The 50,301-nt window shown below is 42.5% G+C and carries 42 protein-coding genes, 1 tRNA gene and 1 pseudogene; 19 read left to right on the forward strand and 25 right to left on the reverse strand.

Annotated elements, in window-relative coordinates:
* Positions 1 to 58: 58 nt before the first annotated feature.
* The 3 genes from gmtZ to greB are packed head-to-tail and all read left to right on the forward strand — an operon-like array spanning position 59 to position 4,298.
* Positions 59 to 3,178: a gamma-mobile-trio integrase GmtZ gene (gene gmtZ / locus F9817_RS16305; protein ID WP_427916717.1), complete on the forward strand. Its 3,120-nt coding sequence runs from the start codon at positions 59 to 61 to the stop codon at positions 3,176 to 3,178.
* 1 nt (position 3,179) lies between these two features.
* Positions 3,180 to 3,803, forward strand: coding sequence for a gamma-mobile-trio protein GmtX (gmtX, locus tag F9817_RS16310; RefSeq protein WP_161157222.1), 624 nt, complete (start codon positions 3,180 to 3,182; stop codon positions 3,801 to 3,803).
* An 18-nt stretch (positions 3,804 to 3,821) separates the two neighbouring features.
* Complete coding sequence (gene greB / locus F9817_RS16315; RefSeq protein WP_161157223.1) at positions 3,822 to 4,298, forward strand: transcription elongation factor GreB; 477 nt, start codon at positions 3,822 to 3,824, stop codon at positions 4,296 to 4,298.
* A gap of 59 nt (positions 4,299 to 4,357) precedes the next feature.
* On the opposite strand, the gene F9817_RS16320 is transcribed toward greB, so the two are convergent.
* Positions 4,358 to 4,564 carry a helix-turn-helix domain-containing protein gene (locus F9817_RS16320; protein WP_161157224.1) on the reverse strand — a complete coding sequence of 69 codons (207 nt, stop codon included), beginning with the start codon at positions 4,562 to 4,564 and terminating at the stop codon, positions 4,358 to 4,360.
* 92 nt (positions 4,565 to 4,656) lie between these two features.
* Between F9817_RS16320 and F9817_RS16325 the strand changes: the two genes are divergently transcribed.
* The 3 genes from F9817_RS16325 to F9817_RS16335 all read left to right on the forward strand — a co-directional run bounded on the left by F9817_RS16325 (position 4,657) and on the right by F9817_RS16335 (position 7,529).
* Complete coding sequence (locus tag F9817_RS16325; RefSeq protein ID WP_161157225.1) at positions 4,657 to 5,199, forward strand: phage tail tape measure protein; 543 nt, start codon at positions 4,657 to 4,659, stop codon at positions 5,197 to 5,199.
* Complete coding sequence (locus F9817_RS16330) at positions 5,193 to 6,575, forward strand: DEAD/DEAH box helicase (protein WP_161157226.1); 1,383 nt, start codon at positions 5,193 to 5,195, stop codon at positions 6,573 to 6,575. Before F9817_RS16325 ends, F9817_RS16330 begins: the two co-directional genes overlap by 7 nt.
* Before the next feature lie 237 nt (positions 6,576 to 6,812).
* Entirely contained in the window at positions 6,813 to 7,529 is a 717-nt protein-coding gene (locus F9817_RS16335; RefSeq protein ID WP_161157227.1) for a hypothetical protein, read from the forward strand.
* Between the two features lie 108 nt (positions 7,530 to 7,637).
* Here F9817_RS16335 and F9817_RS16340 read toward each other — a convergent pair whose 3' ends face one another.
* The 5 genes and pseudogenes from F9817_RS16340 to F9817_RS16360 all read right to left on the reverse strand — a co-directional run bounded on the left by F9817_RS16340 (position 7,638) and on the right by F9817_RS16360 (position 15,695).
* On the reverse strand, positions 7,638 to 8,891 hold the full coding sequence (locus F9817_RS16340) for a GIY-YIG nuclease family protein (RefSeq protein WP_161157228.1): 1,254 nt from the start codon (positions 8,889 to 8,891) through the stop codon (positions 7,638 to 7,640).
* A 21-nt stretch (positions 8,892 to 8,912) separates the two neighbouring features.
* Entirely contained in the window at positions 8,913 to 10,955 is a 2,043-nt protein-coding gene (locus tag F9817_RS16345) for a DEAD/DEAH box helicase (RefSeq protein WP_161157229.1), read from the reverse strand.
* Positions 10,948 to 13,662 (reverse strand): class I SAM-dependent DNA methyltransferase, encoded by a 2,715-nt coding sequence (locus F9817_RS16350; protein WP_161157230.1) that lies wholly within the window; start codon positions 13,660 to 13,662, stop codon positions 10,948 to 10,950. Before F9817_RS16350 ends, F9817_RS16345 begins: the two co-directional genes overlap by 8 nt.
* Before the next feature lie 716 nt (positions 13,663 to 14,378).
* Positions 14,379 to 14,519: pseudogene (locus F9817_RS16355) on the reverse strand (transcription elongation factor GreB); the annotation flags it as partial.
* Positions 14,520 to 14,603: 84 nt separating this feature from the next.
* Positions 14,604 to 15,695 (reverse strand): GGDEF domain-containing protein, encoded by a 1,092-nt coding sequence (locus F9817_RS16360; protein ID WP_161157232.1) that lies wholly within the window; start codon positions 15,693 to 15,695, stop codon positions 14,604 to 14,606.
* A 317-nt stretch (positions 15,696 to 16,012) separates the two neighbouring features.
* Here F9817_RS16360 and F9817_RS16365 point away from each other — a divergent pair, with 317 nt between their 5' ends.
* Positions 16,013 to 18,328, forward strand: a complete 2,316-nt coding sequence (locus F9817_RS16365; protein ID WP_161157233.1) for a Tex family protein — start codon at positions 16,013 to 16,015, stop codon at positions 18,326 to 18,328.
* A 108-nt stretch (positions 18,329 to 18,436) separates the two neighbouring features.
* Here the strand turns inward: F9817_RS16365 and F9817_RS16370 are convergent, their stop codons facing one another.
* Positions 18,437 to 18,913: an ATP-dependent Lon protease gene (locus F9817_RS16370; protein ID WP_161157234.1), complete on the reverse strand. Its 477-nt coding sequence runs from the start codon at positions 18,911 to 18,913 to the stop codon at positions 18,437 to 18,439.
* A 111-nt stretch (positions 18,914 to 19,024) separates the two neighbouring features.
* Positions 19,025 to 19,798, reverse strand: coding sequence for a pimeloyl-ACP methyl ester esterase BioH (gene bioH, locus F9817_RS16375; RefSeq protein ID WP_161157235.1), 774 nt, complete (start codon positions 19,796 to 19,798; stop codon positions 19,025 to 19,027).
* 145 nt (positions 19,799 to 19,943) lie between these two features.
* On the opposite strand from bioH, the gene F9817_RS16380 reads away from it, so the two are divergent.
* The 4 genes from F9817_RS16380 (at position 19,944) to cysQ (ending at position 22,809) form a co-directional block, all read left to right on the forward strand.
* On the forward strand, positions 19,944 to 20,624 hold the full coding sequence (locus tag F9817_RS16380) for a ComFC family protein (protein WP_161157236.1): 681 nt from the start codon (positions 19,944 to 19,946) through the stop codon (positions 20,622 to 20,624).
* 94 nt (positions 20,625 to 20,718) lie between these two features.
* Positions 20,719 to 21,306, forward strand: coding sequence for a Fe-S biogenesis protein NfuA (gene nfuA, locus F9817_RS16385; RefSeq protein ID WP_161157237.1), 588 nt, complete (start codon positions 20,719 to 20,721; stop codon positions 21,304 to 21,306).
* Between the two features lie 84 nt (positions 21,307 to 21,390).
* Entirely contained in the window at positions 21,391 to 21,954 is a 564-nt protein-coding gene (gene nudE / locus F9817_RS16390; protein WP_161157238.1) for an ADP compounds hydrolase NudE, read from the forward strand.
* Positions 21,955 to 21,975: 21 nt separating this feature from the next.
* Positions 21,976 to 22,809, forward strand: a complete 834-nt coding sequence (gene cysQ, locus F9817_RS16395) for a 3'(2'),5'-bisphosphate nucleotidase CysQ (RefSeq protein ID WP_161157239.1) — start codon at positions 21,976 to 21,978, stop codon at positions 22,807 to 22,809.
* Positions 22,810 to 22,864: 55 nt separating this feature from the next.
* Here cysQ and F9817_RS16400 read toward each other — a convergent pair whose 3' ends face one another.
* From F9817_RS16400 to gspC, 12 genes are read right to left on the reverse strand one after another with little or no spacing between them, the layout of a single operon-like run.
* Positions 22,865 to 23,623: a type II secretion system protein N gene (locus F9817_RS16400; RefSeq protein WP_345789739.1), complete on the reverse strand. Its 759-nt coding sequence runs from the start codon at positions 23,621 to 23,623 to the stop codon at positions 22,865 to 22,867.
* 1 nt (position 23,624) lies between these two features.
* A complete protein-coding gene (locus tag F9817_RS16405) occupies positions 23,625 to 24,134 on the reverse strand; it encodes a type II secretion system protein M (RefSeq protein ID WP_161157241.1) in 510 nt (169 codons plus the stop codon).
* 12 nt (positions 24,135 to 24,146) lie between these two features.
* Positions 24,147 to 25,361 carry a type II secretion system protein GspL gene (gene gspL / locus F9817_RS16410; RefSeq protein ID WP_161157242.1) on the reverse strand — a complete coding sequence of 405 codons (1,215 nt, stop codon included), beginning with the start codon at positions 25,359 to 25,361 and terminating at the stop codon, positions 24,147 to 24,149.
* Positions 25,330 to 26,346: a type II secretion system minor pseudopilin GspK gene (gene gspK / locus F9817_RS16415; RefSeq protein WP_161157243.1), complete on the reverse strand. Its 1,017-nt coding sequence runs from the start codon at positions 26,344 to 26,346 to the stop codon at positions 25,330 to 25,332. The genes gspL and gspK overlap by 32 nt, the downstream gene beginning before the upstream one ends.
* Positions 26,333 to 27,001, reverse strand: coding sequence for a type II secretion system minor pseudopilin GspJ (gene gspJ / locus F9817_RS16420; RefSeq protein ID WP_161157244.1), 669 nt, complete (start codon positions 26,999 to 27,001; stop codon positions 26,333 to 26,335). Before gspJ ends, gspK begins: the two co-directional genes overlap by 14 nt.
* Positions 26,988 to 27,344 carry a type II secretion system minor pseudopilin GspI gene (gspI, locus tag F9817_RS16425; protein WP_161157245.1) on the reverse strand — a complete coding sequence of 119 codons (357 nt, stop codon included), beginning with the start codon at positions 27,342 to 27,344 and terminating at the stop codon, positions 26,988 to 26,990. The genes gspJ and gspI overlap by 14 nt, the downstream gene beginning before the upstream one ends.
* Complete coding sequence (locus F9817_RS16430; RefSeq protein WP_345789740.1) at positions 27,341 to 28,027, reverse strand: prepilin-type N-terminal cleavage/methylation domain-containing protein; 687 nt, start codon at positions 28,025 to 28,027, stop codon at positions 27,341 to 27,343. Before F9817_RS16430 ends, gspI begins: the two co-directional genes overlap by 4 nt.
* Positions 27,987 to 28,433 (reverse strand): type II secretion system major pseudopilin GspG, encoded by a 447-nt coding sequence (gene gspG / locus F9817_RS16435; RefSeq protein ID WP_161157246.1) that lies wholly within the window; start codon positions 28,431 to 28,433, stop codon positions 27,987 to 27,989. The genes F9817_RS16430 and gspG overlap by 41 nt, the downstream gene beginning before the upstream one ends.
* 41 nt (positions 28,434 to 28,474) lie before the next feature.
* Complete coding sequence (gene gspF, locus F9817_RS16440) at positions 28,475 to 29,698, reverse strand: type II secretion system inner membrane protein GspF (RefSeq protein ID WP_161157247.1); 1,224 nt, start codon at positions 29,696 to 29,698, stop codon at positions 28,475 to 28,477.
* Positions 29,698 to 31,209 carry a type II secretion system ATPase GspE gene (gene gspE, locus F9817_RS16445; protein WP_161157248.1) on the reverse strand — a complete coding sequence of 504 codons (1,512 nt, stop codon included), beginning with the start codon at positions 31,207 to 31,209 and terminating at the stop codon, positions 29,698 to 29,700. The genes gspF and gspE overlap by 1 nt, the downstream gene beginning before the upstream one ends.
* Positions 31,209 to 33,230, reverse strand: a complete 2,022-nt coding sequence (gspD, locus tag F9817_RS16450; protein ID WP_161157249.1) for a type II secretion system secretin GspD — start codon at positions 33,228 to 33,230, stop codon at positions 31,209 to 31,211. Before gspD ends, gspE begins: the two co-directional genes overlap by 1 nt.
* A gap of 28 nt (positions 33,231 to 33,258) precedes the next feature.
* Entirely contained in the window at positions 33,259 to 34,164 is a 906-nt protein-coding gene (gspC, locus tag F9817_RS16455; protein WP_161157250.1) for a type II secretion system protein GspC, read from the reverse strand.
* Between the two features lie 211 nt (positions 34,165 to 34,375).
* On the opposite strand from gspC, the gene hslR reads away from it, so the two are divergent.
* The 4 genes from hslR (at position 34,376) to F9817_RS16475 (ending at position 39,629) form a co-directional block, all read left to right on the forward strand.
* Complete coding sequence (gene hslR / locus F9817_RS16460; RefSeq protein WP_161157251.1) at positions 34,376 to 34,762, forward strand: ribosome-associated heat shock protein Hsp15; 387 nt, start codon at positions 34,376 to 34,378, stop codon at positions 34,760 to 34,762.
* A gap of 18 nt (positions 34,763 to 34,780) precedes the next feature.
* A complete protein-coding gene (gene hslO / locus F9817_RS16465; protein WP_161157252.1) occupies positions 34,781 to 35,659 on the forward strand; it encodes an Hsp33 family molecular chaperone HslO in 879 nt (292 codons plus the stop codon).
* 334 nt (positions 35,660 to 35,993) lie between these two features.
* Positions 35,994 to 37,622, forward strand: coding sequence for a phosphoenolpyruvate carboxykinase (ATP) (gene pckA / locus F9817_RS16470; RefSeq protein WP_161157253.1), 1,629 nt, complete (start codon positions 35,994 to 35,996; stop codon positions 37,620 to 37,622).
* Positions 37,623 to 37,748: 126 nt separating this feature from the next.
* Positions 37,749 to 39,629, forward strand: coding sequence for an AsmA family protein (locus F9817_RS16475; RefSeq protein WP_161157254.1), 1,881 nt, complete (start codon positions 37,749 to 37,751; stop codon positions 39,627 to 39,629).
* Positions 39,630 to 39,646: 17 nt separating this feature from the next.
* Here the strand turns inward: F9817_RS16475 and F9817_RS16480 are convergent, their stop codons facing one another.
* From F9817_RS16480 to typA, 4 genes are all read right to left on the reverse strand, one after another.
* Positions 39,647 to 40,585, reverse strand: a complete 939-nt coding sequence (locus tag F9817_RS16480; RefSeq protein WP_161157255.1) for a bifunctional GNAT family N-acetyltransferase/hotdog fold thioesterase — start codon at positions 40,583 to 40,585, stop codon at positions 39,647 to 39,649.
* Between the two features lie 104 nt (positions 40,586 to 40,689).
* Positions 40,690 to 41,124, reverse strand: a complete 435-nt coding sequence (dtd, locus tag F9817_RS16485; protein WP_161157256.1) for a D-aminoacyl-tRNA deacylase — start codon at positions 41,122 to 41,124, stop codon at positions 40,690 to 40,692.
* Entirely contained in the window at positions 41,096 to 42,004 is a 909-nt protein-coding gene (locus tag F9817_RS16490; protein WP_161157257.1) for a virulence factor BrkB family protein, read from the reverse strand. The genes dtd and F9817_RS16490 overlap by 29 nt, the downstream gene beginning before the upstream one ends.
* A gap of 210 nt (positions 42,005 to 42,214) precedes the next feature.
* Entirely contained in the window at positions 42,215 to 44,044 is a 1,830-nt protein-coding gene (typA, locus tag F9817_RS16495; protein ID WP_161157258.1) for a translational GTPase TypA, read from the reverse strand.
* A 513-nt stretch (positions 44,045 to 44,557) separates the two neighbouring features.
* Between typA and glnA the strand changes: the two genes are divergently transcribed.
* The 4 genes from glnA (at position 44,558) to add (ending at position 50,030) form a co-directional block, all read left to right on the forward strand.
* On the forward strand, positions 44,558 to 45,967 hold the full coding sequence (glnA, locus tag F9817_RS16500; RefSeq protein WP_161157259.1) for a glutamate--ammonia ligase: 1,410 nt from the start codon (positions 44,558 to 44,560) through the stop codon (positions 45,965 to 45,967).
* A gap of 370 nt (positions 45,968 to 46,337) precedes the next feature.
* On the forward strand, positions 46,338 to 47,387 hold the full coding sequence (gene glnL / locus F9817_RS16505) for a nitrogen regulation protein NR(II) (protein ID WP_161157260.1): 1,050 nt from the start codon (positions 46,338 to 46,340) through the stop codon (positions 47,385 to 47,387).
* Positions 47,388 to 47,419: 32 nt separating this feature from the next.
* Positions 47,420 to 48,823 (forward strand): nitrogen regulation protein NR(I), encoded by a 1,404-nt coding sequence (gene glnG, locus F9817_RS16510; RefSeq protein WP_161157261.1) that lies wholly within the window; start codon positions 47,420 to 47,422, stop codon positions 48,821 to 48,823.
* 202 nt (positions 48,824 to 49,025) lie between these two features.
* Positions 49,026 to 50,030 carry an adenosine deaminase gene (gene add / locus F9817_RS16515; protein ID WP_161157262.1) on the forward strand — a complete coding sequence of 335 codons (1,005 nt, stop codon included), beginning with the start codon at positions 49,026 to 49,028 and terminating at the stop codon, positions 50,028 to 50,030.
* A gap of 126 nt (positions 50,031 to 50,156) precedes the next feature.
* Here the strand turns inward: add and F9817_RS16520 are convergent.
* Positions 50,157 to 50,233, reverse strand: a tRNA-Asp gene (locus F9817_RS16520).
* Positions 50,234 to 50,301 lie beyond the last annotated feature (68 nt).

A 50,301-nucleotide genomic window follows, 5' to 3' on the forward strand; every position in this document is an offset into this window, starting at 1 on the left:
TCTTCCCGCGAGTCCAAATACGCTTTATGCCGCTGACTGGGTTGATTGGTTTAGTTTTCTGGATAAAGAGAAGCGGTCTTTCTATTCGACATACGCAGAGGCCAGCGAAGCCACGATAGGATTGGGCATTCAATCGGGACCAGAATATCAGCANCGTTACAAAGAAGATGTGCGTCTTCCCGCGAGTCCATATAAGCTTTATGCCGCTGACTGGGTTGATTGGTTTAGTTTTCTGGATAAAGAGAAGCGGCCTTTCTATTCGACATACGCAGAGGCCAGCGAAACCGCGATAGGATTGGGCATTCAATCGGTGCAAGAATATAAGCAGCGTTACAAAGAAGATGAACGCCTTCCCGCGAAGCCAAGGCAGGTTTATGCCACTGAATGGGTTAACTGGATTCACTTCTTATTGCCCAGAGATATATCTAATCTAAAACAGTTCAAAACAGCATGTGCGATTCTAAGAATCAAAGACTCATCTCAATACAGAGTTACACAAAAGAACTATCCTCAATTACCCTCCAAACCTGAAAAAAGAATACCTGACTGGAGCAATTGGTATGACGCTCTCGATATACCAAGGCTTTATGGATATGACGAACTAGCAGCTTTGGTTCAAAGCAAAGGAGTTTGCAGCCTTGCAGAGTATGCGAAGCTTCGAGCTGAATCCAATGATCCTAGAATGCCAGCAAAACCAGAAGAGAATTATCAAGGAAAGGGTTGGACTAACACCTTTGACTTCTGGGGAGTTAAACGACCGTATCAAGTGAAATACTTTACGGATGAATGGTCTTTGTGGGCGGAGACGATAAAAGAGTTTCTCAAGTCTGCACGTGGCGGAGATACCAAAGCGAAAGACTTATGTGAATTTGTTCGTGAATACATTGAGCCAAATGGTTTTGAAACATCCCCGTTGGAGTTTCTCACACGTGGCTCGACAAACATTCAACCAATGCTGAATCTGTTTGAACAAGTTCCAGTGACACGAAGAAAAAAATGGGCGTTTTCAATCAATGAGTTCTTAGATTGGATTATCTCGAGTTATCTTATTTTGGAAGACACAGAGACCGGAGAAATTACTCACATCAAGGATGCCAAAAACCCATTTAGTCACATTAATTTTAATGGAGAAACTGCGCCTCAAGTTGTCAATGAAACAGATAAGATGGCTCTGCCTTATCAATATGTAAAAGCAGGGCGAGAGTGGATATTTCCATTAGACTCGGTAGAGAAAAAGCTAAGTTATTGGGATTTAGCTCATTTGCATCGTTTTTCATCAGACTGGGTGCAGGTCAACGATAGCTCTCTCCTAGATAAAAACGACCCTGATTGCGTTTTCAAAATTGAAAATGGGAAAACCTATCTTTGGTTTCCAACATACTGGACCTATACGTACTCACTCATGCAACTCCCTGCGAGAGGGATGCAAATAGTCTATTGCGACTCTGGGGAGGCAGATCAAGAACTCGCCGACTTTAAAAACAATAAAGTCGTTTGGAAGAAAAATAGGACTATGTTAGCTGGCCTAACCAATCGTCAGAGCATGGTGAGTAAGTCAGGGCAAGGAGAGTTCGGTGTCCATTATACATCCAACAAAACTAAGTTTGATGGTTCGGGCTACACAATTCCCTTCATGCCCCTAGATCTAGCATATTGGTTAGTAAAGCTTAGAAAGTGGCAACAGAAATATAATCCACTAAAGGAGCCAACGAAATGGCTTGATTGTGAGCGCACCAATCTAAACGAAGTTCAGCGTAAGCAAAAAGGGGCGAATTGCTTTTTATTCCGGGACTATCTAGAAAGAGAGCCAGGCACATTTGGTGGCAGACTAACGACACGGCTTGCAGCTGCACTATATTTCTCTGCAAAAAATGATATTACAACGGCTACCTACAAAGGATTGAAATACAATCAATCGATCAAAAAATTGGAAAATAGTCAAACGATACCACTTTCACACTTTAAATCCCCTTACACTCCACACTCAATGCGCGTCAGTTTGATCAACGCTTATGCGTATGAGTTCGGCATTCCTTTGGAAGTCATAATGAAATTGGTCGGCCATTCCAGCATCATAATGACCATCTACTATACCAAGAGCGATAAAACAGGCAGCAACTTACGAGAGAAAATGGAGTTGGGAGAAAAGGAGGCGATGAGCAAAGCAACGCAAACGCTCAAATCCTTTGTGGAACAGCAGAGAATTGAAGAGGTTAAATCACAGTTAGTAGGTTCATCTATGGATCTACTAAGTTCACTCGACAATGCTCGCCCGGCCTCTAGCTATTTATGGAAAGACTTTGGTATCTGCCCTGTAGGAGGTGCTTTTTGTTCAGAGGGTGGCTGTCCCGTAGCCACCAAAGCCAACATATATCACCCTGTACCAGCAGGTTATTTGGGTGAACAGAACTGTTTTCAGTGTCGATTCTTTATTAGCGGCCCTGCTTTTTTGGTTGGACTGACTGCCATATTCAATGAGATAAGCCTAGCCGTAAACACGCAATCTATACGTTACACTTCTCTTGAGCAGGAGATTGATAATATTGCAGAGAAGATAGATGTCATTGATCACCAACTTTACAAAATAAAAGCGGATAGCTTAGAGAAGTCTGCTCTGGAGTCTGATAGACGTAAGTTAGTTGGACAACGTATGCACTTGAACTCGGCAATTGAAACACGAGCGAAGAAGCTAGATTTGTACCTCTCAGACATGAACGCAATTCACCGACATATACATAATTGTCAAACTCTTATGCGTGCTCCTAAAGAGAACAAGGAGAATCACTATCAGCTTATTGTTCCGCATGAATTCACATTAGATGTAGAGTTGGATGAAGTAAGCAATTTTCATCAACTATCAGAAGTGTGTTCGAATGCAGAGCTGTACCATAGCTGTAGCGACGACTTAGCGGTAACAAGACGCTCCCAAATGATCGACAAAATGATGGTCGAAAACGGTATCCAGCCGCAACTTTTTTTACTATCAGAAACAGAGCAACTCTTAGTGGGGAACCAGTTAACAGAGTTGATGCTGGCAAGGTTGAAAGGTTGGGATAACGTCGACCGTCTTATGGATGGGAGTTTGACTTTAAAGGACCTATCGATAGATAACAATTTTGATGAAAAGACTATTCGAGAATTGTTTGAGAAGTCGAAACCACTAAAAAGGATCGGTTAGCATGTCAACAATTACTCCTGAGCAAGTACTGAATCAGCTAAAAAAGAAAGCCTCCACTCGAGTACAAAACTCACTAGAGGCGGTGTTCACCATATGCAAGGAACAACAAGAGCGTGGATTGAATGACTTTAGCTATTCCACGATAGCCCGCCTTGGAAAAGGGCGAGGAGTTCCAGCAGCACAAAGCATCCGCAACAAAACCGGTGAGTCGTACCGAACCTTAATTGAAAGCTTCACCTCTTCAACAAAAGACCAACCAAGGCCAGCACGAAACACCTCAAAAGGTAAGATGCACGCTTGGATAGATGAATTAGAAGACCCAGTAGTTAAGCTTCAAGCCAACATTCTCTATGCGCAAAAAAAAGAAGCAGAGCGACTACTTAATGAAGTAGTGCCAATCAACCAGGTCATTGAAGTGTTCGATAACGTCGATGTCTCTGTTGCGTCAATTAAGCTCACTGAGCTGGAACGAAGCGCATTGGAGTACCTCATTTCTAGTGAGTTTTTACGTAGACATCAATTGGAGGTTGGAAAAAATGGCAGTATAGTTTCGAGTGATACTCAAAAGTCTTTTTTCCGTGTTGCGACCATCGATGCAATCAAAAAGGCGCTAAAAAACTTATAGATAACTTGGACTGTAGAAGTGAAAACAAAACTAATCACCAGAGAAGGTTACAACAAACTGAAAGCTGAACATGACCACTTATGGAATGAAAAACGACCTGAAATTACTAAAATTGTAACTTGGGCTGCAAGCTTAGGAGACCGCTCTGAAAATGCAGATTACACCTTCAATAAGCGTTTACTTCGTCAGATAGATAGGCGGGTCCGGTTTCTAAGAAAGTTTTTACCTGAAGTAACCGTTGTTGATTACTCTCCTCAACAAGAAGGTAAAGTGTTTTTCGGAGCCTGGGTTGAAATTGAAAATGAATCCGGTGATGTGATGAAATTTCGTATCGTTGGTCCAGAAGAAATCTATGGGGGCGCTAAAAATTTTATATCTATTGACTCTCCAATGGCGCGAGCGCTCTTGAAGAAAGAAGTTGATGATGAGTTTATCGTTCAGACTCCTGGTGGGGATAAAGAATGGTTTATCAACTCGATTACATACGAAAAATAAACTTGATTGGTTAATCTCGAATACAATCCAAAGTGCTGAACTAGAGTTGTTTATTGCTATTACGGCAACAAATCACGCACATCGCAACCAAGAATGCTTGCCAACTGGTACGCTTTTTCCAGTGTAATATTGACCTCTCCTCTTTCTATTCGACCGACATAACTTCGGTCGATGTCTGCTGAATTAGCAAGCTTATCTTGAGATAGACCCTTGTCTTTACGCATTGATCGTAAGTTTGCGCCGAATTTGATTGCTAAGTCTTTCATTTTTACAGGTTCTCAAAATGAAAGACTATCCTTTATTGCGGATCATATAACCACGGACTATAATCCGCATTTTGGTTTGAATTTGAACCCTTATGACGAATAAAACACTACTTAATGAATATATCTATACCCTACTCATAGAAGAGGGACTTGATGGGTTTACGGTGCTCTGTTTACGGGATGAACTATTAAAAATATCAGGAGAGTTCAACGACGTCGTAGAAGCACGTAAATTTCTTTATCGTCATCTACTACAGTTAGAGCAAAAAGGATTGCTTGAGACCAAAGGTCAAGGACGCAAAAAAACCTATCACAAATCAGAACTGTTCAAAACGACTGAATTTAAACCTAAAAGACGAAAGTCCCAAAAGATAGAAGCAGTAAAAAGAAGTCATAATAAGACTCTTAGTCTCGATGAACTCGTTTGGGAAAGACGAAAATATGAAGCTGAATTAGCGATAGCTTTAGCCGAGATTGAGGAATTTCAACTATTGTCTGAAAGGTTACCATCCCAGAAATCATCACTATTAAGACTTTCAGAAGAAACTAGAGAAAAATCTGTCAGATATCTTGCCAAGATTAATGTGCTTAATCAGGCCCTAAAGCTTAGTAATTATGTGGACATAAAATGTTAAGGCTATGGCAAAAAGGTTGTGTTGAATTGGCTTTAGAAAAGTATCTCGCTGGACATTCACATTTTCAGGTTCAGGCTACTCCTGGGGCTGGAAAAACGGTAACGGCAGCGGAAATCGCCAAGAGATTGTATAACCTAGACAAAATAGACTTAGTTCTCTGTTTTTCTCCATCATTAACGATCGCTGAAGGTATCAAAAATACCTTTTCATGGCGATTGGGATGCTCTTTTACCGGAGGGCTAGGTTCAATAGGTGGATCGTTTACTTATCAAAGTATGAAATACCTTAGAAAAAGTTTTTGGGAAACAATGAAAAAACACCGTGTACTGGTCGTGTTTGATGAAATTCATCACTGCTCAGGTGATGAAGTTGACAATGCCAATGTATGGGGTGAACAGATTCTGAGAAAGATTCAAGGAATTGCTGCGTTTACATTGTCCTTATCCGGCACGCCATGGCGGTCAGATTTACTGCCAATTACATTAGCACAGTATTCTGACGCAGAAGGTCGTATCCAATGTGATTACCAATACGGTTTAAAGCAAGCGATTATGGATAAGGTCTGTCGCTCACCCAAAATTGTACTAATCGATAACGATCATCTGTCTATTTCTGAAAGTGGACAATCAAAGTCATTTTCGTCCATTCCAGACCTTTTAAAGCAATCAGCAACGTCGTATCAAAGTATTTTGCAGAATGTTGATGCAATGACCTATGTGCTTGGCCTTGGATGTAAAAAGCTGGCCGAAATACGTATGGATAACCCTAATGCCGGAGGTTTGGTTGTTGCTTCATCTGTAGGACATGCAATCGAAATTCAGAAAGTTTTGGCTGAGACATATGAGCAAAGTACAGAGATAGTCACTTACTATCATGAAAATCCATTAGAGAAAATCAATGGGTATCGCAACGGAACGACTCAATGGATTATCAGCGTCGGAATGATTAGTGAAGGGACGGATATTCCACGTCTACAAGTTTGTTGCCATTTAAGTTTCGTGAAAACAGAACTTTATTTCAGACAAGTTTTAGGGCGGATTTTACGAACGAATGAATCCCCGAATCAACAGGCATGGTTGTACACTTTCGCTGAAGAAAGTCTGGTGAGTTTTGCTGAGCAGATCGAACAAGATATTCCAGACTCATGCTTATTTATCAAACCAGATAATTTGCAAGATAGACCTCAAGTTTCTGTTTCGTCAGATCGCTCCCATTTCCCTGATCAACAAAAGAGAAAAACTGATACTGGGAAAATACAGCTTAGTTGGAATAAAGAACGTTCGGAAAAACAGTCAACCATATCAGCATACTCTGCTTCTTCTGGGCAGTTGAACTTAGGAAATTTCAGAGAGCGTGTAATCGCCGCATTTCTTTGAAAATTCAATGTGTTATTGTGGTAGCTAAGTGAATTTGGCCACTTAATTCGAGAAGCGCAATACCTGAAGTTATCCGTGAGGTGCTAATTTAGAAAGGTCACTGACACATTTATGCCCCAAAGTGTGTTACATCTCATGGTTACAATATTTGCGAGAGTTCCATTTTGACTCAATTCATCTAATACAGATATTGTGCAACTATACACCCTTCGAATTCCTATTAAAGAGGTAGCTATTGTGGCGGCAATTCAAGACCGTATTTCAGAAGTGCGAGACTATCTGCTTGTTCGATTAACTGATATACATGAGATTCAAGCTCATCCGGACAATCTCTCCGTAATGCAGGCCGTATTGTACTCATCCTTTATTGATGCATTAGGGGCTACACGATATGGAAGTAATGTTGACACTCGAGAACGCTTTACTCGCGTAATCATAGAGCATGGCAATTGGCTCGAAGCAGAAAAAATATGCCCAATGCATCTACATCGATTTTTGGATATCTCACCGGGCTTGCCCAAACTAAAACAACACTTGGCATCTTTACTCGATGATTGGAGAAACAATCAGGATGGCATGATTTTTCTAGATTTAGCTCCGACCAAAGATGAAATTGCGGAATTATGGCCGGACAATGGAGAAAAAAAACATTATAAAAAAACACTAAGCCATTTCACTTACGCAAATTTACTATACGGTATGAGAAATGGACTGTTACACCAACAGTATGCTGCTAAAGGTTTGTCTCCATTTCCGAAGGAACAAGAAAACGTACATTACATTTTCTGGAATAAACGTGAGTATGACGGTCACCTAGAGCTTATTTACCCTACTCAATTCTTGGCTAACCTATGTGATACTTTGCTCGATAGCGTCATGAATGACTTCGAAGCAAAGAATGAAAAGCCATGGGATATCGGTCATTTTCCAAATTACTTAATTGATGGGCTGTAACAAAATTGCCCCTAAATGAGTTAGCCACGTTACTTTCGGCTAACTCTAGCCCTCAAAGATTGACCGAATGTTAGTAATGCTACAAAGTGACTAGTTCATAATGGCGATTCATTCGTTTGGGTATAAATTATCATTTTCATCCAAAGTAACATGACCAATACTGTCTCTTACGATATTAATGGCGACGGACACTGCTTTCTCTAAACTGACGTCAAACCACTCTTTTGCTACAAGTTCCTTTCCTGTTTTTTTATTTCGTAGCTTTATTTCCTTACGGAATTCGTGAAGTTGGGTGTGGATCAGAGACTCTAGCCCCTGAACATTGATGTTATAACAAGGCAGGATTCTTAGTATTCTCACTGGCGCATAAAGGTAAGTACTTTCTGAATCAGCATTACGCGTTCGAAGTGGTGTATGGTTTGTTGTAACGCCTACCTTAATTAAATTTTTAAACATTGTTACTTCAGGAGCATTTGAATGTGAGGCTAAAAAGTAAATCTCGCCCGTCTTATTGCCATACCTTTCTGCTAATGGCTTGCTCAAGTCACCTAAAACATGAGAAATGTCTAATTTTATTCGTCTAGTACCAGGTGAGCGATACATTCCCTGAGAGAAAGACTGATAAAGCATATCCGCGTACATTCCATTATCGAAAATGATTTTTAGTCGTGGGTTTGGTTTACCTTCTGAGTCGTATTCCATTTTCAATTCTCGCTCGACAAAACACGTTATGCCTCCCCAAATGAAGACGTCTCCGACGTTGATTTTAGACGTTCCCTTAAAAGGAATTATGGAATCCTGACTATTGTCTATTTTGTCCTTTATCTGATTAAATATCGGTATGTAATGAATGAAGTTTGAGCATGGGGTACGCTGACCAACACGGTCTTGTGTGTTCTTGGGCTTCGCTTGTTTTAAAGACTCAGTATCAAAGAGACCTTTAAGATTGTCACCTCCTAGCATACCTAGAAGACTATCAGCGAGAGCATCGTCGTTGGATGTATCGATTAAAGGTGTTATCGGCCCATTTAATTCTTCTGCTTTATGATCACTTATTTCTACCAATAACAGCCCGTGTATATCTACCTTCAACAAGTCATCCCGACCAGAGAGCTTCCTAATACCGTTCAATTTTCTAGCAAGCACCTTTTCTTCGAGAGGTCCATCTATTTTTGGCTCTCTATTGTGTTTAGAAAAAAAATCATTTACATCATTTAATGTCTGGACTGCTGGATCTGAGCTTCCATTTGATTTTAGTGTTTTTGGAACAATATCTTTAAACAGATCATCTTTTTCTTGTTCCCAAAACTCATCTAGGCTCAATGAGCGTTTCGATAAATGCCGACCTATTCGTTTTGACATTAACTTATACCTTTCTTATTTCTAGCCTTGAGATGCTTCCTGATTTCTCTTCGCTTGTGCCCACTGAAATAGCTTTTGTAAAGCAATGGCTAGCCTATTCTCTATATCATCTGCGCTGCCGACTTCGGGATTCTTGCCATGCTCAGCCTGAAATTCCTTAATCCGTGGGGCAAGTGCCTTTGCCTCTTCAATGCTCATGTCTGATTGCATTGCGCGCACCTGGGCCTGAATTACACTAAGTAACTGAGTATCTATTTCACGTGAAATGACCTCATAAGCCTGTTGGAAAGGGTTTATGCTATGAATTAGATTTATGTTTAAATCATCTACAGCGATAAACTTGCCGCCCATGAGCAAGAACTTTTTATTAGGATCAGCTTCAGCACCGCTTGATGGGCCGTTATATGGTTCAGTCGGGTCTTCAATATGAGGTTTTGCGTCTTCAGGTATTTTATCGCCATTGACTATTTTGGCCCCGCCAGCGGAAACGGTCATTGCGGTTAAGAATACTTCCGATAGTCTCTCGATTTCTTCTTCTTCAAGGTCTGGATACGACTCTCTCAGGAGTTTGGGTATATGATAATCACGCCAGACTTCGGGTTCATATTCACCTGTGAGTACCGAATGTAACTTCTTAGTATCATTTGTTAACTTGGCAATGATCGTGTCACTGTTTTCAATTGCTTTTTTCGCCGACTCACTGGGTGGGTTAGGCCAATCGTCTATGCTAATTTCGTAATCACCATCCTCATTGCCAATGACTTCTCCTCGTATTTTGAAGTTAACTTTAGGAGCTAACACTTGCTCCATTAACAAGGATACAGAGATTGCTTTAAGCATATTGTTAACCGCATACGCAGCTTCTTCTGATGTCGCGTCTGGCTCGGCAATTAGATTGGTAAATTGCGCATGAGTTTTCCCTTTGCAGTCACGTGTTGCACGCCCAATTATTTGAACGACTTCAGTTAAACTACTGCGAAAGCCAATGGTCAGTGCATGTTCGCAATATTCCCAGTCAAACCCTTCTTTCGCCATGCCAAGAGCGATAATAATGTCTAAGTCATCAGCACTCGTTATATTTTTCAGATAGGTTTGTACCTTAACTCGACTTGGCCCATCATCAACTAAGTCCGCAACTTTCAAAACCCGCTCACTTCCGTCGGGCAATTTGGAAGGGACAAGGTAAATGCCATTCTCATTCGCGGAAATTTCTCCCTGATGGCCCCTACCTATAATGTCGAGAATAGCAGATCGTTCGTTGTATTTATCGCCCGTACTTTCTCGTGAATTCACATTAGGGATATGAATAATTGTCTTTTTAGTGACATCAAGTACCTCACCGAGACAGCTCAAATATCCATCGCGATAAAAGTGATATCCGATACTAAGTGACTTCAAGTATTGATAGCTTTGGATCTGCTCATAATATGAGTAGGTAACGTGTTTAAACCTAGCTTCATCTGAAGAATTCAGTATATTTAACTGATCCCCTCTGAAATATGACCCCGTCATAGCGATGATATGGGCATTACTGTTTGCCATTATTTCACTGAGAACATTTCCTAGTTCATTGTCAGCGGACTCACTAACGTGATGAAACTCGTCAATTGCAATAACGGTGTCATTCAGTAATGATATGTCGATATCTTTGAGCGTGAGCCTAAAAGTGGCATGGGTACATAACAAAACTTTTTCATTCTGTGATGACAGAAACTCACGGAAAATATTAGCCTTACTGATATTGCCTTCATTACAAAGATTGTATTTATCAGGCATATGCCAATCGGCATAAAAGCCATCGGATGTAAGGTCGGTTGACTTAAATGAACTACCGATGGACATCTCTGGTACTGCGACAATTACCTTCTTTATCCCTTGATTAATTAGCTTATCCAATGCAACAAACATCAGCGCTCGTGACTTCCCAGAAGCAGGGGGAGCCTTAACGAGTATGTAAGGTTCATTTCTTTGTTCGAAAACACGCGCCTGCATTGGGCGCATACCCAATGCATTGCTCTTACTTGTTGATGTCGTGTCGAACTGAACATTCACTAAATTAGGCATTATTACCCTCCTTGATATTTATGAGTTGCTCATAACGTTTGAACAAGAAAGCGACACGTTCTGCAGCATCCTCAAATGGCTTGACGCGATATAGTTGCTCCACAGCAAGGTCAAGCTCTCTGTGGGCCTGACGCAACGGTTCTGGCATCTTGTCCGGGTCATATAACTGCGCCAAAGTCTTATCAGGGTAATCTGCCCGTGTAAGCAGAATTTCTTCACCAAGAGTGCTGATTTGTTCTTTTTGCGTCTCTGATACCTCCGGCCATGGGAAAGTGTTATAAACCAATGTGGCTGAATATCGGTAACGACTCTCAAGCCGACCAGCAACGGTGCGCATCCAATCATTGTGCATTTCACTTGTTAGAATTGAGAAATCGTAAACATCTGCATGGTCAACCATTAACACCTGATTTGTTGTAATTATTTCACAAGGTAGAATATCGATAGGAACATACTTTCTTCGTTCCGATGTCACACGAGGTACTACCAGATATTTCCCAGTTTTAGGTTGTCGTACTTCAGGGAACAAATGAGGCGTTTTTGACGCTATTTCTCTTGTTTCTCTCTTTGTGCTCCCTAGCCGTTCCTGTTTACAAGCTTGAATCCTTTTTTCCAAATATGGATGCTTCTCACTAAGTTCGTAGTCAACCAACCAGAAGCAATACCTGAGCTTCCCATTGAGGAACTCATCCGCTCCAATTATTTTTTTGATATATTGAGACAGCTCCGGATATTCAGATTCAATTTCTTCTTTTTCCTCATTTTGAACAAAAAGGGATGCAGACTTTGTATAATTATTTCCGTCTTTCATCGTCTTTGCGCTTTTAGAAATTGGCTTATTTACTGGAGTTATGAAAAGGTCGCTGGCATCAACAAGGTACGGTGAAACATTTTTTACGGAAACCTTCACCACTTCATCATTTTTTCTTGACGAGTAAATGGCTTTGTGCGTAGGGTTGTTTGATAGTCCAATTATAGTCACATGAACAGCAGCTTTATCTTTAGCGTTGTTAGACCAACTAAAGCTTGTGTAACCAAACTCTATTTTTATCCCTTCTTGCAAGATCTTGCCCCACAAGAGACTGACTTGGTCCCCCTGAATGACACTATTAGTCGCAACAAGTGCTAATTTAGCGTTCCCCCCCTTTATATACTTGGCGCCTTTAAAAAACCAAGCGCCTACATAGTCAATCTGCTTCCAGTTACCGTAGCCGGAAAAAAGCTGCGCCATGTCCTCTGTCTGTTTCTCGCTCTTAGCCCTTTCTTTAAAAGAAACGAATGGAGGGTTGCCGCAAACGTAGACTTCTAAATCACCATGTTTATCCATCTTAGGACACACTTGCTCCCAGTCTAAACGAAGCGCATTATCATGAATAACATTACCGGAATCTTTCAACGGCAACATTGGCTCCGAGTGCCCAAATTCAGCTTTAAACATCTTATTCATTTGGTTTTCAGCAAGCCATAAAGATAGCAACGCTATCTCATGCGCAAAATCGTCGATCTCTATGCCATAAAACTGAGTTAGAGTTATACCACTCATAAAAATTTCTGACTGTTTACCCAAGGCATCCAGTGCTTTCAACACCTTCATTTCAAACTTACGTAATTCCTTGTAAGCAATGATCAAAAAGTTACCAGAGCCGCAAGCACTATCAAAAATCCGAATGCGCTGAATTCGTATGAGCAGTTCCTGGAGCTTCCTAGAGCTTGTCTTTGCTTTATCCAAGGCTTCTTCCAATCCATCAAGGAATAAAGGCTGGATAACTTTCATGATATTTGGGACGCTAGTGTAATGCTGTCCTAACCTACCCCTTTGCTCAGGCTCGATTACAGACTGAAACATGCTCCCCAAAATATCAGGGTTAATTTGATCCCATTCGAGATAACCGGCCTCAATGATCATGCGCCTGGCTTTGTCAGTGAATTTGGGTATCCACTCATGGCTAGCGAATAAGCCACCATTTACATATTCGAAAGAGGCAAAATGCGTTGGTAGAGCACGACGTTTTTCAGAATCATTCGGAAGATTAAAGACGAGAAATAGCTTCTCAAAGAAGCTATCTAAATCACTACCGTTCTTGTCGGTTGTATTTTGGAGCGCGTTAATAAACTGATTGTCGGAAAAAATACCAGTGTCTTCAGCGTAAAAACAGAAGAGTAAACGGGTAAGAAATACGTTTAACGCGTGAACCCTTTCAGGAGAGTTGATTTCATTATGACGCCGAATCACATCACACAGTTGTCCAAGTTTGTATGCTGCTTTGATGTCAGCTGGATGTTCATCCGTTAATTCATACTTTTCAATACCAGCCAGAGGCAAGAAAAATGCATAATTCTTGTGCAGGTCGACGAATTCAACATCTAGTAAAGCTTTTGCTCTTGTATCGTAAGCAACAACATCCAGAAAATCCGTAACTAGTGTAAAGCGTATTTTCTCTTTAGAGGTGCTGGATAAGCTTTTTAAAAAATCGCATTCAGCGTGTAAATCAGTTCCTCTAGATACCTGCTTAAAGTGGATTTTGTTTTTGATGAGGTATTCACCACCAGAGGATGAAACATCCGAACCAATATTTTTTTTCAGCTTTGTTACGGTAGAACGAGGTGTATTGAATGCGAGCATGAAATCAAAGAAGAAGTTCTCTTTATCATTATCTTTAACTAATTTTTCTAATTGAATGAATGCCTTGGACTGGTCAAATGCCATTTAAAACTCCCTAATAGAACTTTACCGCATCCGCAGTTTAGCTCTCTAAAAAATACTTCTGGTATAAATATATCACATGCATCAATTTGAAATTCGGTTTAATCTATAAAATTCAGTTCGTTATCTAAAAATATAATACTGTAAATATCCGATAATTTTGGAACCTGATTAGCCCTCATTTGAGCCATTTTCTTGGTCAACATTGTGAATCTCTCACATATGCAAAATGCGGGGTGAATTGGATCAAATTTAGATGCAATTTATCAAAATTGCGGTTCAGTTGATTATGGAAACAGAGATTTTTTCATAATTTTAAACGATGGATTTAATCTTAAAGGCGACATCGGTTGCATAAAAGTATTCGGCGGGCTGCTGCTTCGATTTGACACACATAACAAGCGCCATCAAAAACTCGCCCGTTGGGCGTACGACTCGCCATGAGTTGCTCGCGTTTGTGGCGGACATTAAGCCAGAGAAATTTTTATCCGAAACTCACCTGGTAGAGTTAAAATCTAACGCGTTTCTGTCCATTTTCGAGTTAAATTATGGATTTTCTACCTGTGATCACCAAGCGATTCTGTCGTACCTTGGCCGTGGTTAATTGTGTTTTGTTTAAGTGAAAATAGTACATATAAATAGTACACATACTATTTATATGTATTTTTTAATTAGTTGGTTAGGTATATTTAGTATATTTTTTATACTTCTAAAACAGAATCAGCGTTCTCAGAACGATCGCCCAAACTTGCAGCCCAAGTCACTATTTTAGTGATTTCAGGACGCCGTTCGTTCCACAGGAAATCATGCTCTTCTTTGAGTTTGTCGTAACCTTCACGGGTAATCAGTTTGGTTTTCACCTTGCGATCCCTTTACCTACATTCATAGCGCGAAACTATCGCTTTTAAAGGAATTTTTCCAGCGTTACATCAAGTTACTGAGGATTAGGAAGCAAAGATCGGTGAGAGTTCGAAGTGAGGACTAGCGACAACTTGGTTACGGCCGCCATGTTTTGCGCAATAAAGGTTGTTATCAGCGATATCAAGACATTGAATAAAGGTTGGAGCTTCTTCACTAAAACTAACACCAATGCTGACTGTAATCGGAGGGACATCGTCAATGCTAATCGTCGAAATCGAATGACGAATCTTCTCTGCTAATTGCATAACCTCACGTTGAGAGGTGCTATGAGAGACAATGAGGAACTCTTCGCCGCCCCAACGCCCAACAATATCGTGTTCACAGGTAACCGATAAAAGAGTATTGGCAACTTTAACTAAAACGTCATCCCCCATCAGATGGCCTAATTCATCGTTTACCCGTTTGAAGTGGTCAATATCCAAAATCAAAATAGCGTAATGATGACGATAATAGACTCGCTCCAGATCTTTCTCTTCAATTGCACTTTCAATGCCACGTCGATTAAGCAAATTCGTTAATGGATCAACCTTAATGTAATATTCCAAAGCACAAGCACGAGCCTTATGGCTGTAGTTATCAATACGCAGTTTTAATGCGGTACCGAGCAAAACAACATAAGCTAAATGAGCTAATCCGATTTTTAGAACCACACTCATGGTGTCATCAAAACTATTGTATTGTCTTAACGCCCAGAAGTGCCCGACGATAGTAATAACATACACCACGACTGTCGTTGGTACGGCTCTACGCACTTCTAAAAATAGATAGGCAATCACATAATTTAACCCTAACCACTGCGCGGCATTAGAAAACATGCCGTTGGTTCCCATGTGATGCCAGATACTGGTAAGAATAAGATAAGACGCAACAATGATATACGCGCTAAAGTGTAATGTTTTTTCGGTGAGCCTCTGGGTGAAACTGAGAAAATAGAGCCCAGCAAACAAAGCGATGCAAGCCGGATAGGACCAGCGCTCAAAGTTCGCTATAACACCACCCCATTCATCAATAAGCCAAATCGCTGAAAAACAGAACATAGCGAAAAGAAGCAAACGACGGAATAGAACCGGAGACATTGGTGCGTTGTCGTTGTTGTGAGGTACCAAATTTTCCATAAAGAGCGTCGCTGACTATAGTTACTGGTTAAAAAAGTAGCATTTGTTCGTTAAGGCCGCGCATTATACTCATATTTGCAGTAATTGATTGTTAACTAGCTGATTTATTGTTCACTTTTGATTTTTTTTCTCATAAATAAGTCATATGAGTGCACTTTTGAGACAAAAAGTTTCATGTCGCATGTAAAACTTTTGCAAAGGGGAAAAAAACTGCGCGATAAGACACAAAATGCTGCCCTGTCTATTTAGCCCCCTAGAAAAAGCGGCTAGAAACCCCCATAAATACTCTCATAAATTACTAATGAAGAGTCCCACGGATGAGCCAAGCTATCTGTCATATGATTGCTCAAGAACTGAATGTGCGTTCTGAGCAAGTTATCGCTGCCGTAAAACTGATTGATGACGGCAACACCGTTCCTTTTATCGCGCGCTACCGTAAAGAAGTCACTGGGGGACTTGATGATACCCAGCTACGTAATTTAGATAGTCGTTTATCTTATTTACGGGAGCTGGATGAACGTCGCCAAACGATTTTAAAGTCGATAGAAGATCAAGGGAAATTAACCCCAGAACTGAATAAAGAGATTCTCGATGCCGACAGTAAAACACGTCTTGAAGATCTCTACCTGCCCTATAAGCCTAAACGCCGCACAAAAGGTCAAATAGCGATTGAGGCCGGACTAGAGCCTCTTGCAGACACTTTATGGAACCATCCACAAACGGATCCAGAAACCGAAGCGCAAAATTACCTAAATAGCGAACATAATATTGATGATACTAAAGCCGCTCTCGACGGAGCGCGAGCGATCATCATGGAACGTATTGCTGAAGATGCAAACCTGTTAGAAACCATTCGCCAATATTTGACTCGCAATGGTGAACTGGTATCACGGGTAATTACCGGTAAAGAGCAAGAAGGTGAGAAATTCAAAGACTACTTCGAACATCACGAGCCAATTGCTAAAGTACCTTCTCACCGAGCATTAGCAATGTTACGTGGCCGTAATGAAGGATTTCTTTCGCTAAGCTTAAATGCCGACCCAGGCCAAGAAGAGTCTGTGCGCCAATCTTACTGTGAAACCTTGATTGCAGAGCATTATCATATCCATCTTAGTGAAGCCCCAGCAGATAACTGGAGAAAACAGGTCATCAGTTGGGCATGGCGCATTAAAGTCTCCATGCACATGGAAACTGAATTGATGAGCGCAATGAAAGAGCGTGCTGAAATTGAAGCCATTGACGTATTTGCCACCAACCTAAAAGACTTGTTAATGGCAGCACCTGCTGGGCCTAAAGCAACCTTGGGGCTCGATCCTGGGTTACGTACCGGTTGTAAAGTCGCTGTGGTTGATGCAACCGGTAAAGTGCTGGCGACAGATACCATCTACCCTCATCCACCACAAAAACAGTATGACAAAGCAATGCAGTCTGTTGCTCGTTTAATCAAACAGTTCAATGTGGACTTAATAGCGATTGGTAATGGTACCGCCTCTCGAGAAACCGATGCTTTCACTGCTGATTTATTGAAGCAAGCCGGCCTCAATATTCAGAAAGTAACCGTAAGCGAAGCTGGTGCATCGGTTTATTCCGCTTCTGAATTAGCCGCGAATGAATTTCCAGATATGGATGTATCGTTACGTGGGGCTGTGTCAATTGCACGCCGCTTGCAGGACCCACTGGCTGAGCTGGTGAAAATCGATCCTAAGTCAATCGGTGTTGGCCAATATCAGCACGATGTAAGCCAATCACTTCTTTCCAAACGTCTTGATGCCGTTGTCGAAGACTGTGTAAACGCGGTTGGGGTTGATCTCAATACCGCATCACCCGCCTTGTTAACTCGTGTGGCAGGCCTATCAACGACTCTCGCACAGAACATCGTTAACTACCGCGATGAGAATGGTCGTTTTAACTCACGTAGTGAACTGAAAAAGGTGGCTCGCTTGGGGCCTAAAGCATTTGAACAATGTGCGGGTTTCTTGCGCATTATGGATGGTAAAAACCCATTGGATGCATCCGCGGTACACCCTGAAGCCTATCCTGTCGTGAAAAATATTGCTGAACACAACAATCAAGCCGTCAAAACCCTGATTGGTAATAGCGAGTTCTTACGCAATCTTAATGCGGTCGATTACACTAATGAAAATTTCGGTGTACCAACGATTACCGATATCATCAAAGAACTCGACAAACCCGGCCGAGATCCACGTCCAGAGTTTAAAACCGCAACCTTTGCCGATGGCATTACCGAAGTCTCTGATTTAGAGCCCGGAATGATACTAGAAGGTGTAGTGTCGAACGTGGCTAACTTTGGCGCATTCGTTGATATTGGTGTGCACCAAGATGGTTTGGTTCATATTTCTGCCTTAACGGATCGCTTTGTTTCTGATCCTCGGGAAGTCGTCAAAGCAGGCGATATCGTTAAAGTCAAAGTGATGGAAATAGACGTACAACGTAAGCGTATTGGTTTATCAATGCGATTAAACGATGAACCTGGCCAAGATAATCGCAGCCAAGGTCGCACTAGTCCGGCACCAAGCAAGAAATCACAACCTCGCCAGCGCCGCAATGAGGACACCTCTGGTGGTGCAATGAGTGGGGCATTTGCCGCCGCTTTTGCGAAAGCAAAACGCTAAAAACTCTCCATTAGAATGAGTTAAAAAGAAAAATCCCCACGCATCCACGTGGGGATTTTTGTTGATGCGTCTTAGCGACCAAATGTGGCAGAAATTTGGTTAGCATTACTACAAGACTGCAATCACATCGGATGGCGTATTGGGTGCCACAGCGTGACCGTAATGAAATTTAATTACTGTCCGCCTTCGAGCCATTTTGCCCTCATTGATTACCGCATCAATGATACGCCTGGGCAAACGAAAGCGCATCGCATAGCCTTTACCTTGAGAGGCACTATAAGAAGAAAGAGCTAGCAGTTCAAACAGACGATTTAACTCTGTTTTGGTCTCCTCTTCACGTTCACGCGTGAGTTCCGCTTCTGATTGCTCATCCGCTTCATACCCAGGGTGTTCGGAAGGATCCCATGACGAGTGTCTACGCCGTTTCTCATCTTCTTTAATTTGCCGCTCAGCGTTAGACCTTGCGAGCTCTTCTGCAGGTACAACTGGCTCTCTGACTTTATTATCTCGAGCGACCTGCTCCGTTTGCACATTCACTGATGGGGCGATGAGTGGCACATTGACGTTTGTCGGTGACACGATCATAGCTGATACCTCCTCAGTATCGCCCTACCCAATTGTCATGCTGAACGCATTTTTATCGAGTTACGGTATATATCGGCCACCGGAGGAAAATACTTAGCGCTTTTGCCATATTTATTGGCCATTATGCATAAAGTCGACGAGTTCACTACAAAAGGCGTCTGGTTCGGTCATAAACGGAGCATGGGAAGATTGGGAGAAAATCACACTTCGGCTTTTAGGGTATTGATTATCCAACATTTCTGAGACTTTTATTGGCACTAAACCATCCAGTCGACCATACATTCTTAGAAATGGAACCGTAATTTCCGTTAGCGCTTGGCGCAAATCAACATTTGCTAATAGTTTTAGCCCTGCCAAGAGCGCCTGAGGATTAGGGCTAGGGCGAGACAAAACCGATTGTTTTAATACCTTCACGTCTTTACGCGCTGAAGGGCTCCCCATTGCCTGCAAAGCCATGAAGCGCTCTATTGTGCCATGAAAATCTTCGGTCAATTGTTCGGTAAAGTTATCTAACACTTGCGGTTGAATACCACGCCAAGGTCTTTGGGCGGCAAATTTAGGTGAAGAGGCAACCGTAGCAAGTTGTCGAACATAACCTGAATAGTGAAGTGCAATATGAGAAGCGACGAGCCCCCCTAGCGACCAACCAACCCAAATAGCATCTTTAGGCGCTTGTTCGAGTATGGCTTTTGCTATGGTATCTAACTCTAATTCAACACGTTCAGAGCTGTAGCCATAACCGGGTAAATCAACCACATGCACACGACAATATTGGCTGAGCTCATCAGCACTCTGCTGCCATACGGCACCATTCATACCCCACCCATGAAGTAAAACGACATTTTGTCCGGTTCCCGTAACTTGCCAATATAACTCTGAACTCATTCCTCGTTTTCTCCGACTTTTTTCATCCTTTCCCCTCTTACCGCTAAGCCATACTGGTGTGGTAATTTTCGTTAGCGTCACCGAAGTTTAGTTTCCGTGCGCCTAACGTTATTTCGTTATGTTATAGGATTAACGGAAAAAAAACATGACTCGCTTTACCTCTCCCCTGTGTCATTTATGTTCACTTTCATTAAACAACACACACTCTCGGTATTGTGATGCGTGTTTAAAACATTTTTCGTTTGGACCTAGGTGCCAACGATGCGGGTTACCGACTCTAGAGCCAACTGAGCTTTGTGGTGAATGCTTAGCATCACCTCCACAATGGGAACGATTGTGTTGTATTGGTCATTATCAATATCCTCTGAGCCAACTTATCCATCAATTCAAATATCGACGCCAATTTTGGCAAGCTAAACCACTCGCTGAGTTGCTTATCCCTCATATTAGTGATCCCGCACCACTTATCACATCGGTGCCTTTACATTGGCAACGGTATGTATGGCGTGGCTTTAATCAAAGTGATTTGCTCGCCAGAGCACTCTCTCATTCTTTAAATATTGAATATTGGCCCGGGCTATTTATACGCACCAGAGCGACGATTCAGCAACAAGGGCTGACTCGTTCAGAACGCCAAAGCAATTTACGTAATGCCTTTATGATCAACTCGGCGTATCCTAACCATCACTCCCATGTGGCGATTATCGATGATGTGGTAACGACAGGAAGCACCGTTGAGCATCTTGCTCGCATGCTCTATCGTTTAGGTGTGAAACGAATTGATATTTATTGTTTATGCCGAACACCAACCACAAACGAACCTTGATCGGAAACAATCCTTGCGTAAAAAGGACTGGATCATGTAGAACACAGGAGTAAAATGATTATTAATAGCCTACAAATTTACTCAGGTATTCGTCGTGTCAAATACAATTACTATTACAGAATCAGCCCAAGAGCACTTTGCGAAGTTACTTGGACAACAGCCAGAAGGCACTAACATCCGCGTATTCGTGGTTAACCCAGGTACACAAAATGCGGAATGTGGTGTCTCTTACTGCCCGCCAGAAGCCGTTGAAGCGACCGATAGCGAAATTCCGTTTAGTGGTTTTTCTGCCTATGTCGACGAGCTTAGCCTACCTTTTCTTGAAGATGCAGTGATTGACTTTGTTACAGACAAAATGGGATCACAACTGACGCTTAAAGCACCTAATGCAAAAATGCGTAAAGTCTCTGATGACGCTCCTCTAATGGAACGCTTAGAGTACGTTATCCAAACACAAGTTAACCCGCAGCTTGCTGGCCACGGTGGTCACATTCAACTGATAGAGCTGACTGATGATGGCGTAGCTATAATTCAGTTTGGTGGTGGCTGTAACGGTTGTTCGATGGTAGACGTGACTCTCAAAGACGGTATCGAAAAACAGTTGCTTGAAACCTTTGCCGGAGAATTAACTGCCGTTAGAGATTCAACTGAACATGATCGCGGTGATCACTCATACTACTAACCGCAATTAGACAAAAAGCTGATGCAATGCATCAGCTTTTTTGTTTATGCTGGCAAAGTACATTTTTAAGTTAGGAGTCGCAGTATGCCAATTAAACAACCGCCAAAGATTCTTTCTATACAAACAGTCGCTAAGTCTCGGCTATTTTCTATTGAATCATTGGATCTGAGTTTTTCAAATGGTGTACAACGAACTTATGAAAGAATGGCTCCTAGTGGCCGCAATGCGGTAATGATGGTTCCTATTACTGCCGATGGAGATATTCTGCTAGTTCAAGAATACGCTGCTGGTACAGAAAACTATGAGCTTGGTTTTCCTAAAGGGTTAATCGACCCCGGTGAAACTCCAGAACAAGCGGCAGTACGTGAACTTAAAGAAGAAATAGGTTTTGGCGCGACAAACCTCATACCACTTAAAGAAGTGATTTTAGCTCCGTCGTATTTTTCCAGTCGTATGACACTGTTTATTGCTCAGGATCTATACTCAGAGAAACTGGAAGGTGATGAACCAGAGCCCCTCGAAATTGTTCGTTGGCCACTTGCCCAAGCGGATGAGCTCCTCAATCATTTAGATTTCAGCGAAGCACGCAGCATTACGGCGTTAATGTTAACACTACGCCACTTCAATAAGAGTAATATTGAGGAATAATGAAATAGGACCTAATTACGTATGCCAACAGCGAAAGATTTATCTCATTTAATTCCCGATGTCATTTCCATCGCTCGTGCAGCAGGACAAATGATTCTCGACATCTACGAAAATAAGTCTTACGACGCGTTTACTAAAGCCGACCATACTCCAGTGACAAGTGCTGATTTAGCTGCCCATAAGTTGGTTACTGAGCGTCTCAGAGAATTAACACCAGATATTCCTGTATTATCTGAAGAAGCCGCAAATATCAGTTTAGAAACTCGTGAAACATGGGAACGTTATTGGTTGGTAGACCCTCTTGATGGCACTCAGGAGTTCATTGCGCGTAGTGGTGATTTCGCCACAGTTATTGCTCTAGTAGAACATAATCAACCCACAATGGGTGTGGTATACGGCCCTGTTTCTGGTGTCACTTATTACGCATACAAGGGCAAAGGCGCATGGAAAATTCCCGATATGAGTGAGCATATTCGCATTAATACACTCAAGCACGAACTTGTTCATCCATCGATAGCCATTGCCATAAGCCGCCGCCAAGATATTAATCGCATTACCAGTCAATTAAGTTCGAAATGGAATTATGAGTTAGTTCCGCTCGGATCAGCAGCACTTAAAGCATGTTTAGTTGCTGAAGGAGCCGTCGATTGTTACTTACGCCTAGGGCCAACTGGAGAATGGGATACTGCCGCAACACAATGTATCGTCGAAGAAGCAGGCGGTAATATACTCAGCACTCAACTCTCCCCTCTCTCTTATAACGAACGAGAAACCTTAGAGAATCCTAATTTTATCGTCTTAGGCGATCCCAATTTACCTTGGGATGAAATCCTACAGATTAAAAATGAACGGTAATTTTAGTGTGACTTACTAGGGGCATTCATTTATGAATGCCCCTTTTTACTGGGCTTTAGAAATGCCCATCATAATTGAAGTGGTATCGACCTCGAGCATCAGGGTCGGGTAACTGACTTAATAACTTCCCTAATTCATTAGGGAATTCACTACCGGGTTTAAACCAAGCCGTGGTGTGATATTGATGATTCGGCTTTAGTGTCGCAGTAAACTCACTGCTCACTTGGGCATTATTTTGCTTACCTTTCGCATCAATAACACTGTCTTTACAGGTAATATCCGTAATAACAGGTCCTAATTGCAGATTTCCCACAGGGCTACTGATTGCACTATTAGACCAAGATAATGTACCTTGTGCCTCTTTACACCATGGTTGAGCATACTGATAATCTCGCACCATCAATTCCACTTGCCCACTCACACCGACAGGAACTGGGCGGCGACTCAATTCAACTAGCTCTGCTGCTGGCGTAGACACCAAAAGCGTTTTCGCATATGGCCCACTCATACTGGTACCAACGACACCTCGACCATGCACATTCATTGAACTACCACGACCAAAACGCGTTGCTACTTCTAATTTTCCTGTGAAGAGCGCTGTTAAATGTAACTCCCAAGAGACACTGCCCAAATCATAATTAAGCCAGTGGACCTGAGCCGCTCGGCCCTTCCATAATGTGCCAGAAACACCATCCATTTTTAATTGTCGTGGCAGTGGAGCATGATTCAGTGTCACCGTAGCTGGTAGGTGCACAACGACACTAACAATAAATACCACAACAAACAGAGCGATGAGGCTAATTTTCTTTTTCACCTTATGCACCTCTCTTAAGCTGTAGGCGTTTAACTTCGACCACTCCTGGCTGATCGCCACGATCAACATCTAAATGTTGCACCGTGATCCCCTGATTTTCCTGCAAAAACTTCACCCAATCGAGCAATTTTGTGAAAGGTAATGGCTGAATCCAAACTTGCATACCATCCTCATCACGAGGTTGAACACGGATTAGCTCAATTCCAAAATCACGGGTTGAAGTGGCGATCACTTGGTTTAAAGGTAAACGCTGCTGAGTCATGCCACCTTGCTTACGCAGAGCTGTAATTTGGTTTGCTTTGTGAGAAACCCAGCTCAAAAGTTGCTTTTCACTGTTAATTCGTAACTGTGATTGGTCAATACGTTGCTGTAATGGTGCAAGAATACCCCAGTAAATCACACCAATAACAATACAAATGCCACCAATAAGTACCAGTCTTTGTTCACGTGGTGTAATACTTCGCCACCATAGCTTTAGTTGAGCCTGAAGTGGGCCAATTATGTTTTTCATCGCGTCCCCCTTCTATTTCGCTTTCAAAACAAACGAACCCAACACAGTATCACCATCTTTACTTAGCTGACCTTGCTGGACATTAAATTGTTCAGATAATTGAACCCGCGCTTTTTCAAAACTAGGAAAATCTTTGCTCGTGGCTTCTACGCGTAATTCACCTTTATCACCATCATATTTAAGGCTTTGAATCTTCATATCTTTAACAGATTTCAATGACTCAGGCAGAACTTGTAACCAGTTCAACACAGTATCACTGCCACCGCTCCCAGAAAGTAACTGGAGCTCACCTTGCATCTCCCGCTTGAGATAACTGACCGTAGGAATGCGGCGCTTATTGGGGAAAATAGTTCTAAAAATACGTTCACTTTCTTGATGATAGGCTTGCGCCTGCTGTTCAAAACGATTCGCTTCAAATGCGCTATACACCATAGTGACGACGATTAAGGCCAATGCCGAATAAGTAGGTAAACGCCATGTATGCCAATGCTTTAACCATGAAGATTTCGTTTTAAATGGGCCGGAAAGCAATGTCATACGCGACTGGCAAGCTTCTTGAGCTAACAGCTTCATCACCATTTCATTAGGCTTGACAGACCAATGTTGATCTTCATCTAAAGGTAATGTTGGTAACTCAGTATAAGATGTCAGAGCTAGGGGGGATTGTTCAGATTTAACCCAATCAGATTCGACTAATACAGGTAACCAGTCACTTTCCATGACAATACCTTGCCAATCCCCTTTACGTATCAGCCATTGTGGGCCAATCTGCGCCGCAGTGAGTGGGGTATCCGCTTGTGGTAGAGCTAATACATCTGGCATAACACGTTTAATTTCAATACCAATTTCGGCAAATTTCGTTAAACAATAGGTAAACCATCCGCGATCAATACCAGCAATATAAGCTATCCCATCGCGCTTACTCAGCACTGAAAAATGCACATCATCAACATCTTGAGCTATATCGTCTTCTAGCAAATAAGGCAACATGCTTTCAAATTGACGAGAGCCTCCTGGTGGAACCTCCACATCGGTCAATATTAAATCACTGGCAGACAATAACAGTATCGTCGTACGTTGCGCTGCATAGTCAGTCAGCTCTTCGAGCTCATGCCAACCAGAGAGTTCACCACTAGCAATAACATCTTGCTGATCAGTGGACCATACTAGCCATGAAATAGGGGCTTGTTTTTGACTACTCAGACGAACGGTCAGAAATTCGCTCACTGATTCCTCCATAGCGACGGCGAATGACCGTTGCATTATCTTTATCTTCACTAAAAATCAGGCTGCGAACCCTCACTCGGGAATTATCCACCGTGATTTGTGCATCTAATTCAAAATACTGGCTATCAACAGCCAAATAACCTTGAGCTTTACTGCGGACCGTACTCGAAATGGCGGCAATTTGTGGTTCCGCCATAAAATCAGAGACACTTTCCCACCCTTTTTTCGGGCGTTTTTTTATTACTGCCTGAGCATTTTGCAAACTTAAATTAGGGCTAAACATGGCCACCAGCAATAACGCTTGTTTCTCAGAAAGAGTGTTAATATTCACTTGCCAATCCGTTACAGGAATTGCGCATAGGTAAGGCTTTAATTTTGTCATTAAATCAGCACTCACCTGCTGAACAGCTCGCAATTCGCTCGGTACTGCCATCAGCCCATTCGGTGGCAAATAGGCTGGTGACAGTGAATCATAATAGCTGTCTTCCACCCCATACGTTGAACTCACGGTATCGTTACTATCGATAAACTCATAAGTAGAATCAGCAATAATCTCAGCTGTCGCTGAATCGACTTTAAAGTTGGTCAATAAATTTTCAAACACCTGCTTAACATAAGGTGTTGAGCTCTCAGATGAAGTGTCTAACCCATTAAAAGCATTTAAGTTAAAACAGGCTTGTTTGTCGATCATTGTCCCTGAGACTTGGCCGTAATCGAGCGGTAATGTCCGCTCTTTAATCGCCCATGGTTGACTCAAATTAATAATATCTTTGTCTTGCTTTCGAGTCTGCTTCAATAACGCCATGGCAAGGTTTTCTACGCCAACACTATACCAATACGCTTGCTGATAATTGACCTGATGACTCGCACGCTGGAACTGAGCAAACATCCGTTCAGACATCGTCGCAGCAATGGAAACCATAATCGCTAGAATCAGTAGGACGACAATTAAGGCGACTCCTCGTTGCGATTTATTCGCTGTCATCTTCAGCCTCCGCATCAGACGCCTTTGGACCTGCAATTAAATATATTCGCGAGATCTTACCGTAATCCTGTAGCTGTATGGTGACCTCTATCGCCTGAGGCAACAACTCTGTTTCTTCCCACTCTGAGGTCCATTTGTTTTTAACGTAAAAACGCATAGACCAACTTTCAACACCAGTAAGAAGTGGTCGAGAGACGGGTTGCTCGCCTACCGTCGTATCTGGATAATGCCACCAAACACGCTCTAACGTTTTATCTTTAAGGCGATAACCCACCTTTGCTAAATTACCGCGCGGAAACTGCTCTTGCGGATTAGCCCAACCATCACGAATGAACATGATTCCTTTAGAATCAGAATCTAAAAGATAATCTTGCCATTCCATATAGTAGTCGCCAACATCTTTGCCATTGGTACGAAACTTACGTGGTACCATTTGGCGAAAGTCGGAATCCATAATCACTAACGCACGTTGTAATTCATTAACTCTAGTCGTACGTTCTTGAGAGATTTCATTACTACGTTGAACCTGATTCAACACCTGATAGGCCGCAATACTCATCGCAGCGAAAATAGCCATCGCAACCAATACTTCAATTAGGGTAAAGCCTTTCATCTGGCGACGTGCAGTATTTTTTATACCTTTATTGCGCCACATAGCTACGCACCGTAATGATTGAACTTGATTTATCACTGGTTGCGACAGAAACATCAAATGCCTTTAATGTTCCAGTGCCTGTTTTGACTGGTTTGATTTTCCAATACCACTCACGTCCAGCCATTTTTGATTTTCCTTCTCGAGCCGATAAACTCGTCGGAGCAAGCATCACCCGCGCCATTTGGTTATCAGCCACCATCGAAGCAAACATTTTTTCTTCTAGATAATTCAGGGTATTAATGTGCTGACTGACTGATCGCATCACACTAATCGCTGCCGTGGCAAATATGGCCAAAGCCACTAAAACTTCCAGTAAGGTAAAACCTCGTTTTATTCGTTTCATTTTGCCTTATCCCCTTGAGTTATTTCTTCTCCGGGAGCTTTTAACAAAATTTCACCATTATCTTGTACGACTATGTGCCATGCATCGTCATCACTGAGATCATGAAGATACAAGCTCAGCACCATAGGTGTCGTTTCACCATTGGAAAGAATAAAAATTTGCGGAGGCTGTGGCTTTTTCTTTTTGTCTTTTTCGTTGCCAAACATTTGGTCATCGAATAAAGAGTCATCTTTTTTAAACAGACGATCATCATCCTTCTCCCATGTCGTACCGCCTGCTTGGAAATCAACCATTAACCGCTTATCAATTTTAGTTTCAGCATTAAAAGAGTGACGTTTAACTTTGTGCCATCCTTTTTCCCCTAACTGCATAAAAGTCAGCGTTGGTGGATTCTGCTTTTGCTCTACCCGTAAACCGTAATCTACGCCGGATAGCACCGCTTCCTCATTAATCAGTTGTAACCGTTCATAAATAGATCGGGCCGTATCTTCTGCTAAATGATTCTTACTGGTGGGAAGTGTTGAAATTACCGCTACCGAACTCAGAGCAAGTAGCACGAGAACGAGCATAATTTCAATAAGGGTAAATCCGCGAGCTAACTTCATAAATTGAGTGCGGGCGGGATATCCCCGCCCTAATGAATTATTGATAATCTTGAATGTTCCAGTTGCCGATATCCGCATTGATACCTTCACCACCTTCTTGACCATCTGCACCTAAAGTGAAGACATCAATCGTTCCTTTATCACCTGGGCTTAGGTATTGGTATGCATTACCCCATGGGTCGTTAGGTAAACGTTTAATATAACCACCATCACGATAGTTACGAGGTTCCGGGCTACTTGGTTTTTTCACCAATGCCTCTAAACCTTGGTCTGTGGTTGGGTAAACACTGTTGTCTAGTTTGTACATATCTAACGCATTTTCTAACGCGACAATATCAGTAATAGCTTTTTGCTGGTCAGCCTTTTCTTTGTTACCTAGTAAGTTAGGTACGACGACACTAGCCAAAATACCTAAAATAACTACGACAACCATCACTTCTAGCAAGGTAAAGCCTGACTGCTTAGCCGCTGCATTTCTTTTCATAACTACTCCATAAAACACAAATTTTGGCGATTCCAAATTTGTTACTGACTCACTAAATTATTCATTTCTAAAATTGGCATCAGAGTTGCCATCACGATAAACAGAACTAAACCAGCCATCAAAGCGATAAGTGCCGGAGTAAAAATCCCTAAAGCAATATTCACTGCAGATTCGAAGTTATCATCCTGGTTATCAGCGGCGCGGGTCAACATGGATTCAAGTTCACCACTCTGCTCACCACTGGCAATCATATGTAGCATCATTGGGGGGAAAAGTTTGGTTTGCTCTAACGACCTACGCAAACTGGCCCCTTCCCGGACACTCTCTGCGGCAACTAATACTTTTTGTTTCACAAACTGATTTGTCATGACATCAACCGCAACGCGCATCCCATCCAGAATAGGAATTGCACTAGAAGTACATATTGCCAATGTTCGGGCAAAGCGTGATGTATTTAACCCACGAGCGATTTTTCCGATTAAAGGAAGGTGGATAACTTTTTCATCCCACTTCATGCGTAACTGCGGATTACGTAGTAAACGACGACTGATATATATCATCAGCAAAAACACACACAACAATTGGATGCCCCAATGCTGTACAAAATCACTCGCTGATAACAAAAACTGCGTTGATTCCGGCAGCTTTTGGTTCATTTGAACAAATTGCCCCACAATTTTAGGGACAACGGCCGCCAACAAAAACGACACAATACACACAGCAAACACAACCAGCACGATGGGGTAAATCATCGCTTGGAGTAATTTAGAACGCATCTTTTGTCGGTTTTCTGCGTAATCAGCCAAGCGCTCAAGCACCGCATCCAGATGGCCTGATTTTTCTCCAGCCGATACCATAGAACGAAACAGTTCATCAAAGATGTGCGGGTAATCACCTAAACTGTCGGAGAGTGTGTAACCTTCTGTAACTTTGGAACGAACCGCAGCCATCATAGAACGGATACGCGGTTTTTCAGACTGCTCTGAGACCGCGCGTAAGCACTCTTCTAACGGCATCCCCGACTGAACTAATGTTGAGAGCTGACGCGTAATCAATGCTAAATCAGGTGTGCTAATCCCGCGCTGAAAAGTGAGAGCCGAACCTTGTGACTCTTTATTTTTCTTACCCGTATTTTCATTCACTTCGACGGGGACAAGCCCTTGATCTTTTAGACGTTGGCGCACCTGACGGGCATTATCTCCCTCAATGACGCCTTTCTTCTGCCGACCTTTACTATCTAAAGCCTTATAATCAAATGCCGCCATTATGACTCCCGAGTCACACGCATCACTTCTTCAAGAGAAGTCACACCTAAACGACATTTTTCGAGACCATCTTGACGAATACTTGGAGTATGACCACGAATCGCATGCTCGATGGCTTGTTCACCTGATTCACTATGAATTAAAGCCTGAACGGATTCATCCACCAGCAGTAATTCATGAATACCAGTACGGCCATGATAACCTTTGTGATTACAATGCTCACAACCTGTAGGGCGGAAAAGCGTTAACTCATCATCCGGCGTTAAATCAAATAACTTTTTCTGCTCTTCATTCGCGCTATAAGCTTCACGACAATGTGGACACAAAGTGCGCACCAGACGTTGCGCCAGTACCCCTAATAATGAAGAAGAAATCAAAAATGGTTCAATGCCCATATCCCGCAAACGCGTAATGGCACCAATGGCGGTATTCGTGTGCAAAGTCGACATCACTAAGTGACCAGTTAAAGAAGCTTGTACTGCGATTTGCGCCGTTTCCAAGTCACGAATTTCGCCGACCATAACAACATCTGGATCTTGACGCAAAATGGCACGCAGACCACGAGCAAAGGTCATATCCACTTTTGGATTTACTTGGGTTTGACCAATGCCCTCAATATCAAATTCGATAGGATCTTCAACGGTTAAGATATTGCGCTCAATACTATTTAGTTCTTGTAAGCCTGCGTATAACGTGGTGGATTTACCTGAACCAGTTGGACCGGTTACCAAGATAATCCCGTGGGGACGAGCAATTAATTGTTGGAAACGCTTGTGAACCTTATCGTTCATTCCCAAGCTGTAAAGATCTAGCTGAGTGGCGTTCTTATCCAGTAAACGCATTACCACACGTTCGCCGTGAGACGATGGCATTGTTGATACACGCACATCGACAGCTCGACCGCCAATACGTAACGAAATACGACCATCCTGCGGAACGCGTTTTTCCGCGATATCGAGCTTCGCCATCACCTTAACGCGCGACACCAATAAAGGTGCCAATTTGCGGCTTGGTTCAAGCACTTCACGTAATACCCCATCCACACGAAAACGGATCGATAACGATTTTTCAAACGTTTCTATATGGACATCAGAAGCGTTCTCTTTTATCGCTTCCCCCAGCATCGCATTAATTAACTTAATGATTGGGGCATCATCTTCTGACTCCAGAAGATCTTCATTTTGAGGCAACTCTTCTGCCAATGAAAAAAAGTCATCACTGTCTACGCCAATATCTTGCATTAATTGACGAGCCTCAGAAGAGTCACGTTGGTAAACCACAGTCAGCTTACTTTCAAACTCAGATTCAGAAACGGCATGGAGCTTGAACGATGTTTTAGCCACACGTTTCACTTCCATTATGGCCGCCATAGCAATCGGCGGCACATAATAGATATGGCATTGCGAGAAATCGTCTTCCCACTCAAGGACGACTTTAAATCGGTTTGCGAAACTGAACGGCAATCGGCGTAACGTCGGTTGCTCGACCTCTTCCGATAAGACTACATTCATTATTCTTCTTCCATCTGATCAATAAACGACTGAATTTCGGCAGCATGGCGACGATCATCACCGAATTTAGGTAGTACAGGAATATTGCCGCTATCCAGCAATTTCAGTCCTTTCTGAGCTTTGTATAACTGCTCTGCTCGAATGTAATTGTACTTACGTTGAGTTAAACCATCAGCGGTCACACCGTTGCGAATAATTGTTGGTTTAATAAATACCATCAAGTTCTTCTTCTCGGTTTCCGTACTCGTTGAGCGGAATAATTGCCCAATGATTGGAATATCACCAAGTAGTGGAACTTTTGACTCGCTTTCAGCAGTACGTTCATCCATCAAGCCACCAAGAACCAACATCTGGCCATCTTTAACCATGACAGAGGTATTCAACTGACGTTTACCGAAACGAATGTCCACCGCGCCACTGGCACCAAGCACGTTAGAAACTTCTTGTTCAATGTGTAATTGAACTGAGTCACCTTCATTAATCTGAGGTACGACTTTCAGTTTGATACCTACTTCTTTACGGTCAACGGTCTGGAATGGGTTGGAGTTGTCGGAGCCGGTACTAGAACCAGTGATAACAGGCACTTCTTCACCCACGATGAATGACGCTTCACCGTTATCCATTACGGTAATACTTGGCGATGAAAGAATGTTGGTATTGGAGTCGCTTGACACGGCATTTAATAACGCAGTCCAATCACCCATCATGATACTCACCGCAGCACCGTTCACACTTGAAAGCGCAGAAGCTAGCGTATCGTAGTCGCCTGATTCGGTCGTGTCGTAAGAGTGGCGAACACCACTATTATCGTAATAATAACTGGTACTGGTTTGATCCTTAGCCTCTTCCAAGCCGACCATCACATTACCAATAGAACTACTACTGTTACTGTATTGAATAACCGAGCCACTCTCTAATGAGCCCCATTGAACACCCAAGCTCATCCCATCACTTTCAGACATCTCAACAATCAACGCCTCAATCAATACCTGAGCACGACGTATATCTAATTGCTTAACGATATTCAGTAGGGATTGCATGACATCTTTTGGCGCGCTAATAATCAGAGAGTTTGTCTGTTTATGCGCAGAGATAATGACGTTGCTGTTTTGTGCTCCACCGCTCTCTTTCGTCCCTTTTTTGCTCTTAAGCATGCTATCCGACACGCCTTTAAGAACATCAACAAGATCTTCAGCTTTCGCATATTTAAGGTAAACAACTCGGCTGTTTCCTTTTACCGCCATTTCTACATCCATTTTTTGGATGAGATTTTTCATGCGTTTGCGAACTTTAGGGTCACCAGAAATTAAGATGGAATTAGTACGCTCATCGGCGACAAATTTAGGTTGCAAAAACTCTGGGGTATTTTTAGAGTCATTACTTTTACTAAGAGCTTCTACGATTCGTACCATTTCAGAAGCAGATGCATTTTTCAGTTCAACAACATCAACATCTTTGTCGCCTGCTTGGTCAACTCGATGAATGATATCTGCCAAACGATTCACAACCGCAGCACGTCCAGTAAGCAAAATGATGTTCGCAGGATCATAATGAACAACGTTACCTGCGCCAGCATTATCAATGAGCTGACGCAACAAAGGGGATAATTCTCTTACAGAAACGTTTTTTACCGATACCACTTGTGTAATAACGCTATCGCCTGATGCACGATCATTATCACCGAGCACCGGTACAGCTGCGGTTTTTGCATCTTTCGATTTAACCACTTTCAGCACGCCGTTATCCATAGGAACAACTGCGAAACCATACACTTGAAGTACATTTAGGAAAAAGCTGTAGTACTGTTTTTCGTCTAGAGTATCGTAACTACGTACGTCGATTTTCCCACGTACGGAAGGGTCAACAATAATGGTTTTATCTAAATTACGACCCACTATGTTGATAAATTCTTGAATGTCTGTTCCTTTAAAACTCGCACTGAACTCATTTGCCCATGCGCAGGGAGACAGCACTAACGAGGCGGCCATAAGCCACGTGCTCTTTTTAAGCCAATGCTTCACTGAGTACTCCTAGACTTGATGCATCAGGTTACAGTTGAATGCGGATGTCATGTAATTGTTCATCGCGCTTCACTGTCAGATTAATTTCTTTCGTATTTGATAAGGTCGCTAACACTTTAGGTAAGGCGCCAGTATCTGTTAAGTCGATGCCATTCACATTGACAGCGATATCCCCTTCTCTTAAACCAACGGAACGAAACAAAGTTCCATCGGAGCCAGGAGTTAAGCGATAACCAGTCACTTTACCGTCATTTTTGAGCATCGTTAATTGGATATACTTCATCAAGACCCGAGGATCTCGCTTAACCTGGTGACGAATATCTTCAAGTTTCGCTTGCTCAGCTTGAGTCGGCGTAGCCATTACCACTTCAGGCTTCGGTTGAGTGGGATTAAACGTCGGCTTGGTATAATCTAGGCCATCGAGCATTAATGTCTCATCACGCCCTTCATTATTAATAATGACGCGATCTGCTAAAACGGCTTTTAGTTTAACTCGAGTACCATCGATAACTTCATCAATCCCATAAGTATCTTGCGATCCTTGATGAGAGATAACCGCTAAACTTTGATGAACATCCGAGCTAGATACCACCCCAACCAAAATCAAATTTAAACGAGTCTTTGGCGCATCTACTTTTACCGTCTCACTTACGGTATTTTTACTCGGGGTATAATGGCCGAACAAGTCTGCCTTTTTCAGTCCATCAATATCAATACTGGTGTCGTTTTTACTCACTACAACGTGAGCCGCAGCCCAAGTTGGAATGGCCTTACTCTCTTTAGGGACTAACCATACGGTTTTCCCTAAAATCCAAGCACAGCTGGCCAGCAAAATAATAGATAGCAAAAAGCTGCATGGCTGTTGCCAATGATTAGTTTTAAGGATCGACACCATCCCATTGATTCGAGGGGAAAACTGCCAGTTAAACTTCATCCGCTCCACGGCGTACGGTATCCTTCTAAGTGAGTTGATGACAATTGAGCCCCTAATTTCAAGGCATTATAATGCGCAACAATATAACATAGGGCAATGACACATTCATGTTGTCCGATTAATTATGCGTAGCGCTTGAAAACAGCTCTCGCTGCCGCCATTGTAACCAGCAATGAACGCAATAAAACTATATTAGAGGTAATTTGCCAACATGAGTTCCAATTCTGATGCGGTCAGGCTCGATAAATGGCTATGGGCTGCAAGATTTTACAAAACACGCTCAATTGCACGGAATATGGTCGACGGGGGCAAAGTCCACTATAATGGGCAACGCAGTAAGCCGAGTAAAATTGTCGAACTTGGGGCAACGATCACCTTAAGGCTTGGTTATGAAGAAAAAACAGTAACCATCGAAAAGATCTCGGAACAGCGACGTGGTGCTCCTGAAGCGCAAACGCTATACCAAGAGACAAGCGAAAGCATCGAGAAGCGCGAACGTAATGCACTTGCTCGCAAGCTACACGCCCATAATCCTAGTCCAGACAAACGTCCAGACAAAAAGCAACGTCGTGACATTATTAAATTTAAACACCAATAGAAAGCCGGAGTTTCCTCAATGGCAAACAACATGTTAAATCGCTACCTTTTTGAAGAATTATCAGTACGTGGCGAACTGGTACAACTGGACGAAACGTATCAGGAAATCATTTCCGGTAAGGAATACCCAGCACCAATCAAACACCTGCTTGGTGAGTTAGCGGTAGCAACATCATTACTTACAGCGACCTTAAAGTTTGAAGGCTCCATCACACTGCAACTACAAGGTGATGGTCCAGTCTCTCTTGCTGTTATTAATGGTGATAACCAACACAAAATTCGCGGCGTCGCTCGCTGGGATGGAAACATCGCTGCAGATGCTGGCTTGCATGAACTTATGGGTAAAGGCTACTTAGTCATCACCATTGAACCAAAAGAAGGTGAGCGCTACCAAGGTGTCGTTGGCCTAGAAGGTGAAACTATGTCTGACGTGCTCGAAGGCTACTTCGCTCGCTCAGAGCAGCTGAAAACACGTATGTGGATTCGTGTTGGCGAATATGAAGGTAAACCACATGCAGCAGGCTTACTACTGCAAGTTATGCCAGATGGCACCGGTGAACCTGAAGATTTTGACCGTCTAGAACAATTAACTGACACAATTAAGAATGATGAGTTGTTTAGCCTAGATGCTCAGGAAGTGCTTTACCGTCTATATAACCAAGAGAAAGTTCAAGTATTTGAACCGAAAGATGTTACTTTCCATTGTGGATGTTCGCGTGAACGAAGTGCGGCGGCAATCATCACCGTTGACCGTAATGAAATCCAACAGATCTTAAAAGAAGAAGGTCACGTTTCTCTGCACTGTGATTACTGTGGTACAACCTACTCCTTTAACGAAGATGAGGTTGCTCAGCTATACACAGACGCAAATCAACAACAAAGCAACAACTTGCATTAATTTGCGCTACCTAGTAAGTACAAGTTTTTTACTAAAAAGCCAGTTTTTCACTGGCTTTTTTTGTGATCCTACCCCATTAAACAGCATAAAATTCTACTTCACTTCTCATCACTTATTTTTTACAAAATATTAATACATTACCTATGGTGCAATCGTTTGTCTGCAATGTAGAATGGTTTAGCTTAAGGCTAGGCGGGGCTTCGCGGACAATTTGCTTTTGTTCAAATTTTGAGCAAAAACTCGGTTTTATCTCCCCGCAATTGCTAGCATGGTGAGCAAACAACAACTATTAATTATTTAAAAAACCCTACAAAATCCTAAAAAAGGAGCACCTATGACCATTATGGAACATACAAAGGCTGCGAACTTAGATCTTACCCAATACGGTATTACTGGTGTAACAGAGGTGTTACGTAACCCGAGTTACCAAGTTCTGTTTGACGAGGAAACTCGACCGGATTTGGAAGGCTACGAGAAAGGAGTTGTCACAGAGCTAGGAGCTGTGGCAGTGGATACGGGGATCTTCACCGGCCGCTCACCAAAAGATAAATTTATCGTTAAAGACGCAACAACAGAAGACACTCTATGGTGGACATCTGAGCAAGCAAAGAACGATAACAAACCCATCACTCAGACAGTTTGGAACGAGCTCAAAACATTAGTTGGTAAGCAACTATCAGGTAAACGCTTGTTCGTTGTCGATGGTTACTGTGGTGCAAATGCTGATACTCGACTTCAAGTTCGTTTTATTACTGAAGTCGCTTGGCAGGCACACTTCGTAAAAAACATGTTCATTCGCCCGTCAGATGAAGAGCTTGCCTCTTTTGAACCTGACTTTGTGGTAATGAACGGCGCTAAATGCACTAACCCAGATTGGCAAAAACAGGGCCTTAATTCAGAAAACTTCACTGTATTCAATCTTACCGAGAAAATGCAACTGATCGGTGGTACTTGGTACGGCGGAGAAATGAAAAAAGGTATGTTCGCCATGATGAACTACTTCCTGCCATTAAAAGGCATCGCATCTATGCACTGCTCGGCTAACCGAGGACAAAATGGTGATGTTGCAGTGTTCTTTGGCCTTTCAGGTACAGGTAAAACGACGCTATCGACAGATCCTAAACGTGCATTGATCGGTGATGACGAACATGGGTGGGACGATGACGGCGTATTCAACTTTGAAGGCGGCTGCTATGCAAAAACCATCAAACTGTCTAAAGAAGCTGAACCAGATATTTATAACGCCATTCGTCGTGATGCTCTATTAGAGAATGTGACGGTTCGTAAAGATGGTTCAATTGACTTTGATGATGGCTCTAAGACAGAAAATACTCGCGTGTCTTACCCTATTTACCACATCGATAATATCGTCAAACCCATCTCTAAAGGTGGTCATGCGACAAAAGTCATCTTCTTATCTGCAGATGCATTTGGCGTATTGCCTCCTGTATCAAAGTTAACGCCAGAGCAAACTAAGTACCACTTCCTGTCTGGCTTTACTGCTAAATTGGCAGGTACTGAACGAGGTATCACTGAGCCAACACCAACTTTCTCTGCGTGTTTTGGGGCTGCATTCCTAACACTGCATCCGACTCAGTACGCAGAAGTGCTAGTGAAACGTATGCAAGCGGCTGGGGCTCAAGCATATTTGGTGAACACCGGCTGGAATGGTACGGGTAAACGTATTTCCATCAAAGATACTCGCGCTATTATTGATGCAATTTTGGATGGTTCTATTGAAGAAGCAGAAACTAAACATATTCCAATCTTCAACCTAGAAGTACCTAAAGCACTGCATGACGTGAATCCAGAGATTCTTGATCCACGTGAAACGTACGTCGACCCACTACAATGGGAAAGCAAAGCGAAAGACCTTGCAGAACGCTTTATCAATAACTTTGATAAATATACTGATAATGCAGAAGGTAAAGCATTGGTAAGTGCGGGACCTCAGCTAGATTAATAGTCTAACGCCAACTCAGTCATACATAAGCCCTCCTCTTGAGGGCTTTTTTCGCTTTTTTTGTTGAATAGAAGAGCAATTTGCTCCACTCTGTTAGCTCTTATTTATTGGGGCGTTATTAGAACTATGAAAAAGCTACTGACCTTTGTTTTTTCTTGTTTAATCATACTGTTGCTATCTGGTGCCATTCTATTTGGCCTCATTAACACCAGCTATGTTACCCCGATAGCCCAGTGGAGTATCAATCTATTCTGGCCGAATAAAATCCAGTTTCAACGGGCAGAGTATGACTACCCTTTTCACCTACGCTTATTTGCCCCTACAGTGCAGCTTGGTTACCAGCCGATTACATTTGCACAAATGGATATTTGGCTAAACCAACACCCTTACTACGCTGGAAAATGGCATATCGACAGTATTTTACTTGATGGTGCCAATATCACTGACCGCCTTCCTAGTATTGATTGGTCTCAGACAGTCATACTCCACCAGCTTGCGATGCATAACATCAATCTGGCGGAAGACGATTATCAAATTGAAGGATTGAGCCTACAAGTTAAAAATCCCCAGTGGAATATGCCGCAACAAAAGATACCGTTTGGTGAGTTGCAACTGTCTGCAAAAACTCTCAATTGGCAAGGAGAACAATTCGATCAGCTTTTGATTGATGCTGACTATAAACAGCAAGACAGTACTATTTATGGTTTCTCCTTTGCCTGGCGGAGCGGTCAGATATCTGGCCAAGCCGAGCAGTATCCAGCCGGTTGGTCGTTAGTTAATGTCACAGTAAATCATCTGGACTTATCAAAATCGGTATCCAATCAACTGCAATATAAAATTCAGTCATTACCTACCAACCTAATTAACCATATCAATAGCTTGGATGTACTAAATAGTAATATTTCTTGGCAAGGTATTGAGCTAATTAATACTGATTTATCTCTAGAAGATGTGCAGTTAGGGTCACCTTGGCCATATTCCGGAGAAGTCTCTGCTCATGCAGATACCTTGACTTGGCATGGGCTGCAATGGGTTGGTCCAAACTTAGCCCTTAATTTTAGTCCACAAACAATCAGAGTTAGCGACTTTAGTGCGGGTTTTTGGCAAGGTAACATCCAACTATCTGGAGACATCTCTCCCAACGATGTACATCTTACTAATTTATCGGCTCAGGGCTTAAAATGGTACGGAGAACACCAATCTGACTGGCAAGATTTGCCCTTAACTATCCCTAATTGGCATTCATTAACAATCGACCACCTCTCGCTCGATAATCTGCAACTCATTCAATTAGCCAAACGACCTTTTTGGCAATTGACGGGGTTAAACATTGAAGGTCAGAATACGCAATTCATGCAGAATAACCAATTGGGCTTATGGAATGGTTCTCTGAAAGTATCGGCCAATAGTGCCAGTATCGGTGACACACGCACCAGTCAAGCCATCTTAGAAATGAATAGTAACGATGGTATTTGGCAGCTCTCAAGAGCATTCTTACCGTTTGAACACGGCTACCTAGACGCCAATGCCCAATGGGACTTTAAACAGCATTCAGGGCCATGGCAATTGAATATACACACAGATAGTGTCCCTATCGGTATCCTGAATCAATTTATTAATCTTCCATTTAAGTTTGAAGCCGTAGCAGACACAGATATGCAGCTTTCTGGATTGGGCGGAAGCACTGCTGTCATTCAACACACGCTTAATGGCAAGGTAAGTGCTAACTTACGTGAAGGTACTTTACTGCTAGAATATGACAATCATACCATCGCACAGCCTTTTGAACTGAATAAACTGCAATTAACAGCGGACCGTGGAAGAATCACGATTCCAGAGATAAAACCCGATGGAATAGGGTTTGATGCAACGTTTGGTGGCTCGTTTGATTTAGCAGATTCTAAAGCAGGAACTTGGACTCTCACCGATCACATTGATAACTGCCAAACCGTTAGTTTTGATATTTGGCATAACACGACGCAAGTAAATCAATGCAGAAAAAATTAATTCACGCATACAAATCACTACAAACCAGACCTAATGAGGCATTTTTTTAGTGTTTCTTTGTAGTTAGGCATTAGCATGTAAGTACCTACAAACTCTACAGCATCCTTACCGTCACTAGAAATCATGACATTCACGACAATTCGAGCCCTACGACCAGACGCTAAGCGATCTAAATCTCCACTGATTCCATCTAACGATGTTGAGGCAATTGGAGTGGAGAAAACCGGATGTTGATAGCGAATATGACTGTCGACTAAGACAATATCACCTTTTAACCCCCGTTCCTTCATCAGCAACCAAGCCATGCCCCAACCGGTTAATGTGGCCATGGTAAATGCGGAGCCGGCAAACATTGTATTGTGTGGGTTTAGATTCGGATTTAAGGGCGCACTGCATTGAAATTGGTAGCCTGTATATTCAAGAATTTTTATCCCCATCTTCTCGCTAATAGGAATATTGTCTTCCCAACGCTGCTGAAGCTCAGCACACCATTCAGGCTTACGCAAAACATTGGCCATAGCGTCTATTGTTTTCACCATTTGCTGATGACGAACAGGGCCTCGTTCATGGCTTAACTCACCACGACACTCAAATCCATTACTTTCATAAAAGCTGACAGCGTCTTCACGGGCGCGACACACCAGTCGTTTTACCCCTTCTTGGCGCGCTAATGACTCAAGAGCGACCAATAACAACGACCCCATCCCTTTATCACGGCGATTGGCTTTCACTGCCATATAGCGAATTTGGCCTTCACAATCTGGTGTTATATATAAACGGCCTATTGCGATAGGTCTTCCTCGCCCATCAACAATCATTCTATGGTGGCTCATACCATCATATTCATCTTTTTCAGACCCTTGTGGCATCTGCCAAGGTTCACGCAACATCTGCCAACGAAAATGAAAATACTTATTGAGCTGATTTTCCGTTTTCGGCGTAATAAGTTTAAACATAAAAAGCCACCCTACTGGCAGTCATCTCAGTGGTAAAAATTGGGTATTATCGTTTTTGTAGTACCCAGTTGAGTATTAATACAGGACTATAACAATTCCGTCCATTATACCTGTAACCAGAACGTGACCGGTCCATCATTGATAAGTGAAACTTTCATATCCGCAGCAAAACGGCCACGCTGGGTCGGTAATACCTTGCTGCACAACTCACTGAAGTGTTCATATAATCGTCGAGCCTCATCAGGGTGTGCACCTTTAGAGAACCCAGCTCGCGTTCCTTTGCGAGTATCTGCGGGCAATGTGAATTGAGAGACCACTAGCACACTCCCTCCCACATCTTTAACACTGAGGTTCATTTTACCCTGTTCATCTTCGAAAACACGGTAGGTGGTAACTCGCTCCATTAATCGCTGTGCTTTTGCTTCATCATCTTCCTTTTCGACTCCCAGCAATACCAATAATCCTTGCTGAATTTCACCAACCACTTCCCCTTCAACGCGAACCGCAGCTTCACTCACTCGTTGAATTAATGCTATCACTTACTTTTCCTTCTGATTTTTCGTCTAAATATTGATTATCATGATCAGGCTCTTGCCAATGCTCACGTTCACCCAATGAAGCGGTAATTTCAGCGCCCACCAGCACAATAACCCAGCATAAATACACCCAAACAAACAGAATGGGAATAGCAGCTAATGCCCCGTAAATTAATTGATAGGAAGGAAATTGAGTAATGTATATCGCAAATCCTTTTTTGCTTAGCTCAAACAGTAAAGCAGCAGCAATAGCACCAGTAAATGCATGATGCAGGCGTACCTTTTTATTCGGAACTAACAAGTACAGTACCACGAATGCGAGAAAAGAGAGAATAACCGGTAGCCAGCGCAAGAATAGATTATAGGCTCCCGTTAACGTTTCATTTTCTAACAGCTTGAGAGATGTTACGTAGGAACTCAAAGCAATACTTGCACCAATTAAGAGCGGTCCTAAAGTCAAAAACATCCAATACATAGAAAAAGAAAAAACCATCCGCCGTTTGTGTTTTACTCGCCAAATGAAGTTGAGGCTACGATCAACATTAGATATCAGCATCAAAGCAGCAACAAACAAGAACATACTGCCAAAAATGGTCATTTTTCCTGTATTAGCCACAAATTGTTTAAGAGCGACACTTACTGCATCTCCAGCAGTGGGAACAAAGTGCGTAATAACAAAATCTTGTATCACATCTCCTACATTTTCAAACACAGTAAAAGAGGACAAAATCGATACTAATACCGTTAACATGGGCACAATTGAAATGAGCGTGATATAAGCAAGATACCCGGCCGTAACATTGATTCTGTCATGACTCATCCGCTCACCTAAATAGCGAAAGTATCGCAGAGATTGGGGAAGAAGATACTGGTAGGAACGCATAGCACCCTTATATTAATAACTTATCATTAGTCTCATTCTAATAGAAACTAAGGCGAGATGTGGAGAGAGTTTCTAATGTCGAGCACTTGGTTCAAATTGAACGTTAGGCTCAATAAAGACAAACAGCACAAAACCAGCAGGCACAAAAAAGCCCCCGTTAAACGGAGGCTTTTGGATTAGATTCGCTGACTAATTCAGAGAACGATTCGATTACTTACCGCTACGATAAGCGCGTTTACGGTCGTTTTCTGTTAGGAACTTCTTACGAATACGGATGCTTTCAGGTGTTACTTCAACCAATTCATCGTCATCGATAAACTCAAGAGCTTGCTCTAGAGTGTATTTGATTGCAGGTGTTAGAACCTGAGCTTCATCAGTACCAGATGCACGAACGTTGGTTAGCTGTTTACCTTTCAGACAGTTAACTGTTAGGTCGTTTGAACGGCTGTGGATACCCACAATTTGACCTTCGTACACTTCATCACCGTGCTCAGCAAATAGACGACCACGCTCTTGAAGGTTAAATAGAGCGTAAGTTAACGCTTTACCTGTTGCGTTCGAGATTAATACGCCGTTCTTACGTTGACCGATATCACCACCTTTGTGAGCACCATAGTGATCAAAAGTATGATATAGCAAACCAGAACCTGAAGTCAGAGTCATGAACTCAGTTTGGAAACCGATTAAACCACGCGAAGGCATTACGAAGTCTAGACGAACGCGGCCTTTACCATCTGGAGACATGTCTTTCAGTTCACCTTTACGAAGACCGATGCTTTCCATGATGCCACCTTGGTGCTCATCTAATACATCGATAGTCACAGTTTCAAACGGTTCCATCAACTGGCCGTCAACTGTTTTCAAGATAACTTCAGGACGAGATACTGCTAGTTCAAAACCTTCACGACGCATGTTTTCGATCAGGATAGATAGGTGAAGTTCACCACGACCAGAAACGCGGAAACGGTCTGGATCATCAGTTTGTTCAACACGCAACGCTACGTTATGAACTAATTCTTTTTCTAGACGTTCAAGAATGTTACGTGAAGTTACGAACTTACCTTCTTTACCAGCAAACGGTGAAGTGTTTACTTGGAAAGTCATTGTTACTGTTGGTTCATCAACAGTCAGTTCAGGTAGCGCTTCAACGGTGTTTACATCACAGATCGTATCAGAGATTTTTAGTTCACCAAGACCAGTGATGGCAACGATGTCACCCGCTGTTGCTTGTTCATCTTCAAAACGTTGCAAGCCTAGGTAACCAAGAACAGTACCAACTTTACCGTTACGTTTGCTGCCATCTGCAGAAACAATAGTAACTTGTTGGTTAGGTTTTACTGTACCGCGAGTTACACGACCAACACCGATAACGCCAACGTACGCGCTATAATCAAGCTGAGAGACCTGCATTTGTAGTGCGCCGTTAGGATCGACGTCTGGTGCAGAAACAACGTCAACGATAGTTTGGAACAATGGTTCCATGTTCTCGCCAGTCACGCCTTCTTCTGTGCTTGCCCAACCGTTTAGTGCTGATGCATATACCACTTGGAAATCAAGCTGTTCATCAGTTGCACCAAGATTGTCAAATAGATCGAACACTTGGTCCATAACCCAATCAGGGCGCGCACCAGGACGGTCAATTTTGTTGATTACAACGATTGGTTTCAAACCGTGGTCGAACGCTTTTTGCGTTACAAAACGAGTTTGAGGCATCGGACCATCAACGGCATCAACGATAAGAAGAACAGAGTCTACCATTGACATGATGCGTTCAACTTCACCACCGAAGTCTGCGTGTCCAGGAGTGTCAACGATATTGATACGGTAGTCATTCCAATTGATAGCAGTATTTTTCGCTAGGATTGTAATGCCACGCTCTTTTTCGATGTCATTCGAGTCCATGACACGCTCTTCAACTTCACCGCGAGACTCTAACGTGCCTGACTGTTGTAGTAGCTTGTCAACAAGAGTGGTTTTACCGTGGTCAACGTGAGCGATGATCGCGATGTTTCTTAGTTTTTCAATTTGTGGAGTAGCCATGGATTTTGCTTCACTTAATTACACAAATGACCCTTTACGACACCATGCCGTAATCGAGGTCAGAGCTTGGTTAAAAAAACGGCCATAATGTACCAGATTTTAGCGAAAAACCTAGGAATATGTGATCTATTACCGTTATTTTTCTTATTTAGTCCTCAAAATAAGAACCTTTCCCAACTTGATGTAAAACAAATTCACCGCTTTATCAGTCAATTGTCGATTGACATAAGAACAAGATATAGGCTGAATAGTACCTCAATAGGTTAAAATTGGTGCACAGCAATCGCACACCGCACCATATGAGTGCAAGTTGGGATCATTTTAGTGCAATTGATAGCACCAAAACGAGACACCATCTAACTAAAGCATTGAAAATCAAGGACTTAATTTTCTGGCACGGATCTAGCTTTTAGCTGAATATCATCGATTTTCAAATGGGCAAGGCAAATTTCATCGCCATTCTCATATAGATTCGAGCCCCAACCGCTATTTTAACACTGGAGGTTATCCAAGATGTCAGTAGAAAATGTTCTATCGCTGATCCAAGAAAACGAAGTAAAGTTTGTTGACTTACGCTTCACCGATACGAAAGGTAAAGAACAACACGTATCTATCCCAGCTCATCAAGTCGACGCAGACTTCTTCGAAGAAGGAAAAATGTTCGATGGTTCTTCAGTTGCTGGCTGGAAAGGTATTAACGAATCAGACATGGTTATGATGCCAGATGCATCATCAGCTGTGCTTGACCCATTCACAGAAGACGCAACAGTAAACATTCGTTGTGACATTCTAGAACCTGCAACAATGCAAGGTTACGATCGCGACCCTCGTTCAATTGCAAAACGCGCTGAAGAGTACATGCGTTCAACTGGTATTGCAGATACTGTTCTTGTAGGTCCAGAACCAGAATTCTTCCTATTTGACGACGTTCGTTTCTCTTCTGACATGTCAGGTTCTTTCTACAAAATCGATGACATCGAAGCTGCATGGAACACTGGTACTGAATACGAAGATGGTAACAAAGGTCACCGTCCAGGCGTTAAAGGTGGTTACTTCCCAGTAGCACCAGTTGACTCTTCACAAGACATCCGTTCTGCTATGTGTCTAATCATGGAAGAAATGGGTCTTGTTGTTGAAGCTCACCACCACGAAGTAGCAACTGCTGGTCAAAACGAAATCGCAACTCGTTTCAACACAATGACTACAAAAGCTGACGAAATCCAAATCTACAAATACGTTGTTCACAACGTTGCTCACGCATTTGGTAAAACAGCGACATTCATGCCTAAACCACTAGTTGGTGACAACGGTTCTGGTATGCACGTTCACCAATCTCTTGCAAAAGACGGTGTGAACCTATTTGCTGGTGATAAGTACGGCGGTCTTTCTGAAACAGCACTTTACTACATCGGTGGTGTTATCAAACACGCGCGTGCAATCAACGCATTTGCTAACGCATCAACTAACTCATACAAACGTCTTGTACCAGGCTTTGAAGCGCCAGTTATGCTTGCTTACTCAGCACGTAACCGTTCTGCTTCTATCCGTATCCCAGTGGTACCAAGCCCTAAAGCACGTCGTATCGAAGTTCGTTTCCCAGATCCAACAGCTAACCCATACCTAGCATTCTCTGCATTGCTAATGGCTGGTCTTGACGGTATCAAGAACAAGATTCACCCTGGGGATGCAATGGATAAAGACTTGTACGATCTACCTGCAGAAGAAGCAGCAGAAATCCCACAAGTTGCAGAAAGCTTTGAAATCGCACTTAAAGCTCTTGATGCAGACCGTGAATTCTTAACTGCTGGCGGTGTATTCTCTGACGACTTCATTGATTCTTACATCAACTTGAAATCAGAAGATGTTACTAAAGTTCGCATGACAACTTCTCCAGTAGAATTCGAACTATACTACTCTGTATAATCGTCTCGTCTTATCAAAGACTTCAAAGACCTGCCCTTGGGCAGGTCTTTCTTTTTCTAAATCATATTTTCTCATTTCTTCTACACGATAGTGCAATAAGCACCAAAACGGTGTGTTCTGTGCCATTTGTGTCAATAAATACCTATCGAGCAGATTAAACTGGTGGAAGCGGCAAGCTTATTGCATTGTTACTCTTCGTTATGGTGCATTTGCTTACTGCAAAACACAAAAAAGCCCAGTTTGTGCGCATACGCATTCTCTCTCGGGGCATTATTAGCCTAATGACTAATTTTTCTGCGACATAACAGATGCTACAATGCACAATATTAGTGCAATGCATCATTTCGGAACATGGGTAAAGGAAAATACTGTGGACGCTGAATTAAGCCAAACCATTATAGATAATATAGTGACTGCCACTTTGATGCTGGATGAATCATTGTGTGTTCGTTACGCCAACCCATCTGCTGAGCAATTATTTTCACAGAGTGCTAAACGAATTATTAACCAACCTATCTCAAAGCTAATCCAACACGCTTCCATGGATTTAGCATTACTATCTCAGCCCCTTCAAAGTGGCCAGAGCATTACCGATAGTGATGTGACATTTGTTGTCGATGGTAAACCTCTAATGTTAGAGGTAACTGTTAGCCCATTGTCTTGGAAAAAAGAACTCATGCTGCTTGTTGAGATGCGCAAGATAGGTCAACAACGCCGTTTAACACAAGAACTAAACCAACACGCTCAACAACAAGCTGCAAAGTTGTTAGTGCGAGGGTTGGCTCATGAAATAAAAAACCCGCTTGGTGGACTAAGGGGCGCTGCGCAGCTTCTGGAAAGAATGCTACCGGATCAAAGTCTCACTGAATACACACAGATTATCATCGAGCAGGCAGATAGATTACGAGCGCTTGTGGACCGCCTTCTTGGCCCACAAAAGCCTGGAAAAAAGAAATCAGAGAACTTACATCAGATCTTGGAGAAAGTACGTCAACTTGTCGAGCTGGAAGCGAACGCCGATTTGATTATTGAAAGAGATTACGATCCAAGTCTTCCTGATATCTTAATGGACACTGATCAAATTGAGCAGGCGCTACTCAACATAGTAAGTAATGCAGCGCAAATATTAGCGCATCAACCGCATGGCATTATTACATTAAGAACTCGTACCGTACATCAAGCCAATATTCATGGCCAACGGCATAAGTTGGTCGCTCGTATAGAAATCATTGATAACGGACCTGGTATACCAACTGAATTACAAGATACTCTGTTTTATCCCATGGTAAGCGGCAGAGACGGAGGTTCTGGACTTGGATTATCCATTTCCCAAAACCTCATTGATCAGCACAACGGAAAAATTGATGTGGAAAGTTGGCCTGGAAGAACCACGTTTACCATTTATTTACCGATTCAATGAACGTGATCGGTTTGATATTAAGGAATTAAATTATGAGTAAAGGATACGTATGGGTTGTAGACGACGACAGCTCAATTCGTTGGGTCATGGAAAAAACCCTTTCTTCTGCGAATATCAAGTGTGAAACGTTCTCAGATGCGGAAAGTGTCTTAATGGCTCTAGAACGAGAGACTCCAGATGTTCTCGTTTCAGACATCCGTATGCCGGGTATCGATGGGCTTGAACTCCTTAACCAAGTACATTCCCGCTCACCTGAGCTACCTATCATTATCATGACTGCTCACTCAGACCTAGATGCTGCAGTTAATGCTTATCAACAAGGCGCTTTCGAATATCTGCCTAAACCTTTTGACGTTGATGAAACGCTAACGCTAGTTGAGCGCGCAATTTCCCATGGGCAAGAACAACGCAAAGAACACTCACAGCATTTAGCTTATAAAGATGACGCACCAGAAATCATTGGTGAAGCACCAGCGATGCAAGAGGTGTTTCGTGCGATCGGTCGTTTGTCACGTTCATCCATATCTGTACTTATTAATGGCGAATCCGGGACTGGTAAAGAGCTAGTCGCACATGCCTTACATCGCCATAGCCCAAGAGCACAAAAGCCATTTATTGCTTTGAATATGGCAGCGATTCCTAAAGACTTGATCGAATCAGAATTATTTGGTCATGAAAAAGGGGCGTTTACCGGTGCAAATAATGTCCGCCAAGGCCGTTTTGAGCAAGCGAACGGTGGCACACTGTTTCTTGATGAAATAGGAGATATGCCCCTAGATATTCAAACACGCTTATTACGTGTCCTTGCGGATGGTCAGTTCTATCGTGTTGGGGGGCATTCTGCAATTAAAGTAGATGTTCGTATTGTGGCCGCAACCCACCAGAATTTGGAAAAGTTGGTTCACCAAGGAAAATTCCGTGAGGATTTATTCCATCGATTGAACGTAATTCGTATTCAAATTCCTGCACTGCGAGAACGGCGCCAAGATATAGAAAAATTAGCTAAACACTTTTTGGCTATGGCTGCCGATGAACTCGGTGTTGAGATGAAAACACTGCAGCCTAAGACGTTAGAGATTCTAACTCGCTTAGACTGGCCAGGAAACGTGCGTCAGCTTGAAAACATGTGTCGCTGGCTTACAGTGATGGCGACAGGTTCTGAGGTTTTACCTAGTGATTTACCATCTGAATTACTTTCTGAAAAGAAAAACGTCGATTTTGAAGGTGATAACACATGGCAAAAACAGCTAGAAGCCTGGGCGAAATCAGCGCTAGCCTCAGGTGAAACTGACATTCTTTCTTATGCTTTACCCGAGTTTGAACGTATTCTACTTGAAGCAGCCTTAAACCATACCAACGGTCATAAACAAGATGCTGCCAAAGTTCTGGGTTGGGGTCGTAATACTCTAACTCGCAAACTAAAAGAACTTTACTGATCAATGGGCTGTCTACCAATAACTGGTAGACAGCTTATCTATCCAAGCATACTTTATAACTATCTAATTGTTATTCTTAATATAAAGTCGTCACAATCCTCATTTTCATAAATCCTCGTTATAGATATTTTTGCAAACAAGGCTGACATCTAATCGTTAGGTTTTTATACTTAGCCAAAATATCGACCAGGATACTCAAATAATGATTAATAAAGATCTCCCTCTTACGGATATTCACCGCCACTTAGATGGAAATATTCGTACCAGCACGATCCTAGAACTTGGCCAACAATTTGGTATTCAATTACCTGCTTCTGATATTGCAGGACTGACACCACACGTACAAGTCGTAGAAACAGAACCGTCACTGGTCGCCTTTTTATCCAAATTAGATTGGGGGGTTGCTGTACTTGGGGATTTAGACGCCTGTCGTCGAATTGCGTATGAGAATGTCGAAGATGCGCTTATTGCTCAAATAGACTACGCCGAGTTACGTTTTTCACCCTACTACATGGCAATGAAACACAAGTTACCAATTGAAGGGGTTGTTGCTGCAGTTATTGATGGCGTTAAAGCAGGTCAGCGCGACTTTGGTATTAAATGTAACCTCATTGGTATCTTAAGTCGTACATTTGGTACCGAGGCATGTCAGCAAGAATTAGATGGTTTGCTTGCTCATCAAGACCAATTAGTTGCTATTGACCTAGCAGGTGATGAACTAGGGCAGCCCGGAGAGCTATTCGTAAAACACTTCAAACAAGTCAAAGATGCTGGATTAGCCGTAACTGTTCACGCTGGAGAAGCTGCTGGCCCTGAAAGTATGTGGCAGGCAATCAATGATCTTGGAGCAGTGCGTATTGGTCACGGAGTTAAGGCGATAGAAGATCCGCGTCTAATGGATTTTCTAGCTGAACATAAAATTGGTATTGAATCTTGCTTAACCTCCAACATTCAAACGAGTACCGTTGTAAGCCTCGCAGAACACCCTGTTAAAGCATTTCTCGACCACGGCATACTTGCTTGTCTAAATACTGATGATCCAGCCGTAGAGGGTATAGAGCTTCCTCACGAATATGAAATTGCAGCCCCCCAAGCTGGATTAACAGATTCTCAAATTCGTCAGGCACAAATCAACGGCCTTGAGCTTTCTTTCTTATCCGAAAGCGAAAAGAACGCTCTTAAAGCGATAGCAGCAAAACGTATTTAACTTTGATACATCACGAAGAAGCCGCATTAGCGGCTTTTTCTTTACCTATTTCAACTCAACCGAGATTTGTCCCAAATAACCAAAACAAAAAAGCCTCAATCTTTCGATTGAGGCTTCAAAACTAAGTGGCGGAACGGACGGGATTCGAACCCGCGACCCCCGGCGTGACAGGCCGGTATTCTAACCAGCTGAACTACCGCTCCGCGAAACTGGTTTTTACCGTAAAGTGTCTAACACTCTACCGTTTAAATTAAAGCCTGGCGATGACCTA

This window comes from Vibrio eleionomae (assembly GCF_009874545.1).
In the GTDB taxonomy this organism is placed as follows: Bacteria; Pseudomonadota; Gammaproteobacteria; order Enterobacterales; family Vibrionaceae; genus Vibrio; species Vibrio nitrifigilis.

Excerpts from the sequence above, each read along its gene's own strand:
- F9817_RS16360 (WP_161157232.1), bottom strand. The coding sequence starts at position 15,695 with ATGGAAAATTTGGTACCTCACAACAACGACAACGCACCAATGTCTCCG.
- bioH (WP_161157235.1), bottom strand. The coding sequence starts at position 19,798 with ATGAGTTCAGAGTTATATTGGCAAGTTACGGGAACCGGACAAAATGTC.
- F9817_RS16320 (WP_161157224.1), bottom strand. The coding sequence starts at position 4,564 with ATGAAAGACTTAGCAATCAAATTCGGCGCAAACTTACGATCAATGCGT.
- hslO (WP_161157252.1), top strand. The coding sequence starts at position 34,781 with ATGGCAAACAACATGTTAAATCGCTACCTTTTTGAAGAATTATCAGTA.
- F9817_RS16480 (WP_161157255.1), bottom strand. The coding sequence starts at position 40,585 with ATGTTTAAACTTATTACGCCGAAAACGGAAAATCAGCTCAATAAGTAT.
- gspF (WP_161157247.1), bottom strand. The coding sequence starts at position 29,698 with ATGGCGGCATTTGATTATAAGGCTTTAGATAGTAAAGGTCGGCAGAAG.
- F9817_RS16380 (WP_161157236.1), top strand. The coding sequence starts at position 19,944 with ATGACTCGCTTTACCTCTCCCCTGTGTCATTTATGTTCACTTTCATTA.
- gspJ (WP_161157244.1), bottom strand. The coding sequence starts at position 27,001 with ATGTGGCGCAATAAAGGTATAAAAAATACTGCACGTCGCCAGATGAAA.
- F9817_RS16370 (WP_161157234.1), bottom strand. The coding sequence starts at position 18,913 with ATGATCGTGTCACCGACAAACGTCAATGTGCCACTCATCGCCCCATCA.
- F9817_RS16330 (WP_161157226.1), top strand. The coding sequence starts at position 5,193 with ATGTTAAGGCTATGGCAAAAAGGTTGTGTTGAATTGGCTTTAGAAAAG.
- gmtX (WP_161157222.1), top strand. The coding sequence starts at position 3,180 with ATGTCAACAATTACTCCTGAGCAAGTACTGAATCAGCTAAAAAAGAAA.
- pckA (WP_161157253.1), top strand. The coding sequence starts at position 35,994 with ATGACCATTATGGAACATACAAAGGCTGCGAACTTAGATCTTACCCAA.
- hslR (WP_161157251.1), top strand. The coding sequence starts at position 34,376 with ATGAGTTCCAATTCTGATGCGGTCAGGCTCGATAAATGGCTATGGGCT.
- F9817_RS16405 (WP_161157241.1), bottom strand. The coding sequence starts at position 24,134 with ATGAAAAACATAATTGGCCCACTTCAGGCTCAACTAAAGCTATGGTGG.
- F9817_RS16475 (WP_161157254.1), top strand. The coding sequence starts at position 37,749 with ATGAAAAAGCTACTGACCTTTGTTTTTTCTTGTTTAATCATACTGTTG.
- gspC (WP_161157250.1), bottom strand. The coding sequence starts at position 34,164 with ATGAAGTTTAACTGGCAGTTTTCCCCTCGAATCAATGGGATGGTGTCG.
- cysQ (WP_161157239.1), top strand. The coding sequence starts at position 21,976 with ATGCCAACAGCGAAAGATTTATCTCATTTAATTCCCGATGTCATTTCC.
- typA (WP_161157258.1), bottom strand. The coding sequence starts at position 44,044 with ATGGCTACTCCACAAATTGAAAAACTAAGAAACATCGCGATCATCGCT.
- glnA (WP_161157259.1), top strand. The coding sequence starts at position 44,558 with ATGTCAGTAGAAAATGTTCTATCGCTGATCCAAGAAAACGAAGTAAAG.
- gspI (WP_161157245.1), bottom strand. The coding sequence starts at position 27,344 with ATGAAACGAATAAAACGAGGTTTTACCTTACTGGAAGTTTTAGTGGCT.
- F9817_RS16365 (WP_161157233.1), top strand. The coding sequence starts at position 16,013 with ATGAGCCAAGCTATCTGTCATATGATTGCTCAAGAACTGAATGTGCGT.
- gspG (WP_161157246.1), bottom strand. The coding sequence starts at position 28,433 with ATGAAAAGAAATGCAGCGGCTAAGCAGTCAGGCTTTACCTTGCTAGAA.
- F9817_RS16350 (WP_161157230.1), bottom strand. The coding sequence starts at position 13,662 with ATGGCATTTGACCAGTCCAAGGCATTCATTCAATTAGAAAAATTAGTT.
- gspE (WP_161157248.1), bottom strand. The coding sequence starts at position 31,209 with ATGAATGTAGTCTTATCGGAAGAGGTCGAGCAACCGACGTTACGCCGA.
- F9817_RS16325 (WP_161157225.1), top strand. The coding sequence starts at position 4,657 with ATGACGAATAAAACACTACTTAATGAATATATCTATACCCTACTCATA.
- gspK (WP_161157243.1), bottom strand. The coding sequence starts at position 26,346 with ATGACAGCGAATAAATCGCAACGAGGAGTCGCCTTAATTGTCGTCCTA.
- F9817_RS16490 (WP_161157257.1), bottom strand. The coding sequence starts at position 42,004 with ATGCGTTCCTACCAGTATCTTCTTCCCCAATCTCTGCGATACTTTCGC.
- F9817_RS16345 (WP_161157229.1), bottom strand. The coding sequence starts at position 10,955 with ATGCCTAATTTAGTGAATGTTCAGTTCGACACGACATCAACAAGTAAG.
- glnG (WP_161157261.1), top strand. The coding sequence starts at position 47,420 with ATGAGTAAAGGATACGTATGGGTTGTAGACGACGACAGCTCAATTCGT.
- nudE (WP_161157238.1), top strand. The coding sequence starts at position 21,391 with ATGCCAATTAAACAACCGCCAAAGATTCTTTCTATACAAACAGTCGCT.
- add (WP_161157262.1), top strand. The coding sequence starts at position 49,026 with ATGATTAATAAAGATCTCCCTCTTACGGATATTCACCGCCACTTAGAT.
- F9817_RS16340 (WP_161157228.1), bottom strand. The coding sequence starts at position 8,891 with ATGTCAAAACGAATAGGTCGGCATTTATCGAAACGCTCATTGAGCCTA.
- F9817_RS16430 (WP_345789740.1), bottom strand. The coding sequence starts at position 28,027 with ATGCGGATATCGGCAACTGGAACATTCAAGATTATCAATAATTCATTA.